54 protein-coding genes and 3 pseudogenes (2 of these 57 only partly in view) are annotated in these 56365 nt (G+C 71.2%); 36 read left to right on the top strand and 21 right to left on the bottom strand.

The annotated features are described in order from the left end of the window. The 10 genes from ACZ7OH_RS16445 to ACZ7OH_RS16400 all read left to right on the top strand — a co-directional run. A protein-coding gene (locus ACZ7OH_RS16445; protein ID WP_470281549.1) for a histidine kinase crosses the window boundary here: on the top strand, nucleotides 1-1226 show its 3' portion. Its footprint begins 91 nt before the window's first position; 1226 of the gene's 1317 nt are visible here — the last part of the coding sequence; its start codon lies beyond the left edge, outside the window; it ends in the stop codon at nucleotides 1224-1226. A 19-nt stretch (nucleotides 1227-1245) separates the two neighbouring features. Next, nucleotides 1246-2091 (top strand): S49 family peptidase, encoded by an 846-nt coding sequence (locus ACZ7OH_RS16440; RefSeq protein ID WP_470281548.1) that lies wholly within the window; start codon nucleotides 1246-1248, stop codon nucleotides 2089-2091. 157 nt (nucleotides 2092-2248) lie between these two features. Continuing rightward, nucleotides 2249-3640 carry a glycoside hydrolase family 16 protein gene (locus ACZ7OH_RS16435; RefSeq protein WP_470281547.1) on the top strand — a complete coding sequence of 464 codons (1392 nt, stop codon included), beginning with the start codon at nucleotides 2249-2251 and terminating at the stop codon, nucleotides 3638-3640. Nucleotides 3641-3722: 82 nt separating this feature from the next. Beyond that, nucleotides 3723-4559, top strand: a complete 837-nt coding sequence (locus tag ACZ7OH_RS16430) for a LytR/AlgR family response regulator transcription factor (protein ID WP_400901677.1) — start codon at nucleotides 3723-3725, stop codon at nucleotides 4557-4559. A gap of 13 nt (nucleotides 4560-4572) precedes the next feature. Continuing rightward, complete coding sequence (locus ACZ7OH_RS16425; protein ID WP_470281546.1) at nucleotides 4573-5100, top strand: hypothetical protein; 528 nt, start codon at nucleotides 4573-4575, stop codon at nucleotides 5098-5100. A 30-nt stretch (nucleotides 5101-5130) separates the two neighbouring features. Beyond that, entirely contained in the window at nucleotides 5131-6921 is a 1791-nt protein-coding gene (locus ACZ7OH_RS16420) for a sodium/solute symporter (RefSeq protein ID WP_470281545.1), read from the top strand. A 126-nt stretch (nucleotides 6922-7047) separates the two neighbouring features. Continuing rightward, nucleotides 7048-7398: a DUF485 domain-containing protein gene (locus ACZ7OH_RS16415; RefSeq protein WP_400901671.1), complete on the top strand. Its 351-nt coding sequence runs from the start codon at nucleotides 7048-7050 to the stop codon at nucleotides 7396-7398. Further along, a complete protein-coding gene (locus tag ACZ7OH_RS16410) occupies nucleotides 7395-9023 on the top strand; it encodes a solute symporter family protein (protein WP_470281544.1) in 1629 nt (542 codons plus the stop codon). Before ACZ7OH_RS16415 ends, ACZ7OH_RS16410 begins: the two co-directional genes overlap by 4 nt. Before the next feature lie 53 nt (nucleotides 9024-9076). Continuing rightward, the gene (locus ACZ7OH_RS16405; protein WP_470281543.1) at nucleotides 9077-9436 is read left to right on the top strand and encodes a rhodanese-like domain-containing protein; all 360 of its coding nucleotides are present in this window, start codon (nucleotides 9077-9079) and stop codon (nucleotides 9434-9436) included. A gap of 38 nt (nucleotides 9437-9474) precedes the next feature. Then, nucleotides 9475-10452: a DUF4328 domain-containing protein gene (locus tag ACZ7OH_RS16400; RefSeq protein ID WP_470281542.1), complete on the top strand. Its 978-nt coding sequence runs from the start codon at nucleotides 9475-9477 to the stop codon at nucleotides 10450-10452. Here the strand turns inward: ACZ7OH_RS16400 and ACZ7OH_RS16395 are convergent. Then, nucleotides 10449-11045 (bottom strand): TetR/AcrR family transcriptional regulator, encoded by a 597-nt coding sequence (locus ACZ7OH_RS16395; protein ID WP_470281541.1) that lies wholly within the window; start codon nucleotides 11043-11045, stop codon nucleotides 10449-10451. The genes ACZ7OH_RS16400 and ACZ7OH_RS16395 overlap by 4 nt on opposite strands. Before the next feature lie 93 nt (nucleotides 11046-11138). On the opposite strand from ACZ7OH_RS16395, the pseudogene ACZ7OH_RS16390 reads away from it, so the two are divergent. Both ACZ7OH_RS16390 and mca read left to right on the top strand, forming a co-directional pair. Further along, a pseudogene (locus tag ACZ7OH_RS16390) lies at nucleotides 11139-11315 on the top strand (hypothetical protein); the annotation flags it as partial. Nucleotides 11316-11630: 315 nt separating this feature from the next. Continuing rightward, complete coding sequence (mca, locus tag ACZ7OH_RS16385) at nucleotides 11631-12479, top strand: mycothiol conjugate amidase Mca (protein WP_470281853.1); 849 nt, start codon at nucleotides 11631-11633, stop codon at nucleotides 12477-12479. Nucleotides 12480-12516: 37 nt separating this feature from the next. On the opposite strand, the gene ACZ7OH_RS16380 is transcribed toward mca, so the two are convergent. Beyond that, complete coding sequence (locus tag ACZ7OH_RS16380; RefSeq protein ID WP_470281540.1) at nucleotides 12517-13683, bottom strand: cytochrome P450; 1167 nt, start codon at nucleotides 13681-13683, stop codon at nucleotides 12517-12519. 53 nt (nucleotides 13684-13736) lie between these two features. On the opposite strand from ACZ7OH_RS16380, the gene ACZ7OH_RS16375 reads away from it, so the two are divergent. From ACZ7OH_RS16375 to ACZ7OH_RS16360, 4 genes are all read left to right on the top strand, one after another. Further along, a complete protein-coding gene (locus ACZ7OH_RS16375) occupies nucleotides 13737-14618 on the top strand; it encodes a DUF5926 family protein (RefSeq protein WP_470281539.1) in 882 nt (293 codons plus the stop codon). 612 nt (nucleotides 14619-15230) lie between these two features. Then, a complete protein-coding gene (locus tag ACZ7OH_RS16370; RefSeq protein WP_470281538.1) occupies nucleotides 15231-15584 on the top strand; it encodes a DUF952 domain-containing protein in 354 nt (117 codons plus the stop codon). Between the two features lie 195 nt (nucleotides 15585-15779). Further along, nucleotides 15780-16292 carry a SigE family RNA polymerase sigma factor gene (locus ACZ7OH_RS16365; protein WP_400901967.1) on the top strand — a complete coding sequence of 171 codons (513 nt, stop codon included), beginning with the start codon at nucleotides 15780-15782 and terminating at the stop codon, nucleotides 16290-16292. Further along, nucleotides 16289-17113, top strand: a complete 825-nt coding sequence (locus tag ACZ7OH_RS16360; RefSeq protein ID WP_470281537.1) for a hypothetical protein — start codon at nucleotides 16289-16291, stop codon at nucleotides 17111-17113. The genes ACZ7OH_RS16365 and ACZ7OH_RS16360 overlap by 4 nt, the downstream gene beginning before the upstream one ends. Before the next feature lie 70 nt (nucleotides 17114-17183). On the opposite strand, the gene ACZ7OH_RS16355 is transcribed toward ACZ7OH_RS16360, so the two are convergent. The 3 genes from ACZ7OH_RS16355 to ACZ7OH_RS16345 all read right to left on the bottom strand — a co-directional run bounded on the left by ACZ7OH_RS16355 (nucleotide 17184) and on the right by ACZ7OH_RS16345 (nucleotide 19928). Next, complete coding sequence (locus ACZ7OH_RS16355) at nucleotides 17184-17738, bottom strand: ferritin (RefSeq protein ID WP_470281536.1); 555 nt, start codon at nucleotides 17736-17738, stop codon at nucleotides 17184-17186. A gap of 149 nt (nucleotides 17739-17887) precedes the next feature. Continuing rightward, nucleotides 17888-19075 (bottom strand): arginine deiminase, encoded by a 1188-nt coding sequence (locus tag ACZ7OH_RS16350; protein WP_400901965.1) that lies wholly within the window; start codon nucleotides 19073-19075, stop codon nucleotides 17888-17890. 40 nt (nucleotides 19076-19115) lie between these two features. After that, nucleotides 19116-19928, bottom strand: a complete 813-nt coding sequence (locus ACZ7OH_RS16345; protein ID WP_470281535.1) for a CPBP family intramembrane glutamic endopeptidase — start codon at nucleotides 19926-19928, stop codon at nucleotides 19116-19118. Nucleotides 19929-19950: 22 nt separating this feature from the next. Between ACZ7OH_RS16345 and ACZ7OH_RS16340 the strand changes: the two genes are divergently transcribed. Beyond that, nucleotides 19951-20412 carry a PPOX class F420-dependent oxidoreductase gene (locus ACZ7OH_RS16340; protein WP_470281534.1) on the top strand — a complete coding sequence of 154 codons (462 nt, stop codon included), beginning with the start codon at nucleotides 19951-19953 and terminating at the stop codon, nucleotides 20410-20412. Here ACZ7OH_RS16340 and ACZ7OH_RS16335 read toward each other — a convergent pair. Beyond that, entirely contained in the window at nucleotides 20404-21201 is a 798-nt protein-coding gene (locus tag ACZ7OH_RS16335; protein WP_470281533.1) for a DUF2470 domain-containing protein, read from the bottom strand. The genes ACZ7OH_RS16340 and ACZ7OH_RS16335 overlap by 9 nt on opposite strands. A gap of 164 nt (nucleotides 21202-21365) precedes the next feature. On the opposite strand from ACZ7OH_RS16335, the gene ACZ7OH_RS16330 reads away from it, so the two are divergent. Further along, complete coding sequence (locus tag ACZ7OH_RS16330; RefSeq protein WP_470281532.1) at nucleotides 21366-22397, top strand: hypothetical protein; 1032 nt, start codon at nucleotides 21366-21368, stop codon at nucleotides 22395-22397. Nucleotides 22398-22460: 63 nt separating this feature from the next. On the opposite strand, the pseudogene ACZ7OH_RS16325 reads toward ACZ7OH_RS16330, so the two are convergent. Together ACZ7OH_RS16325 and ACZ7OH_RS16320 are read right to left on the bottom strand one after the other, a co-directional pair. Continuing rightward, nucleotides 22461-22592 (bottom strand): annotated as a pseudogene (locus ACZ7OH_RS16325) (LysR family transcriptional regulator); the annotation flags it as partial. A gap of 41 nt (nucleotides 22593-22633) precedes the next feature. Then, nucleotides 22634-23082: pseudogene (locus ACZ7OH_RS16320) on the bottom strand (IS110 family transposase); the annotation flags it as partial. Between the two features lie 223 nt (nucleotides 23083-23305). Here ACZ7OH_RS16320 and ACZ7OH_RS16315 point away from each other — a divergent pair. After that, nucleotides 23306-24520, top strand: coding sequence for an MFS transporter (locus ACZ7OH_RS16315; protein WP_470281531.1), 1215 nt, complete (start codon nucleotides 23306-23308; stop codon nucleotides 24518-24520). On the opposite strand, the gene ACZ7OH_RS16310 is transcribed toward ACZ7OH_RS16315, so the two are convergent. The 3 genes from ACZ7OH_RS16310 to ACZ7OH_RS16300 form a co-directional block, all read right to left on the bottom strand. Then, a complete protein-coding gene (locus ACZ7OH_RS16310; protein WP_470281530.1) occupies nucleotides 24517-25254 on the bottom strand; it encodes a hypothetical protein in 738 nt (245 codons plus the stop codon). The two genes, ACZ7OH_RS16315 and ACZ7OH_RS16310, sit on opposite strands and share 4 nt — an antisense overlap. A 1-nt stretch (nucleotide 25255) precedes the next feature. After that, complete coding sequence (locus ACZ7OH_RS16305; RefSeq protein ID WP_470281529.1) at nucleotides 25256-27064, bottom strand: substrate-binding and VWA domain-containing protein; 1809 nt, start codon at nucleotides 27062-27064, stop codon at nucleotides 25256-25258. Nucleotides 27065-27174: 110 nt separating this feature from the next. Next, entirely contained in the window at nucleotides 27175-28482 is a 1308-nt protein-coding gene (locus ACZ7OH_RS16300) for an nSTAND1 domain-containing NTPase (protein ID WP_470281528.1), read from the bottom strand. 281 nt (nucleotides 28483-28763) lie between these two features. Here ACZ7OH_RS16300 and ACZ7OH_RS16295 point away from each other — a divergent pair, with 281 nt between their 5' ends. Beyond that, on the top strand, nucleotides 28764-29123 hold the full coding sequence (locus ACZ7OH_RS16295) for a hypothetical protein (protein WP_470281527.1): 360 nt from the start codon (nucleotides 28764-28766) through the stop codon (nucleotides 29121-29123). Between the two features lie 44 nt (nucleotides 29124-29167). Here ACZ7OH_RS16295 and ACZ7OH_RS16290 read toward each other — a convergent pair whose 3' ends face one another. After that, entirely contained in the window at nucleotides 29168-30340 is a 1173-nt protein-coding gene (locus tag ACZ7OH_RS16290; RefSeq protein WP_470281526.1) for a homogentisate 1,2-dioxygenase, read from the bottom strand. Nucleotides 30341-30426: 86 nt separating this feature from the next. On the opposite strand from ACZ7OH_RS16290, the gene ACZ7OH_RS16285 reads away from it, so the two are divergent. Together ACZ7OH_RS16285 and ACZ7OH_RS16280 are read left to right on the top strand one after the other, a co-directional pair. After that, a complete protein-coding gene (locus tag ACZ7OH_RS16285) occupies nucleotides 30427-31281 on the top strand; it encodes a hypothetical protein (protein WP_470281852.1) in 855 nt (284 codons plus the stop codon). Continuing rightward, nucleotides 31278-31913: an IclR family transcriptional regulator gene (locus tag ACZ7OH_RS16280; protein ID WP_470281525.1), complete on the top strand. Its 636-nt coding sequence runs from the start codon at nucleotides 31278-31280 to the stop codon at nucleotides 31911-31913. Before ACZ7OH_RS16285 ends, ACZ7OH_RS16280 begins: the two co-directional genes overlap by 4 nt. Here the strand turns inward: ACZ7OH_RS16280 and ACZ7OH_RS16275 are convergent. Both ACZ7OH_RS16275 and ACZ7OH_RS16270 read right to left on the bottom strand, forming a co-directional pair. Further along, on the bottom strand, nucleotides 31910-32575 hold the full coding sequence (locus ACZ7OH_RS16275) for a DUF998 domain-containing protein (RefSeq protein ID WP_470281524.1): 666 nt from the start codon (nucleotides 32573-32575) through the stop codon (nucleotides 31910-31912). The two genes, ACZ7OH_RS16280 and ACZ7OH_RS16275, sit on opposite strands and share 4 nt — an antisense overlap. 61 nt (nucleotides 32576-32636) lie before the next feature. Beyond that, nucleotides 32637-33224: a TMEM165/GDT1 family protein gene (locus ACZ7OH_RS16270; protein ID WP_470281851.1), complete on the bottom strand. Its 588-nt coding sequence runs from the start codon at nucleotides 33222-33224 to the stop codon at nucleotides 32637-32639. 186 nt (nucleotides 33225-33410) lie between these two features. On the opposite strand from ACZ7OH_RS16270, the gene ACZ7OH_RS16265 reads away from it, so the two are divergent. The 5 genes from ACZ7OH_RS16265 (at nucleotide 33411) to ACZ7OH_RS16245 (ending at nucleotide 41789) form a co-directional block, all read left to right on the top strand. Further along, nucleotides 33411-34403, top strand: coding sequence for a S41 family peptidase (locus tag ACZ7OH_RS16265; protein ID WP_470281523.1), 993 nt, complete (start codon nucleotides 33411-33413; stop codon nucleotides 34401-34403). Between the two features lie 38 nt (nucleotides 34404-34441). Further along, entirely contained in the window at nucleotides 34442-35911 is a 1470-nt protein-coding gene (locus ACZ7OH_RS16260) for a cytochrome ubiquinol oxidase subunit I (RefSeq protein ID WP_470281522.1), read from the top strand. 228 nt (nucleotides 35912-36139) lie between these two features. Next, nucleotides 36140-37147: a cytochrome d ubiquinol oxidase subunit II gene (cydB, locus tag ACZ7OH_RS16255; RefSeq protein WP_470281521.1), complete on the top strand. Its 1008-nt coding sequence runs from the start codon at nucleotides 36140-36142 to the stop codon at nucleotides 37145-37147. A 59-nt stretch (nucleotides 37148-37206) separates the two neighbouring features. After that, a complete protein-coding gene (gene cydC / locus ACZ7OH_RS16250; protein ID WP_470281520.1) occupies nucleotides 37207-40563 on the top strand; it encodes a thiol reductant ABC exporter subunit CydC in 3357 nt (1118 codons plus the stop codon). A gap of 59 nt (nucleotides 40564-40622) precedes the next feature. After that, entirely contained in the window at nucleotides 40623-41789 is a 1167-nt protein-coding gene (locus ACZ7OH_RS16245) for a GAF domain-containing sensor histidine kinase (RefSeq protein WP_470281519.1), read from the top strand. Nucleotides 41790-42000: 211 nt separating this feature from the next. Here ACZ7OH_RS16245 and ACZ7OH_RS16240 read toward each other — a convergent pair whose 3' ends face one another. Then, nucleotides 42001-42627: a response regulator gene (locus ACZ7OH_RS16240; RefSeq protein ID WP_043788689.1), complete on the bottom strand. Its 627-nt coding sequence runs from the start codon at nucleotides 42625-42627 to the stop codon at nucleotides 42001-42003. A 284-nt stretch (nucleotides 42628-42911) separates the two neighbouring features. On the opposite strand from ACZ7OH_RS16240, the gene ACZ7OH_RS16235 reads away from it, so the two are divergent. Next, entirely contained in the window at nucleotides 42912-43403 is a 492-nt protein-coding gene (locus ACZ7OH_RS16235) for an excalibur calcium-binding domain-containing protein (protein ID WP_470281518.1), read from the top strand. Next, on the top strand, nucleotides 43400-44038 hold the full coding sequence (locus ACZ7OH_RS16230; RefSeq protein ID WP_470281517.1) for a class F sortase: 639 nt from the start codon (nucleotides 43400-43402) through the stop codon (nucleotides 44036-44038). Before ACZ7OH_RS16235 ends, ACZ7OH_RS16230 begins: the two co-directional genes overlap by 4 nt. Here ACZ7OH_RS16230 and ACZ7OH_RS16225 read toward each other — a convergent pair. Beyond that, nucleotides 44035-46281 (bottom strand): helicase-associated domain-containing protein, encoded by a 2247-nt coding sequence (locus ACZ7OH_RS16225; RefSeq protein ID WP_470281516.1) that lies wholly within the window; start codon nucleotides 46279-46281, stop codon nucleotides 44035-44037. The two genes, ACZ7OH_RS16230 and ACZ7OH_RS16225, sit on opposite strands and share 4 nt — an antisense overlap. A 14-nt stretch (nucleotides 46282-46295) precedes the next feature. After that, on the bottom strand, nucleotides 46296-47075 hold the full coding sequence (locus ACZ7OH_RS16220) for a thermonuclease family protein (protein WP_470281515.1): 780 nt from the start codon (nucleotides 47073-47075) through the stop codon (nucleotides 46296-46298). Nucleotides 47076-47271: 196 nt separating this feature from the next. Here ACZ7OH_RS16220 and ACZ7OH_RS16215 point away from each other — a divergent pair, with 196 nt between their 5' ends. From ACZ7OH_RS16215 to ACZ7OH_RS16205, 3 genes are read left to right on the top strand one after another with little or no spacing between them, the layout of a single operon-like run. After that, nucleotides 47272-48648, top strand: a complete 1377-nt coding sequence (locus ACZ7OH_RS16215; RefSeq protein WP_470281514.1) for a 3'-5' exonuclease — start codon at nucleotides 47272-47274, stop codon at nucleotides 48646-48648. Nucleotides 48649-48674: 26 nt separating this feature from the next. After that, on the top strand, nucleotides 48675-49229 hold the full coding sequence (locus ACZ7OH_RS16210) for a P-loop nucleotide/nucleoside kinase family protein (RefSeq protein WP_470281513.1): 555 nt from the start codon (nucleotides 48675-48677) through the stop codon (nucleotides 49227-49229). Nucleotides 49230-49252: 23 nt separating this feature from the next. After that, the gene (locus tag ACZ7OH_RS16205) at nucleotides 49253-49537 is read left to right on the top strand and encodes a DUF3024 domain-containing protein (protein ID WP_470281512.1); all 285 of its coding nucleotides are present in this window, start codon (nucleotides 49253-49255) and stop codon (nucleotides 49535-49537) included. Here the strand turns inward: ACZ7OH_RS16205 and ACZ7OH_RS16200 are convergent. Continuing rightward, complete coding sequence (locus ACZ7OH_RS16200) at nucleotides 49534-49845, bottom strand: nucleotide pyrophosphohydrolase (protein WP_400901602.1); 312 nt, start codon at nucleotides 49843-49845, stop codon at nucleotides 49534-49536. The two genes, ACZ7OH_RS16205 and ACZ7OH_RS16200, sit on opposite strands and share 4 nt — an antisense overlap. 133 nt (nucleotides 49846-49978) lie before the next feature. Between ACZ7OH_RS16200 and ACZ7OH_RS16195 the strand changes: the two genes are divergently transcribed. From ACZ7OH_RS16195 to ACZ7OH_RS16185, 3 genes are all read left to right on the top strand, one after another. Continuing rightward, a complete protein-coding gene (locus tag ACZ7OH_RS16195) occupies nucleotides 49979-50899 on the top strand; it encodes a nitrate- and nitrite sensing domain-containing protein (protein ID WP_470281511.1) in 921 nt (306 codons plus the stop codon). 88 nt (nucleotides 50900-50987) lie between these two features. Then, nucleotides 50988-52307 carry a hypothetical protein gene (locus tag ACZ7OH_RS16190; RefSeq protein ID WP_470281510.1) on the top strand — a complete coding sequence of 440 codons (1320 nt, stop codon included), beginning with the start codon at nucleotides 50988-50990 and terminating at the stop codon, nucleotides 52305-52307. A gap of 190 nt (nucleotides 52308-52497) precedes the next feature. Beyond that, nucleotides 52498-54009, top strand: a complete 1512-nt coding sequence (locus ACZ7OH_RS16185; protein ID WP_470281509.1) for a hypothetical protein — start codon at nucleotides 52498-52500, stop codon at nucleotides 54007-54009. A gap of 4 nt (nucleotides 54010-54013) precedes the next feature. On the opposite strand, the gene ACZ7OH_RS16180 is transcribed toward ACZ7OH_RS16185, so the two are convergent. The 3 genes from ACZ7OH_RS16180 to ACZ7OH_RS16170 all read right to left on the bottom strand — a co-directional run bounded on the left by ACZ7OH_RS16180 (nucleotide 54014) and on the right by ACZ7OH_RS16170 (nucleotide 56049). After that, nucleotides 54014-54166, bottom strand: a complete 153-nt coding sequence (locus tag ACZ7OH_RS16180; RefSeq protein WP_470281508.1) for a hypothetical protein — start codon at nucleotides 54164-54166, stop codon at nucleotides 54014-54016. A 221-nt stretch (nucleotides 54167-54387) separates the two neighbouring features. After that, the gene (gene coaA / locus ACZ7OH_RS16175) at nucleotides 54388-55320 is read right to left on the bottom strand and encodes a type I pantothenate kinase (RefSeq protein ID WP_329053240.1); all 933 of its coding nucleotides are present in this window, start codon (nucleotides 55318-55320) and stop codon (nucleotides 54388-54390) included. A gap of 114 nt (nucleotides 55321-55434) precedes the next feature. Further along, complete coding sequence (locus ACZ7OH_RS16170; protein WP_470281507.1) at nucleotides 55435-56049, bottom strand: macro domain-containing protein; 615 nt, start codon at nucleotides 56047-56049, stop codon at nucleotides 55435-55437. Between the two features lie 91 nt (nucleotides 56050-56140). Here ACZ7OH_RS16170 and pheA point away from each other — a divergent pair, with 91 nt between their 5' ends. Then, nucleotides 56141-56365, top strand: the 5' end (the start) of a protein-coding gene (gene pheA / locus ACZ7OH_RS16165; protein ID WP_470281506.1) for a prephenate dehydratase. The gene runs 684 nt beyond the window's last position; only the first 225 of its 909 coding nucleotides appear in the window; the start codon lies at nucleotides 56141-56143; its stop codon lies beyond the right edge, outside the window.

The following is a 56365-nucleotide window of genomic DNA, read 5'->3' as shown; positions in this document are numbered from 1 at the left end:
AACAGCGCAAACCGGCCAGCGTGGTGGAGGACGCCATGCTGCAGGCCGTCCACCGGATGTCGAAGGCCGCCCCGAACCTCCGCTCCGGCCTGGACGAGGACGCCGCCGACAAGATCACCACCCAGCTGCTGCAGATGCTCGACTGCGTCGCCGTCGGCATCACCGACAGCGAGGGCACGCTGCTGTCCTGGGACGGCGAGGCGAACGAGCACTACGTCGACCTCGTCGACGCGATCGGCGCGGCCATCCGCAAGCACCGCCGCGAGGTCGTCGCGCACGACCGGATGCCGTGCAACCACCGCGGCACCTGCCGGATGAAGACCGCCGTCATCGTGCCGCTGCTGGTCGAGGGCGAGACCGAGGCGGCGCTGATCGTCGTCGGCCGCACCCGCGGGCGCCTGGTGCAGATGGCCGACGCCGTCGCCCAGTTCGTCTGCACGCAGTTCGAGCTGGCGCGGCTCGACGAGTCGAAGCACCAGCTCCAGCAGGCCGAGATCAAGGCCCTGCGCGCGCAGATCTCGCCGCACTTCGTCTACAACGCCCTCAACACGATCTCCGCGCTGATCCGCACGGACCCCGAAGAGGCGCGAGAGCTGCTTCAGGACTTCGCCGACTTCACGCGCTACTCGTTCCGGACGTCGGGCATGTTCACCTCGCTGGCCGAGGAGCTGCGCAACATCGACCGCTACCTGACCATCGAGAACGCCCGCTTCGGCGGCCGGCTCGAGGTGCGGATGAAGATCGCGCCCGAGGTCCTCAGTGTCGTCGTGCCGTTCCTGATCATCCAGCCGCTGGTGGAGAACGCGGTCAAGCACGGGCTCGCCAGCAAGCCCAGCGGCGGCTGCGTCACGGTGATCGCGCAGGACCACGGCACCGAGGCGCTGATCAGCGTCGAGGACGACGGCATCGGCATGGACCCGCGGCGGCTGCGGGACGTCAAGAACGCGCACAGCACCGGCGCGCACGTCGGGCTCGGCAACATCAGCCAGCGCATGCAGCAGGTCTTCGGCAGCGACTACGCGGTGATGGTCGAGACCGCGCCCGGTGCCGGCATGAAGGTGACGCTGCGGGTGCCGAAGTTCGTCCCGGGCGTCCGGCCGAACATGCCGGACTACAGCGCCGACGCCGAAGCCGACGTCCCGGCCCAGGGTGGCCCGGCCCAGCTGAACGGCACCGAGGTGAACGGCGTCAACGGCACGCGCTCCGGCATCCTCCCCATGAGCTGAATCCCGCTAGCCTGACCGTATGAGCGTTACGGACAAGCTGGCTTCGCGGATCCCGGTCCTCGCCGACCGGGTCGAGCGCAAGGACGTCGTGGCCGTGGTGAAGCTGCACGGCGTGATCACGCCGTCGCCGTCGCCGCTGGGCCGGGGCGCGATCAACCTGGCCGCCGTCGAGTCGGCCCTGACGAGGGCGTTCGGCCACGACCGGCTGAAGGCGGTCGCGCTGCTGATCAACTCGCCGGGCGGCGCGCCGACGCAGTCCGGGCTGGTCGCCGAGCGGATCCGGCAGCTGGCCGACGAGAAGGGCGTACCGGTGCTGGCGTTCTGCGAGGACGTCGCCGCGTCCGGCGGCTACTGGCTGGCCTGCGCGGCCGACGAGATCTACGCGCACCGCACGTCGATGGTCGGCTCGATCGGCGTGATCAGCGGCGGCTTCGGCTTCACGGGGCTCTTGGAGCGCTTCGGCATCGAGCGCCGCCTGCACACGGCGGGCGCGAACAAGTCGCGGCTCGACCCGTTCTCGCCGGAGAAGCCCGAGGACGTCGAGTGGCTGAAGAAGATGCACACCCAGCTCCACGAGCTGTTCGTGAGCTGGGTGAAGGAGCGCCGCGGCGACCGCCTGACCGACGCCGAGGACCTGTTCACCGGTGACGTCTGGCTGGGCGCGAAGGCGCTGGAGCTCGGCCTGATCGACGGGCTGGGCAGCCTCCGCCAGATCGTCACGGACCGCTTCCCGGACGCGGAGATCTCGGTGGCGGAGCCGAAGAGGGCCCTGCTGGCCCGCCTCGGCATCGGCGCCCCGGCCGCGGCGTCGGCGGTGCTGGAAGCGGTGACGCAGAAGGCGGCTTGGTCCCGCTTCGGCCTCTGAAACCGATGTCCGGTTTGAGTACTTCAGGGCAGACTTTGTGACCTGGATCACCCAACCCGCGTAACGCTCCTGGAGTTGCGAAGGGGCGTCAGGTCTCCTTGTCAACGGGCTTTGTTGCGATCGGCAACAAATCCGGACGACGAGGAGGTCGTACCCGATGCCCCACTCCCGAAGACTCATCATCGGTGCCGTGGCCGGTGCCGCGCTCATCGCGATCCCGCTGACCATCCCCGCCGCCGCGTCGATCCCGCCCCCGGAGTCCGGCTGGACCACCGTCTTCGCCGACGACTTCACCGGCGGCTCCGGCGCGCTGCCGGCGAGTGCGAACTGGATCATCGACACCGGGCACAGCTACCCCGGCGGCCCCGCCAACTGGGGCACCGGCGAGATCCAGAACTACACGGCCAGCTCGAGCAACGTCTCGCTGGACGGCTCCGGCAACCTCCGCATCACGCCGTTGCGCGACGGCGCCGGCAACTGGACGTCCGCGCGGATCGAAACCCAGCGGGCCGACTTCAAGCCACCCGCCGGCGGCGTCATGCGGATCGAGAGCCGGATCCAGATGCCCAACGTCACCGGCGCCGCCGCGCTCGGCTACTGGCCCGCCTTCTGGGCCCTCGGCGGCCCCTACCGCGGCAACTGGTGGAACTGGCCCGCCATCGGCGAGTTCGACATCATGGAGAACGTCAACGGGATCAACTCCGTCTGGGGCGTCCTGCACTGCGGCGTCAACCCCGGCGGCCCGTGCAACGAGACGACCGGCCTGCCCGCCAACCGCGCGTGCCCGGGCAGCAGCTGCCAGTCGGCCTTCCACACCTACCGCTTCGAGTGGGACGCGAGCACCAGCCCGCAGGTGTTCCGCTGGTTCGTCGACGGCCAGCAGTTCCACTCGGTGAGCCAAAACCAGGTCGACGCCACGACCTGGGCGAACATGACGACCCACCAGGGCTACTTCGTGCTGCTGAACGTCGCCATCGGCGGCGCGTTCCCCAACAACAACTCCGGCACCACCACACCGGGGCCGGGGATCGTGCCCGGGCGCCCGATGGTCGTCGACTACGTCACCGTCACCACCCGCGGCGGAACCGGTGGCGGCACGACGACCCCGCCGGCCACGACGACTCCGCCCGCCGGCGGGAGCAGCGCGTACAGCACCATCCAGGCCGAGTCCTTCAGCCAGCAGTCCGGCGTGATCACGGAGGCCACCACCGACACCGGGGGCGGCCAGGACATCGGCGCATTGGCCAACGGCGACTGGGCGCTCTACCCGAACATCGACTTCGGCGGCAGCGCGGCGACGAACTTCCAGGCCCGCGTCGCGTCCGGGGCGGCGTCCGGCGTGAGCGGGCTCGTCGAGGTGCGGCTCGACAGCCGGTCCAACGCCCCGATCGGCAGCTTCGCGGTCGGCAACACGGGCGGCTGGCAGAGCTGGCGGACCGTCCCGGCGAACATCGGCGCGGTCACCGGCGTGCACAACGTGTACCTGACGTTCACGAGCGGCCAGCCCGCCGACTTCGTGAACCTCAACTGGTTCACGTTCGTGCATTGAGACGAGGACCCGCGGCCCTCGGCCGCGGGTCTCCCCACTTCAGGCAGACGGGGGCTGGACATTGCACTCGGCAATGGGCAGGATGCGTTTCACTGTGAGTGCTCACGATGACACCCGGAAGCTCGTGGTCCTGGCCGTGGACGACGAGCCGAACGGTCTTGACGAACTCGTCCACTGCCTGCGCAACAGCCCGCACGTGGCGAAGGTGTTCCCGGCGATCGACGCGTCCGAGGCGCTGCGACTGCTGTCCACCGACGACCCGAGGCTACGCGAACGCAAGGACCGCGGCCTGCCGATCGTCGACGCCGTCTTCGCGGACATCGACATGCCCGGCCTGTCCGGCATGGAGATGTCGCGCGTGTTCGCCGCGCTGCGGCCGTCGCCGGCGCTGGTGTTCGTCACCGGCCACGCCGAGGAGGCGGTCAACGCCTTCGACCTCGGCGCGCTGGACTACGTCCTCAAGCCGTACCAGCAGGACCGCCTCGACCGCGCGATCTCGCGCGTGATCGAGAAGCTAGCCGCGGCCGCCGCGCCCCCGGCCGGCGCCCTGGGCGGCGAGCCCGGCGTGAAGAACGACGACGAGGTCATCCCGGTCGAGCTGGCCGGCACCACCAAGCTCATCCCGCGCTCGTCGGTCCGCTGGGTCGAGGCGCAGGGCGACTACGCGCGGCTGTTCACCACCGAAGGCAGCCACCTGGTCCGGATCCCGCTGGCCCAGCTCGAAGAGCGCTGGGAGAAGGCCGGGTTCGTCCGGATCCACCGGTCGTTCCTGGTCGCGCTGCCGCTCATCACCGAGCTGCGCATGGGCCAGGGCGGCTACCAGGTCGTCATCGGCAACGAGGAGAAGGTGCTGCCGGTCAGCCGGCGGCACACCCGCGCGCTGAAGGACCGGCTGGTCGGTTCGGGCCGGAACGGCTGAGCCGGGACCGGTCATGACCGACGACTTCTACGAGCGCCTGCCGAACGGCGTGCGAGAGCCCGATCCGACGCTCGGCCGCCGTGTCCGCCAGCAGCTGCCGCAGCCGACGGACCGCGCCGTCGTCGAGTCGCTGCCGCCCGCGCCGGACAACGAGCCGCCGCCGAAGCCGGAGCACCACGCGAGACCCAAGCGGGAGCGGGTGATCCTCGCCGACCCCCGCCGCGGCTCCGGCACCCTGCGCGCCCGCGTCGAGCTGGAAGAGCAGACCAGCTGGGGGAAGCTGCTCGTCAAGGACCACCTGGTGAAGGTCCAGCTGCGGACGGCACTGCTGCTGTCCGGGCTCGTCGTCGTCGTGTTCGGCTCGCTGCCGGTGCTGTTTTACGTGCTGCCCGGGTTCTCCCGGCTGAGCCTGGCCGGCATCCCGGTGGCCTGGCTCATCCTCGGCGTGCTGCCCTTCCCGTTCTTGTTCGCCGTGGGCATCTGGTACAACCGGCTGGCCGAACGCAACGAACGCGCGTTCGTGGACATGATCGAAAACTAGTTTCCGCACGACTCGTGCGAGGATTCCCCCGTGCAGCTGAACCCGTGGGCGTTGACCGGCATAGTGCTGGTCGCCGTGGTGACGTTCTTCCTCGGTCACCGCTCTTCGCGTTCGGCCACGAGCACGCACGACTTCCTGGTCGCCCGGCGGACCGTCCGGTCGCGCCGCAACGCCGCCGCGATCTCCGGTGAGTACCTGTCCGCGGCTTCGTTCCTCGGCATCGCGGGGATCGTGCTCAAGGACGGCGCCGACGCGCTGTGGTTCCCGATCGGCTTCACCGCGGGTTACCTCGCGCTGATGCTCTTCGTCGCGGCGCCGCTGCGCCGCTCCGGCGCGTACACGCTGCCCGACTTCGTCGAAATGCGGCTCGGCTCCAAGGGCCTCCGCCGGTTCTCGACGGGGTTCGTCGTCTTCATCGGGATCCTCTACATGGTCCCGCAGCTGCAGGCCGCCGGCCTGACGCTGGCGACCGTCCTCCCGGTGCCGGTGTGGGCGGGCGCGGTCTCGGTGATGGTCCTGGTGGCGTTCAACGTGATCGCCGGCGGCATGCGCGCGATCACCGTCGTCCAGGCCTTCCAGTACTGGCTCAAGCTCTTCGCGATCGCGGTTCCCGCGTTCGTGCTGTGCATGGTCTTCTTCGCCGGCGGGGGCCCGGACGGCTTCCGCCCGCTCGGCGCGGCCGCGCCACCGGTGTTCCCCACCGACACCACAGTGGACGTCCAGACCGACGTCACGCTGACCGTCCGGAGCGACACCTACTTCTGGGCCTACGGCCGCACCGACAACGGTCCGGCCGCCGGGCCGACGCACTGGACCCCGCTGGCCCCGCACGAGGTCTCCGAAGGCACGAAGCTGAAGTTCCTGGCCGGTACACCGGTGCCGGTGGTCAGCGACGCGAGCGCGGACAACGCGAACTGGCTGCACCCGGCGTCGGGCAGTCTCACCGACCTGCTCCAGACGTACTCGCTGATGTTCGCGACGTTCCTGGGCACGATGGGCCTGCCGCACGTGCTGGTCCGCTTCTACACCAACCCCGACGGCAAGGCCGCGCGCCGCACGACCGTGCACGTCCTGCTGCTGCTCGGCCTGTTCTACCTCTTCCCGACGCTGCTGGGCGCGCTGTCTCGGATGTACGTCCCGGAGCTGCTGGTCACCGGCAAGACGGACGCGGCGATCCTGCGGTTGCCCTCGGCGATGCTGCCGGGCATCGGCGGCCAGATCCTCGGCGCGGTCACCGCGGCCGGCGCGTTCGCCGCGTTCCTCTCCAGCACGTCCGGGCTGCTGGTGAGCGTCGCCGGGGTCGTGTCGACCGACCTGCTGCCCGGGCGCGTCCGCGACTTCCGCGTCGCGACCGGGCTGGTCGCGCTCTTCCCGATCGCGCTGGCGGTCGCGCTGCGGCCGGAGGACATCTCGCTGTCGATCGGGCTGACGTTCGCGCTCGCGGCGTCGACGTTCAGCCCGCTGCTGGTGCTGGGTATCTGGTGGCGCAAGCTGTCCTGGCCGGGCGCGCTGGCCGGGATGTTCGTCGGCGGCGGGCTCGTGCTGGCCGCGCTGATCGTCAACGTCGTGAGCGGCTACACCGGCGGCTGGGCGCCGTGGTTCGTCAACCAGCCGGCGCTGATCACCGTGCCGGTCGCGTTCGTGACGACGTACTTCGTCAGCCGCGCGACGGGGTACGGGCGCCCGGACCACGTGCACGACATCATGCTGCGGCTGCACGCGCCCGATCCGCTCGGTTTCATGCGCGACCGGGCGGTCGCCCGATTCGGACAAGCCGAAGAAAAGACCCGAATCGCCGGGCGCGGTCGGCACCGCAAGTAATGCGCTGACAGCCAGTAAGAAAGTATTACCCGATCGAGGGATTACGAACTACACGGTCGACCCATACGTTCCGTTGGTTTCTACCAGTACGACCAGTACGAAAAAACGGGAAGGTGGAGATCCGCTGTGAGCAGCACCGAACACGACGTCGGTGGCGCGGAGCCGCAGACCGACTGGGAGAGCATCCAGGGGAGTCCCGAATTCACGGACCTGCGGCGCAGATTGCGGGTCTTCGTGTTCCCGATGACCGCGCTGTTCCTGGTCTGGTACCTGCTGTACGTGCTCCTCGCCGACTACGCGCACGGGTTCATGAGCACCAAGCTCTTCGGCAACATCACCGTCGGCTTGGTCTTCGGCTTGTTGCAGTTCGTTTCGACGTTCGTCATCACGGGCCTTTACGTGCGCTACGCCAACCGGAAGCTGGATCCGGTGGCCGACGAAATCCGTGCCCGGATCGAAAGGGAGCCGGTCGAATGACGCTCGCCGCGGGTGTGGAGGGCAGCAACTCCACCCTCAACATCATCATCTTCCTGGTCTTCGTCGCGATCACGCTGGTGATCGTGTTCCGGGCCAGCCGGAACACGAAGACGGCGTCGGACTACTACGCCGCCGGGCGCGCGTTCACCGGTCCGCAGAACGGCATCGCGATTTCCGGCGACTACCTTTCCGCGGCGTCGTTCCTCGGCATCGCCGGCGCGATCGCCATCAACGGCTACGACGGTTTCCTCTATTCGATCGGTTTCCTCGTCGCGTGGCTCGTGGCGTTGTTGCTGGTCGCGGAACTGCTGCGCAACACCGGCAAGTTCACGATGGGCGACGTGCTGGCGTTCCGCATGAAGCAGACGCCGGTGCGCGCGGCCGCGGCGGTTTCGACGCTGGCCGTGTCGTTCTTCTACCTGCTCGCGCAGATGGCGGGCGCCGGCGGCCTGGTCAACCTGCTGCTCGGCATCTCCGGCGAGGCGGGGCAGGACATCGTGATCGCCGTCGTCGGCGTGATCATGATCCTGTACGTCCTCATCGGCGGGATGAAGGGCACCACGTGGGTGCAGATCATCAAGGCCGCGCTGCTGATCGTCGGCGCGTTCGCGATGACGCTGTGGGTGCTCGGCAAGTACGGCTTCAACCTGTCCGACCTGTTCCAGGCCGCCGTCGACAAGGGCGGCAAGGGCGGTGCGGCGCTGCTCGACCCGGGCAAGCAGTACGGCAAGACGGGCACGACGAAGCTCGACTTCCTGTCGCTCGGCATCGCGCTGGTGCTGGGTACGGCCGGTCTCCCGCACGTCCTGATGCGCTTCTACACGGTGCCGACCGCGCGCGACGCGCGTCGCTCGGTGGTCTGGGCGATCGTGCTGATCGGCGTGTTCTACCTGTTCACGCTGGTGCTCGGCTACGGCGCCGGCGCGATCGTCGGGCCGGACAAGATCGCCAAGGCGCCGGGCACGACGAACTCGGCGGCTCCGCTGCTGGCGTTGGAGCTGGGCGGCCCGGTGCTGCTCGGGTTCATCTCCGCGGTCGCGTTCGCCACGATCCTCGCGGTGGTCGCCGGCCTGACGATCACGGCGTCGGCGTCCTTCGCGCACGACGTCTACGCGAACGTGATCAAGAAGGGGCAGATCACGACCGGCGGCGAGGTCCGCGTCGCCCGGATCACGGCCCTGGTGATCGGCGCGGTGGCCATCGCGGGCGGCATCCTGGCGAAGAGCCAGAACGTCGCGTTCCTCGTGGCGCTGGCGTTCGCGGTGGCGGCGTCGGCGAACCTGCCGACGATCCTGTATTCGCTGTTCTGGAAGCGGTTCAACACCCAGGGCGCGCTGTGGTCGATCTACGGCGGCCTGGTCGTGACGATCGTGCTGATCGTGTTTTCGCCCGCGGTCTCGGGCAAGCCGGTGGACGCCAAGACGGGCAAGAGCGCGTCGATGATCCAGGGCGTCGACTTCCACTGGTTCCCCCTCGACAACCCGGGCCTGGTTTCGATTCCGGCCGCGTTCCTGCTCGGCTGGCTCGGCACGGTCCTGTCGAAGGAGCGCAACCCGAAGAAGTACGCGGAGATGGAGGTGCGCGCGCTGACCGGCGCGGGTGCCGAGAAGGCCGTTACGCACTGACCGCTTTGCGGGGGCGTTGACCTCACGCGCGGGCAACGCCCCCGCATGGCAGCATGGAGATCGTGGTGAGCCCTGCTGAACTGCCGACCGCCGAGGTCCGCGACCTGCCCAAGGACGGCCTCGTGCTGCTCGACGTCCGCGAAGACGACGAGTGGGCCGCCGGGCACGCGCCCGGCGCCGTGCACATCCCGATGGGGGAGCTGCCCGCCCGCGTCGGCGAGCTGGCCGACCTGCCCGACGACAAGCCGATCCACGTGATCTGCCGCAGCGGCGGCCGGTCCGCGCGGGCGGCCGCGTGGCTCAACCAGAGCGGCTGGGACGCGGTGAACGTCGCCGGCGGCATGGGCGCGTGGCAGCGCGAAGGCCGGCCGATGGTCGGCGAGCACCCCGGCATCGACCCCGAAGTGATCTAGCCTTGCAGCCGCCTCCGCCTGGGTACTGGCCGCGTCAGGTGCCGCCGCCTTCGGCGCAGCAGCTGCAGGGCCGGACACTGGCCGCCCAGCCGGAGCCGTACCCGTACCACCGCCGGCCGACGTACCGGCCGAAGCTGCGCTGGGTGGCGACGCCGCCGCCGGGCGCGTGGCCGCGCCGCCGCGTGACGCCGCCCGAGCGGTACCTCGGGCCGCCGTCGTACCCCGTGCCGCCGCGCTGGGGTTTCCCGAACCTGGTCTGGCGCCGCCCGACGTCGGTGCCCGGCACGGCGTCGGACGAGGTCCGCCCGATCGACCGGCTGCCGGTACTCAGCCGCAGCCTGGTCGGCGTCCTGTTCGCGTTCGCCGTCCTGGCCGTGGTCGCCGCCGGCGCGGAGGTCTGGCGGTACGTCCTGCTCGTCGAGGGCCGCGAGTCCGCGCTGAACCGCTCGGTGGTGGCGTTCTCCGATGGCTTCGTGCTCACCGCGGGCCTGCTGGCCTCGATCCTCGCGCTGCTGCCGGCCGGGCTGTCGCTCTGGTGGCTGCTGGTCGCCCGCCGCGCGGCGGCGGAGGTCTCGGGCGACGACCCGCCGCGGCCGGTGTGGCAGGTGCTGGTCGGCATCCTCGTGCCGGTGGCGAACCTGCCGATGGCGCTGTCGATCGCCGGCGAGCTGGAGCACGCGGTGCTGAGCCGCCCGCGCGACGTCCGGCCGAAGCCGTCGCGGCAGGTGCTCGGGTGGTGGGGCGCCTGGCTGCTGAACTGGGTCCTGCTGGGCGTGACGATCGCCTGGCGCTTCCGCGACGACGTGCAGTCCATGGCCGACAGCGTCGTGCTGGTCGCGCTGACCGACCTGGCCGCGGCCCTGCTGGCCGTGATGACCGCCCTCGTCGTGCGGCGGTTCTCGGCCCTGCTGGCGCCGTCGGACGCACGGGCCGTGCGCTCGATGCGCGTGCTGAAGGTGATGGACGCGCCGGAGCCCGAGCTGCGCACCGCGCGCCCCTCCGGCGCGGCGCGCTAGTACCCGCCCAGCACCGGTTCGAGCTGGTCGAAAGCCGCTTCCGCGGCCGGCCACAGCGTGTCGACGATCTCGTCCTTCGGCTGGTCGTCGAGGATCCGGTCGAAGACCCCTTCGAAGAGCACCCGCAGGACCGTCGCGAGGTGCGCGGCGGCGAGCCGCGGCTTGAGGCCGTCGTCCGGGTGCCGTCCGGTCAGCAGTTCCGTCAGGCTCGCCTCGCGCTCGCGGTGGAGCTCGTGCAGCGCGTTCGTGAGGATCGGGCTCTGCCGGATCATGCGGGCGAAACCCTGGCCCGAGAAGCCGACCAGGGCGTGCTGGGCGTCCAAGGCCTCGAAGTAGAGCTCGCGGGTGTCGTGGAAGACGCTGTCGTGGATCAGCGTCGTGGGCCAGGACGTGAAGTCCGCGCGGATGTCGAAGACCAGGTCTTCCTTGCGCGGGAAGTGGTTGGTCACGGTCATCTTGGCGACCCGCGCCTCGGCGGCGATCTCCGCGATCGTCACGTCCTCGAAGCCTTCGCGGATGAACAGCTTCGTCGCGACGTCCGAGATGTTCTTCCTGGTCTCGTGCTTCTTCTGGGCCCGGAGTCCCTCACTCATGGCGGCACTCTACTGGGTCGGACCCAACTTTGTGCTTGACCCAGTGAGTGGGTCGGACCTAATCTGAGGTTCGACCCAATTACCTGGAGGGGGGTGGATGTGACTCTGGCAGCGGCTCGTCCCGACGCGGCGCTGTGGCGCCTCGGCGGCGTCCTCGCCCGTGACCTGGGCAGCCCGGTGACGACCGTGCAGTGGGTGGCGAGCGCGTACCTGCTGGCGGCGTCGGCGGCGATCCCGTCGTCGGGCTGGCTGACCGACCGCTTCGGCGGCCGCGCGGTGTGGCTGACGGCGGTGGCGATCTTCACGGCGGGCACGCTGCTGTGCGGCTTCGGCCTGGTCGGCACCGGCGCTGATCGCGTTCCGGGTGCTGCACGGCCTGGGCGGCGGGCTGATGCAGCCGGTCGGCCAGGCAGTGTTCGCCCAGGCGACAGGCCCGTCGCTGGGGCGGATGATCGGCGTGATCACGCTGCCGGCGACGACACCCGGCATGACCACGCTGTACGGCTCGCTGGGGACGGCTTTGCCGGCGGCGATCCTCCACAAGTCGGCCGCAGCACCGCCCACAGCGTTCACCACGACGTTCACGTGGTCGTTGGCGCTGTCCGCGCTCACTCTGACGCCGGCCGCGTCCTTCCCCGCAAGGGCGCGGCAACCCTGGCCCGCTACGCGGCCGAAGGCGTCGACGTCCTGGTGGCGACGTGCACGGGCGGCGAACGCGGCGACATCCTCAACCCGGCGATGGACACCCCGGAAAACCGAGCCGACCTCTCGGAGATCCGCCGCCGCGAGATGGCGGCGGCGGCCGAGATCCTGGGCATCCGCCAGCGTTTCTTGGGCATGACCGACTCCGGCCTGCCAGAGGACGGTTCGCCGTTGCCGGAAGGTTGCTTCGCCGCCCTGCCCCTCGCGTTGGCCGCGGAGCCGTGGGTGGCGCTGATCCGCGAGTTCCGCCCCCAGGTGGTGATCACGTACGACGAAACAGGTGGCTACCCCCACCTGGACCACATCCGCACGCACGAGGTGACGCTGGAAGCGTTCAAGGCCGCCGCCGGCCCCACCCGCTACCCCGGCACGGGCGCCCCTTGGCAACCGCAGAAGCTGTACTACCAGGCAGCTCTGAGCCGAGCCTGGTTCCAAGCCCTCCACGACGCGACCTTGGCAGCCGGCCTGGCGTCCGCAATGGCTGAGGTACTGGCGGAATTCCCCACGGACCCGCCATTCCAGGTCACAACGAAGATCCGCTGCGAGCAGTACTTCGCCACCCGCGACCGGGCGCTCCTGGCCCACCGAACCCAAGTGGACCCAGCCCACCCGTTCTTCGCTCATTCACGCGAAATCGAGCGAGAAACCTGGCCCCACGAGGACTACCACCTCGCCCACCCAACCCCAGGCCCCACCCTCGAAGACGACCTCTTCGCCGGAGTAACCCCATGACCCGCACCAGGGCCGTCCGCGTCCCGCGGACCGCGGCTCACACCGTGACCCGAAGCTCCCGCAACCCCCGAATCACAAACTCCGGCCGCCGCGGCGGAGTCCCGACCAACCGCAGCCCCGGCAACTTCTCCACCAGCGCACTCAAAGCCGCAGCGATCTCCACCCGAGCGAGAGGAGCCCCCACGCAGTAGTGAATCCCGAGCCCAAACCCAAGGTGCGCATTCGGCGTCCGCCCGATATCCAGCCGGTCCGGCTCGTCGAACACCTCCGGATCCCGAGCCGCGGCCCCCAACAGCGCGCCGATCTTCTGCCCGCGCGAAACCTCGAACCCGCAAATCGAGACGTCCTCGGTCGCCGTCCGCTCGAACAGCTGCAGCGGCGCGTCGAACCGGATCAACTCCTCCACACACGAATCCAGCAAGGAGGGAGACTCAACCAGCCGTTCCCACTGGTCCCGGTGCGTGAGCAGCGCCGTGATGCCGTTGCCGAGCACGTTGACCGTCGCCTCGTGGCCCGCCATCAGCAGCAGCACCGCGGTCGCGACCAGCTCGTCCGGCGTCAGCTCGCTGCGCAGGAGGTCGCTGATGATGTCGTCCCCCGGCGACGAAGCACGTTCGGCTGCCACCGATCGGACGTACGCGACGAATTCAGCGGCCGCCCGCTCGGCGGCGTCGCGTCCCTCCTCGGGCAGGCCGTACTCGTACATCTTCACGATCGCGTTCGACAGCTCGACCATCCGCGGCCCGTCCGTGCCTGGTACCCCCAGCAGCTCGGCGATCACCGCGACCGGCAGTGGCTGAGCGAGGTGCTCAAGGAGGTCCGCGCTGCCGTCGGCGGCGATCGCGGCCGCCAGGTCGTCGACCATTCGGGTGGCGAGTGTCGCGACCATGGGACGCAACCGCTGAACGTGGCCGCGGCCGAACGCGCCCGCGATCAGCCGCCGGAGCCGCGTGTGCGCCGGCGGCTCGTTCTCCAGCAGCGAGTTGCGGTGCAGCAGGTTGAACGACGCGAACCGTTCGAGCGGCTGCGCGTCCTGCCAGATCCGGCCCAGCCCGCGGTGACGCAGCACCGCCGACGCCGCGGCGTGCGACACCGCCACGGCCAGGCCGAGCTCCTCGTGAAAATGGACGTCGCCCTTTTCGCGCAGGACGGCGAACGCCGGGTACGGGTCTTCCAGGAACGCGGGATCGCGGGGGTCGAACACGTCGCGAGGGTAACCCTTCGATAGCGTCACAGGCCGAGCCAGAGGAGGCAGCAGTGGGCAAGGGCGCGCGCAAGAAGGGTCCCAAGCAGGCGTCGGACCGCAAGCCGAAGGTGCGCGACGTCTTCGTCGGCCAGCCGTTCGAAGGGCTGGTGGCGGAGCCCGAGCTGATCGCGCTGCGCGAGTTCGTGCCGTCCGCGACGGCCAAGCTCACCCTCGCCGACGGCGGCGACGTCACCCTCGGCACGGTGCTGCCGATGGCCGCGGCCGCGTTCGTCCGCTCCGACGGCGAGCGCTACCTCGGCCTACAGGTGCAGACGCGCTCGTCCGACATCAGCCGCGACCTCGGCCGCTCGCTGAAGTGGCTGCTGGACGCCAAGGAGGGCGACGTCCTCGGCGTGCCGGACACGACGACTCCGCCGTCCGCCGACGAGCACGCCCGCCTCCAGGACCTGCTGACCCCGGGCGCCGAGCTCGACGTCACGCTGCACAAGGACTTCGCCTGGTGGCTCCCGGAGGACGCGGACGCCACCGGCGACGTCGCGGTCTCCCTCGAGCGCGCGAACGCGGCGATCATGCCGACCGAACGGCTCGGCTCGGGCGCCTACTGGGTCCTCGCGGGCGAGAAGGCCCACCTGCGCTGGGTGCGCCCGGAGCCGGAGAACCTGCTGCTCCAGGCCCTGGCGCGCTTGTCGGCGGCTGGCGAGCTCGGCCTCGGCGAGGGCTCGCGCTACGCGGGCTCGTTCCGCGCGCACGGCCTCCTGGTTCCGGTGTGGGACCTCGACCCCGAGGCCCACGCCCGCGAGTGGGCGGACGCGAAGGAAGCCCTCGGCACCCGCCTCGAGACGGCGCTGAAGTCCCTCGACGCGGAGCCGCTGAACGCCGCGGAACGCCGAGCCCGCGACGGCCTCATCGGCCGCCAGCTCACCCTGCGCTGACCCAACCCGAACGACGACCGCCGCCGGGCCACACTCGGCGGCGGCCTCGCCGAGTTGACGGCCCCGGCGCCGGCCACCGAGCGGCAGTTACCAGCCGCAGCCCAGTGGGCCGCCACGCCCCAGCGGAGGCCAAACCCTGGCCCCGGTGGGGCTGGGATTCGCCCCGGTCGCCTCGGCGGCCACCGTCACGACGCTGTACTACAGCTCGTCGGGCGGCAGCCTCGCCCCGCCTCGCCGCGGCTGGCTCCCCGGCAGTGAGCGGCCATCAGACGGCACTGGTCCGCCGCGGCCGCGACCAGACCCCGGCGGCGGCCGTTGGACGACAGCTGCCCTGCGCGCCCCGGCGCCCACCAGGTGGGGGCCTCCCTGCCGCGAGCGGCGTGCCCTATCGTCCGCCGGCCGTGGCACCGATGGGTCCTGCTACCGAGCGCGCGTACTGGCACCGGCCCCATCGACCGGCGCCCCCTGAACCCGCCGAATGAACCCCGTCGGAAAGCGCCGGACCCGCAGTCCGTCCCGGTGACCGGAACCCAGCTCGATGAGCGTTCAACCAGGCCTTATGTGGCGCACGAGACACCGCCACCGGAACGCCGCGGTGGGACGATTCTGCCCGTGATACTTCACATCTGTGGGGCGGCCGACTGGGCCGAAGTGGGCGAAGGCGGCGAATACCGGCCGCCGTCACTGGGGGATGTCGGGTTCGTGCACTGCTCCGACTTCGGCACCGCGCACCTGCCCGCCAACGCGCTCTACCGGGGCCGCACCGATCTGGTGCTGCTCGAGATCGACCCGGACGAGGTCGGCGCGCCCGTTCGGTGGGAAGACGGCGAACCGCCGCATCCCGCCGGTGTCTGGTTCCCGCACGTCTACGGTCCGATCCCGCACTCCGCCGTCGTCGGGGTGCACTCGTTCACCGAAACCGCGGATGGTGGCTTCCGGCTGCCGGCCGCGCTCGCTCGCCGCTGAGGTGGGCAACTCATCACCCGCCCGCACGTCTGCGAAATCGGGCGGGAACGCGGGCAACCTGAGGGGGCTGTGATGCGTGTTGGGGAGGAAAGCGGCTCAAGCCCGATGGGAGGCGATACGGTGACCGCTGCGGCACCCGTCTTCACCGGGGGAGATACCTGGGTGACCAGCGCAGGCCGAGGGAGGGCCGCGACGTTGCCGGGCGAGTTGACCGACTTCGGCGACTTCGTGCAGGCCACCCTGCCGGGCCTGCTGCGGTACGGCCACGCCCTCACCGGCAACCCGCACGACGCCGCGGACCTGGTCCAGACCGTGCTCGAAAAGATGGGCGCACGCTGGACCTACGTGCACGAGAAGACCGGCGACCCGCTGGCTTACGTGCGCCGGTCGATGGCGAACGCGCACGTCAGCCGGTGGCGCCGGACGCGTCGCGAGAACCTCGTGGCCGACCTGCCGGACACCAGCCCGCACGTGCCGGACGACCCGTTCGAGCACGAGCCGCTGTGGCGTGCGCTACGAACGCTGCCGCCGAGACAACGGGCCGTCATGGTCCTGCGTTACTACGAAGGTCTGTCCGAAGCGGAGATCGCCGGCGCCCTCGGGGTTACGCAGGGCACCGTCAAGAGCCAGGCCAGCAAGGCGATCGCGTCGCTGCGGATGAAACTCACCGCGGCCGACATCCAAGGCGAAGGGAGTGACGCGGGTTGAACATCTCCGAGGACGAGCTGGAGCAGCGCTTGCGCGCGCTGTTCGCCGACGAGCGGCTGGACTTGCCGCCGCCACCGGACGCCGGCACGACCATCGTCGCCGGTGCGCGGCGCCGTCGGCGCCGCCGCCAAGGCTTACTGGCCGTGACCGGGGTCGCCGCCGCCGTCGTGGCCGTGTCCGGCGGGCTCACCGTGCTGCGCCTCCACAGCGAGGACGGCACCGCGGTGATGTCCGCCGACGGCTCTTCCATCAGCGTCAAACCGCCCGAGAACCTCACGGCCGGCCGGCAGCCCGACCCCTCGGTCCCGCCGCCGACCAGCACTCAGGACATCCAGGTCTCGGTGCCGCACACCTCGCCGACGTCGAAGGCTTCGCGGCCGCCGTCGGCCCAGTCGCCGTCGAAGCTGCCGCCCGTGCTCAGCGGGCCGCTGCTCCGCGCGGACGGCTTCGGCACCATCAAGCTCGGCATGTCCGAGACCCAGATCGCCGCGCAGGGCGTCACGCTCAGCGACGCGCAGGCCGGCGGCAGCTGCACCGTCTACACCGCGCAGGGCAGCGGCGTGCCCGCCGCCGCGACCGTCGTGGTCTCGAAGGCGCTCGGGCTCACGGTCGTCACCCCCGCGCAGGCGGTGCACACCGCCGAGGGCATCGGCGCCGGCTCGACCAAGGACCAGGTGCTCGCGGCCTACCCCGCGGCGAAGGCCGAAACGGGTGGCGTCGTGGCTCCGGCCACCTCCGCCGCCGACTACCACTTCCGGCTCGGCGACTCCGGGGTCGTGCAGACCAGCCTCGCGAGCGTCAACCAGGACTGCGCCGGCTGACACGCCGGCCGCATGCGGAAACCCGGGCTGTCCACAGGGGGAGAGCCCGGGTTTCCGGTTTTTCGAAGTATTAGAGAGCCCCGCCGGCCACCGGCGGCATCCCGGAGTCGCGGCCGCCGTCGCCGACGGACTCGCGGTACAGGTGGTTTTCGACCTCGAACAGGTTGCCGTTCGCGCGCTTGACGACGTTCAGCAGGGTGTTCATCTGCGAGATCTCTTCGACCTGCTCCTTGAGGAACCACTGCGTGAACTGCTCGCTGATGTAGTCCTCTTCGGCGCGCGCGGCCTTGGCCATCGCGGAGATGTCGGCCGCGACTTCCTTCTCCTGCTCGAGCGCGAGCTCGATGACTTCGGTGACGCCGGAGAAGTCGTTGCGCACTTCGCCCGTGCCGGGGATTTCGACGTGGTGGTCGCGGTCGAGCATGAACTGCACGAGCGCCAGCGCGTGGTTGCGCTCTTCGACGGACTGCTTGTAGAAGTGCTTCGCCAGCTGCGGCAGGTCCTCGGCGTCGAACCACACCGCGAGCGCGATGTACTGCTGGGACGCGTTGAACTCGTTGTGGATCTGCGCCTGCAGCAGTTCGAAGAACTTCGAGCGCGGTTCTTTCTTCTTGGTGAGGGCCATGCAGAACAGAATAGATCAAGATTGGCACAAAGGCCACTCGGGGGTGGTGATCCCGACCCTATTAGGGTTACCATTCCTAAAGAAGACGAACCTTATTTAAGTAAGCCTTCCCTAAAATGTCGCATTCATTTAGGGAAGGCTTACTTCGTTTACGTCAACGGTTCGCGACGGATCGGGCACGACATGCACCGCGGCCCGCCCCGGCCGGATCCCAGCTCGGAGCCCGCGATCGGCAGCACCTCGATGCCGGCCGCCTCGAGACGCTCGTTCGTCTCGACGTTGCGCTCGTAACCGACGACCACGCCCGGCGCCAGGGCGAGCGTGTTGTTGCCGTCGTCCCACTGTTCGCGCTCGGCCGTCACCGGGTCGAGGCCGGTGTCGATGACGCGCAGCCGGTCGATCTCCATCGCCTCGGCCGCGGCCACCAGGAACGGCGTGGGGCCGGCGACCTTGACGCCGCCGTCGCCGGTCGGCCGGATGGTGAACGCCGTCAGCGAGTCGCGCGCGAGCGGGTACATCACCACCGCGTCGGCGTCGACCATCGTGCACACCGTGTCCAGGTGCATGGTCGCGCGGGACTGCTCGATCGGCACCGCCAGCACGGTGTGCGCGATGCCGTCGGCGAACACCGACCGCGCGAGCGACTCCGCACCGGCCGCCGTCGTCCGCTCGCCGACGCCGATGGCGAGCACGCCCGGCGCCAGCAGCATCACATCGCCGCCCTCGATCGGCGCGGAATGGGCGCCGTACGCGCGGGCCGCGTGCCGGAAGTACGGGTGGTAGGCGTAGATCAGGTCCAGCACCGCGGTCTCGCGGCGGCGCGCCGGCATGGTCAGCGACGAGATCGCCACCCGGTCGGCGATCCACGCCGACGAGTCGCGCGTGAACAGCAGGTTCGGCAGCGGGTCGACGGCGAAGTCGTGCGGGTGGTTCATCATCCGCACCAGCGACGCGCCCTCCGCGGACGGCAGCTCCTCGAACGTCATCCCGGCCATCAGCACTTCGGCGAGGCCGGCCGCGTCGACGCCGGAGAGGTGCGACCGCAGCGAGTCGGCGAGGTCGCCGCCGAGGCGCCGGTCGTCGACCGCCGCGTGCACGCCGGCCGCGTGGGCGCGGTCGTCATCCAGCGCCGTCCGCAGGGCGTCGGCCAGCAGCAGCACTTCGACGCCGCGGCTGCGCAGCACCTCGGCGAACGCGTCGTGCTCGGCCTGGGCCCGGTCGACCCACGGGATCGAGTCGAACAGGAGCTGGTCGTTGTTGCGGGGCGTCAGCCTTTTGAGCTCGTTGCCGGGCCGGTGCAGCAGCACCGCGCGCAGGGGTCCGACTTCGCTGTCCACCCGGGGAGGTGTCGTTTCGTCGATCACCCAGCGAGCGTACTCAGGGCAACCAGGAAACGTGACCTTTGAGCAGCGAATACCCGACGAACGACACGAAGTCGAACAGCGTGTGCGCGGCGACGAGCGGCCACAGCCGGTTCGTCTTCTGCCACATCCGCCCGAACACCAGGCCCATGATGAAGTTGCCGACGAACCCGCCGAACCCCTGGTACAGGTGGTAGGACCCGCGCAGCACGGCCGCGCCGAACACCGCGGTGTTCTCCCGGACGCCGAGCTGCCGCAGCCGGGTCAGCAGGTACCCGATGACCAGGACCTCTTCGGCGAACGCGTTGCCGAACGCCGAGAGCGTCAGCGTGATCGGCCGCCACCACGTGTCGCCCAAAGTGGACGGTTGCACCGCCAGGCTGAAGCCCAGGTGGTAGGAGATGAAGTACAGCGCCAGGCCGGGAATCCCGATCACCGCGGCCAGCCCGAGCGTCAGCAGCGTGTCGCGGCGTGGGGACCGGCGGTCCAGCCCGACCTGGGCCATCTTGATGCCCGCGCGCCACAGGAAGTACAGCCCGAGCGCGCCCCACCCGACCAGCTGGGCGGCCGAGAGCAGCTGCTTGAGCAGGTCGATCAGGCTCGCCGCGGCCTGCGGGACGTTGAGCTGGACCTGCTGCTGGGCCAAGGGCGTCGGCTGCAGCAGCGAGTCCACAAGGGACAGCAGGCTGCGTACGCCGGACAGCCCGAGCGTGATGCCGAAGACGATCAGCAGCTCGATCTTGATCGCCCGGCGTTCGACCGGGTCCTCGATCGCGCCAGGGAACTCGGGGCGGGCCGGGGCCAGCCACGATCGCGCGGTGAACGTCATGCCCGCACGCTACCGTCGGGATATGCCGAGGAGCATCGCCACCAACGAAACCGTCGACCGCGCCGCGCTGGTCGAGTTCCTGTCCACCCGCCACCGCGCGATCCTGATGGCCACGAAGGCCGACGGGAGCCCGCAGCTCTCGCCGGTCACCTGCGGCGTCGACGCCGAGGGCAGGCTGGTCATCTCGACCTACCCGAAGCGCGCCAAGGTCGTGAACGTCAAGCGCAACCCGAAGGTCTCGGCCTGCATCCTGTCCGACGAGTGGAACGACCAGTGGGTCCAGGTGAACGGCACCGCCGAGGTGCTGGACATCCCGGACTCGGTCGAGCCGCTCGTGGAGTACTTCCGCGCCATTTCCGGCGAACACCCGGACTGGGACGAATACCGCGAAGCCATGGTCAAGCAGGGCAAGAGCATCATCCGCGTGACGATCGAGAGCTGGGGGCCGCTGGCCAAGGGCGGCTTTCCCGCCGAACTAGCCTGACGCGCCGCCGCGCAGGAACGGGCAGCCGACCAGCCGCCGCAGCTCCATCGCGAGCTGCGGCGGGCTGTCGACGGACTTCGAGAACGCCAGCCGGACGTCGTGGTCGCCCGCGTCGGACTCGACGCGCAGCCGCAGCCCGAACCGGTCGAGCCCGAGCGGGCGGATCCGGCCGCCGCGCAGCTCCGCCGGCAGGTGCTTGGCCAGCTGGCCGACGACGTCGGAGTGGTCGCTTTCCAGGTGCCGCAGCCACGGGGCCTCGTAGTCGTGGAACGGGTCCGGCGGCGCCGCGCTGAACGTGTGCGGGCGCAGCGAGTGCGTGCCTTCGGCGTCGGCGAGCACGAGCGACGCCGGGGTGAGCCGCAGCAGCGTCACGCCGTGGCCGACGTCGAGCAGGCGTTCGTCCGGCCGCGATTCGGCGATCGCCACCGCCCGCGCGCGGGCCGACACCGGCGAGAGCGGCCGCAGCCAGCCGGTGATCCACAGCAGTCCGCGGATCGGCTCGCGCAGGTCGACCGGCGCCTGGTCGGCCAGCTCGACCATCACGGCCAGCTCGCCGCGCTGGGTCTGCTTGGCCGCGGTGACCATCGGGTGGTCGTCCGGCAGCAGCACGCTGACGCTGCCGCTGTGGTGCACGTGGTGCAGGACCGGGATGACGCGCTCGCCGTCCAGACCGGCGCGTTCGCAGGTGGGCATGAGCGACGCGGGCCCGTTGCGGGTCGCGATCGTCTTGGCGCGCTCGGCGGGGTTCGGCGCCGGCGGGCGGCGGATGGATGTCGGGGCCTCGGTCACGGCTCACCTCCTACTTAGGTGAGCCTAACCTGAATCTGACGGCCTGGATAGTCGCTCGATTGCGGTTCGGGTCACGTGACCACTCCGCTGAACGGGGAATCCGGTAACGCCGATGTGCAAATTCCCGAAAAGGCCGGTGACAGCGCCGACACGTGGGGGCCAGCGTGCAGATCGTCCCGGTACCCGAACGTGTGCCCGCGTTCGAGCTCGACCCCGCCATGCCGTCCGGCGCGCTGCCGATCTTCGGCGAGTACCTCGACCGGATCGGCCGGAGCGCCGGCGACCGGCGGTTGCTGACCTGGTTGTTCCTGGCCTTCGGGGTCGCCCAGTTCTTCACCGGCGCGGGGGTGGCCCTGCCGGTCGGCACGCTCGCGCTGGCCGGGTCGGTCGAGGCGTGGTGGTTCTGCCGCGCGTACGCCAGGGTGCCGGAAACGCGGCTGAAGCGGGAAGCGTTCCGGCAGGTGGACATCGCCGCCGACGGGCTGGTCGCGGCCGGGCGGACGGTCGGCGTGCGCCTGCCGGACGGCCGATGGCTGCGCGTCCGGCTCGACGAGGCCTACCGGCTGCTGCTGGCCGGCCACCGGCGGGTCTGGCTGCTGGGCCGGGGGCCGAAGGTGTTCGTCGGCTTCTCCGGGGTGGTGCGGGTCCGCCGCGCCCGGATCCACGACACGCCGCCGGCGGGTGCCGTGGCCGTGCTGGCGCCTGCCTGGTCCGGCTCGCCGCGGCTCGATCCCGTGCTGACCGCGCACCGCCGTCAGATCGCCCGCGAGCTGCTTGCGACGGCGGCGTTCCTGCTGGTCCTGGCCGGGTTCGCGCTGTGGGTCCGGTTCGACGTGCCGGCCGTGGGGTGGGTCGCCTGGCCGTTCGCGGCGGGCGCGCTGCTGAGCGCGTTGGCGGCCGTGCTGCGGTCGTTCGCCCACGGCCGCCCGCTCCCGGCCGAGCACTGGACCGAGCTGCGGGCGGTGCTGGACGGTCCGGTCCGGATGAGCCGCCGCGGCGGCGCGGCCCGGCTGAGCGGCCTGACGATGCTGGCCGACGGCACGGTGGTCGGCTTCCGCCTCCCCAAGGCGGACCCCTCGATGGCAGCGAACATCGCGGCGACGGGCCGGCTGTGGATCGCGGGCGTCCCCAAGCCGGGCGCGGCCAAGACGGGCGTACCGGGCTACCCGGTGCTGGGAACGGTCTGGCTGGGCTGAGCCCAACGCCGGGCCGGCGAGCGCGGCCGGAGTCACCGAAGGCGATCCGACCAACGGGTGGGCTGGGTCGCACAGCAGCTGGATGGGCTCGTCGAACAACCACTGCGCTTCGAGGTCCTTGGGCAGCGCGACGACCGCGCGGAAGGAGGCGTCGACCGAGCCGTCCCCGACCGCGGCGGTGTCGAAGAGGCTCACGACTTCCGACGCGAAATCCGGGTGAGCTTCGTGGAAGCCGCGGGGCCGATTGCCCGTTCGAGGTCGGGGTGGATCCCGGCGAGCAAGTCCCGGATCCGGTTGCTGAGGCGGGCGGCCTCGCCGGTTAGGTCGTCGTCGAACCCGACCAGTACCCGACTCGCGCAGGGGGTGGGGCAGGGAACGGGCGGCGTCGGCGATGACGAAACGCGTCCCGGGCATCGGTTGTGGCGCGGTCCGGGGAGAGGTCGGCGATGCGGTGCATCGCCGAGCCGGGCAGGTAGGCGACCTGGTGTCCGGCCGCGCGGGCGACTGCGACCGGCAACGCCCCGATCGTGGTCGGCTGGTCGACCACGACCAGCAATGTTCCGTGCTCGGCGAGCTTGTCGAACAACGCCTTCAGCTTGGCCTCGGTGTTGGGCAGCGGGGAGTCATGCAGCCGTTGCCGTCGGGGTCCAGGCCGAGGAACACGCTGACAGTGCTGCTCATCCACCGTGCCGTTCGTTCGCCGCGGGTGGTCACGATCAGGCAAGCCACTACAAAGGTAACGGGCACCCCCCGGCTCCAGTCTATCGGCGGGGTGCGACGGAAAGCCGGGAATCCGACCCGGTAAGCGAAGTTGTCCACATTCGGCGACGGCTGTGACAACCTTTGCGGGGCAACGGCTTGCCGCGCGGCTGGTTGCTCCCGTCGGCGATCCTCGCTTTGATCTCACGGTGATGCGCGGGCGGTCGCTGGGGCCGCGGTTCAGGTGGCTCTGGTCGGCCTACGCGGTGAGCGCGTTCGGCACCTGGCTCGGCTTCGGGGCCTTCCCGATGCTGGCCATCCTCGTGCTCCACTCCGGACCCGCGGCCGTCTCCGCGCTCGCCGCCGCCGGGCCCGCCGTCGGGGCCCTCGTGGCCGTGCCGCTCGGGCCGTGGGTCGACCGGCGGCGGAAGCGGCCGGTCATGGTCGCCATGGACCTCGTGCGGTTCGGGGCGCTCGTCAGCGTGCCCGCCCTCTACGCCCTCGGCTCGCTCACCTTCGTGCAGCTCCTCGCCGTCTCGGTCGTCGTCGCCGCGGCCGACATCACCTTCACCTCGGCCAGCGGGGCCTTCCTCAAAGGGCTCGTGCCGCCCGAAGACCTCCTGGTCGCCAACGGCCGGTTCGAGTCGACCAACTGGACCGCCACCGCGCTCGGTCCGCCGCTGGGCGGGGCCGCCTTCGCCCTCTTCGGCCCGGTGACGGCGGTGGCCGCCAACGCCGTCAGCTTCCTGCTCTCCGCACTCGGGATCCGGGCGATCGGCGGGGACGAACCGCGCCCGCGCCGCACGAGCCGTCTGCGGGCGCGCGACCTCGCCGACGGGTGGCGCACGATCCTGAGGCACCCCGGCCTGCGACCGCTCTACTTCAACGTCCTGCTGTTCAACGGCCTGATCATGTGCACCGAACCGCCGCTCGCCGTGCTGATGCTGAACCAGCTCGGGTTCACGCCCTGGCAGTACGGGCTCGCGTTCGCCGTGCCGTGCCTCGGCGGGCTCGCCGGCTCGCGGCTGACCCCGCGGCTCGTCCGGCGGTTCGGCCGGCACCCCGTCCTGGTGACGTCGGGCGCGGTCCGCGCCTGCTGGCTGCTCGCGCTGGCCTTCGTGCCGGGCGGCACCGGCGGCCTCGCGTTCGTCATGGTCGTCGAGCTGGGCATCATCGTGAGCTGCAGCGTGTTCAACCCCGTCCTCGCGACCTACCGGCTCGAACAGCTCCCGGCGGACCGCGTCGCGAGCACGCTCTCGGCGTGGTCGGTCAGCACCAAGGCGTCGATCGCCACCCTGACCGCGCTCTGGGGCGTGCTCGCGAGCTTCACCGGTCCGCGCGTCGCGATCGGCGTCGCCGGGGTGCTCGTGCTGGTGACTCCGGTGCTGCTGCCGCGTCGCGACCGGACGCCCGTGGCTGTCTAGCCCAGCGACTTCCGCGTCGCCTGCTCGGTCTCCAGCACGCCCTGCCGGATGCCTTCCAGCTGGTCGCTCAGCTCGCGCACCGCGCCGGTGTCCACCGCGACATCGGTCGTCGCCGCCGTCAGCTCCGCGACCCGGGCGACCAGGCTGTCCAGCCCCAACGCACCTGACTGCAGCTGGGCCAGCAGCTTGTCGCGCGCCCCGGACAGCCGCGCGTGGACGTCCTGCTGGGCCTGGACCGCCGTCAGCGCTTGCTCGAGGTCACCCCGGACCTCCTCGCGCGCCGAGGACATCGACTGCTCGAGCCGGCGCCGTTCCCGCGTCACGGCGTTGAGGTCGACACGCGCGAGAGCCTTCCCGGTCGCCGACGCGCGGCCGGCCAAGCGCCGCAGCGTCCCCAGGGTCTCCTGGACCACCGGCTCCATGTCGGCGACGCGGTCGGCGAGCGGGCCGGCGTCGAGGGACGAGCTCAGCGACGTGAACCCGTCCGCCGCGCCCTCGGCCCGGCGCAGCCAGTTCTCCTCGGCGGATCCCGCGGCGACGTCGAGCACCCGCGCTTCCCGCCGCTCCGGTTTCGGCTCACGCCCCAACGAGGCCACGCCCGCGCGGGCGGCCAGCACCGCCACCCCGATCAGCAGGGCGACGAGCACCGGCAGCTGGACGGCCCACGCCACCCCGGCCGACGTGGCGGCCAGCAGCAGCCCCCACGGTTCGGCGAGCTCACGGGCGAACCTCATGTCAGAAATTCGAAATCACGGAAGTGAACACCTGGTTGATCGAGTCCGGTTTGGACGAATCGTACTCCGATCCTTCGGTCGCCTCCGCGATCTGCTTCAGCACGCCCTGGTCGGCGTCCGAGCCGTAGGCGATGGTGAACAGCCGGACCGTCTCCGCGTTGCCCTCGGGCCGCAGCTGCGGCAGCAGGTGGTCGAGGTCGACGCCGGCGGCGTCCTCGTTGCGGCCGTCGGTCAGCACCACGACCGCGTTGATCGCCGCCGGGTCGAGGTGCGCCTTCATGTACTCGTACGCGGCCTGCGACGAGTCGTACAACCCCGTGCCCGCCTGCGGCGTCAGCCCGCTCAGCCGCATGGCCAGCGTCTCCTTGCCGCTGTTGCCGAGCGCCTGGACCGGGACGAGCTCCTGGTAGTCCTTGTCGCCGTCGAGGTGGGTGGAGAACTGCCAGAGCCCGACCTGGTCGCGCGGCACGAACTGGCCGAGCGCGTCGATCGCGGCCTGCTTGGCGAGGTCGATCTTGCTCTTGCCGGTGCCCTTGACCTCGTCGCCCATCGAGCCCGAGACGTCCACCACCAGCAGCACGTTCGCCTTCTTGCGCAGCTCGGTCCACGTCGTCAGCAGCTTCGAGAGCACTGTGGGCGACGGCGGCTGCAGGAAGCTGATCTTCGCGTCCGGCTGGACGCCGTTCTGGACGGTCGCCTGCGGACCGGGCTTGCCGTCGAACGAGCGGAAGCCCAGCGCGGCGAACTTCTGCTGCGTCTCCGGGCCGCGCAGGTAGCCGAGGAAGTCGGCGGCGATCTGCTTGCGGGTCTGGTCGGCCCAGTTCAGCGTCACGAACGGGTGGTCGGAGTTGAGCGTGCCGTCCGCCGGGTAGATCGCGACCAGCGGGACCTTCGGCGGCGCGTGCTGGCCGACCTTCGCCGGGTCGTTGGTCGGGTTGCCCAGGTTGTAGCCGATCAGCGAGTTCTCCTCGACGGTGACCGCCGAGATGTACGACAGCGCGGCGCCGCGGTCGTCGGCCTTCTGCAGGTTCGTCAAGAACGTCAGCGTGTTGTCGCCGTAGTGCACGATCGCCTGCTCGATGTTCGAGACGAACTGCTTGGCGTCGGGCTTTTCGAGCGCGGCCGCGGTGAGGTCGGACGACGTCCCGGTGGCCGCGTAGTACGCGCCGATCGTGGCGTTCAGGCCCGCCGTGGAGATGTTCGGGTTCGTCTTGCCCAGCCGGAACTTCCCCCACTCCGGGTGGCCGTACTTCGCCCAGCCGGCCGGGTCCGTCGCGAGCGTGGCGAGGTCCTTCCAGCCGATCGGCTTGGCGGGCCAGCCCAGCGCCTCGGCCATCGGCTTCGGCATCGCGACGGTCAGCGGCGAGTTCGCGATCGACTGCGGGTCGCCGTCCGGCACGATCGACGCCGAGTCGCCCTTCGCGTTGACGCGCAGCAGGTTGACCCAGCCGCTCGCGGCCGGCGTCCAGACGTCCGGGCGCGGCCCGTCGGTGGCCTCGTTCCAGCCGTTGGCCAGCGCCTGCATCGCGACGCCGGACGACTTCGACTTCACGATGACGTCGACGCAGTGCCCGGCGACGGTCCGCCCCGAGTAGGCCTTCGCGGCCTCTTGGACGATTCCCACTTTCTCCGGGGAAGACGCGACGTTGAGCGCGACGGCGTCCGCGCCCGTGCACTTCGGCGCGTCCGCGTCGTCGCTCGAGCTGCTGGTCCAAGCCCGGATCCCGATGATCAGCCCGGCCGCGACCACGACCGCGGCCACGAACGGGAGGATCTTTCTCCTTCGCCGCGTTGGTTGGGAATTGATCATCGAACCCTCCCCGCTCCGCCTGTCCGACCATTATCCGGGGGGAGCGGGGTGGCCGGGGGCGCGTTGCCGAACCGTTGCCCGCGGAGGCGGGTGTGACGGCTTAAATACCGTCAGAGGAATTTGTTTTGCCAGCGCAATTGTTTGTTCGTCGAAATCCTCGACCGCCGGCCCCGGTGGTGCTGCAGAACTGCCGTCACCGCGGAAGCGGCGGCGACCACCGCGGAAACGGCGGTGGCCGCGGAAAGCCGCCGCCGCCGGACGGCCGTCCGGCGGCTCGCGATCAGTTCGCTCTCCCGTTGCCGCGAGCCGGCGTCCAGGAACCGGCGTTCCCGCGCGTTCGGCCGGGCGTCCGGCCGCTGGGCCCAGTTCACCGCCTCGGTCAGCCGGACGCCCCGGTACAGCGCCGCCGGTTCGAGCTTCGCCGCCTCCCAAAGCCGGGTGGCTTCGGTGAGCCGGCGGTGGACGCCCAGCGCGGCCCGGTCCTCCGTCAACCAGCCGCGCAGCCGCGGCCAGCCGTCGATCAGCCCGTCGTGCGCGAGCTCCAGCCCGGTCCGATCGGCGGTGATCAGCCGGGCCCGGACGAACCGCTCCGCCACGGCCGGCGCGTCCAGCTCGTCGCGGGGCAGCCGCCGCCGGGTGTCCGCGGTGTGCTCGCCGAAGGTGACCAGACGCAGGAAAAGGTCCCTGGCCACGGCCTGGTCCGCCGCGGCGAGCCGGCCGTAGACCGCTTCGGCGGTGTCGGCCAGCACGGTGGGGATGCCGCCGGTGGCGTCGTACCCGGCGAGCGTCAGGCCGCCGGCGCGCCAGGTCCGGCGCAACGCCTCCGTGGCGAACGGCAGCGCGCCCGGCTGCCGGACGACCTCGGCCGTGAGCGTCGCGAGCAGCGCGTGCTCCAGCGCGCGTCCGGCGTCCGACGCGGGCCTGCCGAGCGCGGCCCGCACCTGCTCGGCGGTCAACGGGCCCAAGGTGACCCGCGGGGCCGCGGCCAGATCCGGGTGCCGGCTCAGCGCCTCGAGGAAGTCGTCACGCAGGCCGACCACGACCCGCTCTCCGTCTGGGAGGGCCAGGACGTCTTCGACCTGGTCGACGACCACCACGTCGTCGAGACGCTCCTGGACCGCCCGCAGCACGGACGTCTTCCCGCTGCCCGACGGGCCCGTGAGCACCACCAGGCGTTCGGTGGCGAGGTGCTTCAGCAGGAGTTCGACGACGGTCTCCCGGCCGAAGAACCGCTCGGTGTCCCCGGGCCCGAACGCGGCCAGGCCGCGGTACGGCGGCTCGGCGACGGACCGGCGCAGCTGGTTCGCGGCCTGGTGCCACCGCTTGTCCCACGCGGGGACGGGTCCGTCGCAGGCGCGGACGTAGGCCAGCGCGACGGCCCGCGTCGGCAGTTTCCGGCCGCTCGCCGCGTCGGACAATGTGCCCGCCGAGTAATGCGCCCGTTTCCCGAGTTCCCGATAAGGGGGACTCCCCGCCTTCTCCCGCAATAGCCGCAAATCCGCGGCGAACTGTGACAACACTTCTACGTCTGTATCGATGGGCCGTTCCCCACGCGGCATTGTGCCACCCCCCTTGGCACCTCCCATTGTTCGGATTTTGTCGTTCGCTGTCCACCGCGCCGGACAGAACATCCCCGGCGCACTAGACCGGAAGGTGCCGGATCGACCGGTCCGGCGACGGGGGACACACTGGAGGAATCGTGAACATCGAGACGGTGAAGCGGGCCGGCGCCGTGGTGCTCGGCGCGGGCGCTGTGGTGGCCATGGGGCTGGCGGGGGCCGGCGTGGCTTCGGCCGACCAGCTCCCCAAGGGCGTGCACTCGGTCGTCGCCGGGCCGGGCGCGGTCACCGGCCACGTCCAGAGCTGGGAGACCACCCACCTCGACAGCGACGACTGGACCGCCAACGTGCGGATCGACTACGGCAGCAGCGGCGCCTGGACGCACTGCTCGGACGGCGCCGACGTCTACGGCCCGGCGCAGGGCCCGGGCTACTGGCTCTTCGGCGGCAACTGCTACGGCCACGGCACGATCACCAACTACGGCTGGTACGACGCCTGATCCGTGGCGGACGGGCCCTTCCCCGCGGGGAAGGGCCCGTTCCTTCAGCTCGACGGGCCGCGGCGCGACCACGTCCACGCGTACCCGGGGTCTTCGGACGCGTCGGCGGCCTCACCAAGCTCCAGCGGCGCGAACGTGTCGACCATGACCGCGGTCTCGTCGAAGAACTCCGCGCCGATCGACGCCTCCGCCGCGCCCGGCTGCGGACCGTGCGTGAAGCCGGACGGGTGCAGCGAGAGCGAGCCGATCCCGATCCCCGAGCCCTTGCGGGCCTCGTAGTTGCCGCGCACGTAGAACATCAGCTCGTCGGAGTCGACGTTCGCGTGGTTGTACGGCACCGGGATCGAGTCCTCGTGGTAGTCGACCTTCCGCGGGCAGAAGGAGCAGACGACGAAGTTCGGGCCCTCGAACGTCTGGTGCACCGGCGGCGGCTGGTGCACGCGGCCGGTGATCGGCTCGAAGTCGTCGATGTTGAACACCCACGGGTAGAGGCAGCCGTCCCAGCCCACGACGTCGAAGGGGTGCGTCGCGTACGTGTAGCGCGTCAGGCCCGCGCGGTGCCGCACGAGGACCTCGACGTCCTCGCCGTCTTCCAGCATCGGCTCGGTGGGCCCGCGGACGTCGCGCTCGCAGTACGGCGAGTGCTCCAGGAACTGCCCCTTCGCCGACAGGTACCGCTTCGGCGGCCCGATGTGCCCGCGCGCCTCGAGGATGAAGAGGCCGACCTCGCCGTGGGGCACGACGCGGTAGGTGCACGACGTCGGGATGACGAGGTAGTCGCCGTCGCCGACCTCGAGGCGGCCGTAGATCGTCTCGACCGTCGCGGAGCCGCCCTGAACGTAGAACAGCTCGTCGCCGGCCGCGTTGCGGTAGAGCGGGCTCGGTGCGGTCGCGGTGACGAACCCGATGGTGACGTCGTGGTTGCCGAACAGCCGCCGCCGGTCGGTCACCGCGTCGGCTTCGCCGCCGAACTTGAGGTCCTGGGTCTTGAACGCCCGCGGCTTGAGCGGGTGGTTCGGCGTGAGCGACCCGCGGTCCTCTTCGACGGCGACCGCGTCGACGATCGCCGTCGGCAGCCCGCGGTGGTAGAGCAGGGCGGAGTCGGCGGAGAAGCCCTCGACACCCATCAGCTCCTCGGCGTAGAGGCCGCCGTCGGGCTTGCGGAACGCGGTGTGCCGCTTGTGCGGGATCTCGCCTACTTGCCGGTAGTAAGGCATCGGCGCACCCTCCAAAAGGCGTCCGTTGTGCGAACGATTTTGTCCTCATGTCGTACGCTACTAGCGTGTCAGTCGTGTCAAGCGCTGTGGAACTCACGCCCCCCGGCCCCCGTGGAATTCCTCCCCTGTTCGCGAGGCTCGTCGACGACTCGGCGCTGTTCCCTCCGGGCGATGCGGCCATGCCCGAAGCCCTGCGCGCGCACTTCGCGAGCCGGGAGTCCGAACACGCCGGTGTCCTGGGGGTTTTCCTCTGCCAGGCGTCCCGACTGCCGGAACTGATCACCGAGCTGATCAAGATCAAGCCGAAGCAGCCGCTGCCGCTGTCGCTGATCATCGATACCGGTCTCGGCGGCGTCCCGAAGGCGATCTCCATCGTCGAGTCGCGCAGCGAGCTGCTCGCGCTGCGGATGGTCGAGATGCCGGCGCCGTCGGACGTCGACGAGGTGTGGCTGGAGCGCGTCTCGGAGTTCGTCCCGGAGGACGTCATCCGCGTCGTCGAGCCGCGGCGCGGCGTCGGCTGGCTGGAGGGCGTGCGCAAGGTGATCGAGCACGGCAGCTGGCCGAAGATCCGCTGCGGCGGCCAGGCGGGCGAGAACTTCCCGAGCGTCGACGAGGTGGCGGACTTCCTCGCCGTCGTCAGCGGGGCGGAAGGGGCGTCGTTCAAGGCGACGAACAGCCTGCACCGCGCGGTCCGGCACGCCGACCCGGACACCGGGTTCGTGCACCACGGCTTCCTGAACCTGCTCGTGGCCTCCGCGCGCAGCCTCTCCGGCGGTGACGTCCGGGCGGCGCTGGAGTCGACCGACGCCGAAGCGCTGGCGGACGAGGCCCGTGCCCTGTCCGAGCCGGCCGCGAAGGCCGTCCGGTCGCTTTTCGCGTCCTACGCGGCGGCTTCGTTCGAGCAGCCCGTCGCCGACATGGGCGAACTCGGCTTGCTGTGACCAGCCGGGAGGGGTCGCTGACGCTCGACCGCGGGCTGGCGCTGCTGCAGGCAGTGGCCGACGCCGGCGGCGACGCGGCGACCATCTCCGAGCTGGCCGTGGCCATCGGGGCCAGCCGCGCGGCCGTCTACCGGCTGCTCGTGCCGCTGTCCGAGCGCGGGCTGGTCTGGCGCGACGGCACGAAGGTCCGGCTCGGCGTCGGCCTGCTCCGGCTGGCCGGGCAGGTGCTGCCGCAGCTGCGGGACGCGGCCGGTCCGGTCCTGCGCGAGCTGGCCGAGAAGGTCGGCGCGACCGCGCACCTGTCGGTCGCGCAGGGGACGCAAGCGCTTGCGGTGGCCGTCGTCGAGCCGTCGTGGACGAGCTTCCACGTCGCCTACCGCGTCGGGAGCCGGCACTCGCTGACGGCGGGCGCGGCCGGGAAGGCGATGTCGTTGCGCCCGGGTGGCGACGGCTGGGTGACGTCGACGGGCGAGCTGGAGGCGGGCGCGTCCGGCGTCGCGGCGCCGGTCCGCGGAGTGCCGGGCCTGAAGGCGAGCGTCGGTGTCGTCTCGCTGGAGCCGCTCAAGGCGGCCGAGGTGGGCCCGCAGGTCGTCGCGGCCGCCGTCCGCCTGGCGGACATCCTGCGCGCTTAGCGCCGCGAGACCGCCAGCAGCGGCCGGACCATGGTCAGCAGCAGGGCGACGTCGACCGAGAACAGCAGGCGCTCGAACAGGCCCAGCGTGACGTCCTGCTGCGCGGGACCGACGATGAGCGTCACGACGAACCCGCCGAGCACGACGGCGATGCTGGCGAAGCTCGCCGTCGCCAGCCGCCGGATCGTCGTCCGGCGCGGTTCCCACGGGCAACGCTCGCGGCCGCGCTTGGTCAGCACGAACGCGGCGGCGGGCAGGGCGACGAACGCCGTGAGCGCGGCGAAGTTGTGGACCTGTCCGGACAGCGACCGCGCCTGTCCGTCGGGGTCGACGGGCACGAGCCCGCACACCAGCAGGCCGGCCGACCAGACGCCGAGCAGCACGCAGACAGCGGTGGTGCCGGGCCGGTGCGCCTTCGCGATGCCGGCGAGCAGGGCCACCGAGCCCAGCGACAGCGCCAGACACATCACGCTGAACAGAGGGGCGGCCGAGGATGAGCCCAGCTTGCCGTAGACGTACTCCGAGAGCGTCTGCCAGACCGGGCTGACCTGGCCGGACAGTCGCAGGTGCAGGTCGATCGAGATGGCCACGGCCAAGCCGATACCGCCGAGCGCGAGCCGCCCGTGCAGTGGCGAGACGGCGGCAGTCAAGGGCTTGTTCACCGGGCGCTCATCCTTTCGTTCCCGAAAGGTTACCCGGCGACCCTGTGAAAGAGCTGTCGGCTCAGAAGGCCAGCTGGAGCAGGGCGAAGGCCGCGAACCCGGCGAAGGCGAACCCGGCGCAGCGCTGGATCAGCTTCGGCTTGATCCGGCTGCGGATCTTCGCGCCGATGAACACCGCGAGGCCCGCGACGACGATCAAGGCCGCGAAGGCGCCGACACCAACGGCGACGGGGTTGCCGATGCGCGCGGCGAGGCTCGCCGTCGCCAGCTGGGAGGCGTCGCCCCACTCGGCGGCGAAGAGCACGCCGAACGACGTCATCGCGGAGCGCAGGAAGGAGATAGGAGCGGGGCCGACGCGCGAAGCGTCTTCGCCTGCTTCGTCAGCTTCGCTGAATCCCTCGCGAAGGAGCATAAAAGAGCCGAGGCCGAACATCGCGGCGACGACGAGCGAAAGGACAACGTCCGGTAACAGCGTCAGCACGCTGCCGAACGCGACCGCGATGACGGATTGCACGGCGAACGCGGCGCACACGCCGGCGAATACCGGACCCCCGCGGAAACGGGTGGTCAGCACCAGAGTGGCGACCAAGGTCTTGTCCGGCAGTTCCACGGCGAGGACCAGGCCGAACGCGCTGATCAACGCCACCATCGCGGCAGTCATGAGTATTTCTTCGCCCCTTTCACTGCAACGATAAAGGGGAGGTTAAGCGCACCGCAAGCTGATGGCTTCCGCGAAATTGCCGGATCGGCAGTCATGAATTTGTCGTCAAGCCGCGTCGCACAATTTTCTTCGGCACGCCGAAAATCCGATTGTGGCCTGGGGTAGGTTGACGAGATGGGGTCTGAAGCGCGTGCTGCGCAGGTCGACGAGGTCATCCGCCGGTTGGAAGCGCACTACGTCTTCCCGGACGTCGCGGAGAAGCTGGCGGAAGTGCTGCGCCGGCGTCTCGGCGAAGGCGCGTACGCCGATGTCGACGACGCCGGGTTCGCGACGCTCGTCACAACGGACCTGCAGTCGGTCAACGGCGACAAGCACCTGCGCCTGCGGCACCACGCCGACCCGGTCGCCGACGACGGCGACGCGGCCATGAACTCCGAGGCCTACCGGCTGGAGGCCGAGCTGGAGGGCTTCGGCATCGCCGAGGTCAACCGACTCGCGGGCAACGTCGGCTACCTCGACACGACGATGCTCTACCCGCCCGAGCTGGCCGGCCCGGCGATCGCGGCGGCGATGACGCTGCTCGCGCCCGCCGACGCGTTGCTGCTCGACGTCCGCCGCAACCGCGGCGGCAGCCCCGGCACGAGCGCGCTGCTGCAGACCTACCTCGTCGACGAGCAGGTCCACTACCTCGACATCTACGAGCGCGAAGGCCACAAGACAACGCAGATGTGGACGCTGCCGTACGTCCCGGGGCTGCGCTTCGGCGGCACCAAGCCGGTCTGGGTGCTGACCGGGCCGCGGACGTTCTCCGGCGGCGAGGACCTCGCGTTCTCGCTCCAGCAGCAGGGCCGGGCGAAGACGGTGGGCGAGGCGACGCGCGGCGGCGCCCACCCGCGTGAACAGTACAAAGTGGACACCTACCTCGACGTGACCGTCTCGATCGCGCGCTCGTTCCACCCGGAGACGGGGGAGAACTGGGAAGGCGTCGGCGTCCGGCCGGACTTGCCGGTGGCCGCGGACCAGGCGTTCGACACCGCGTACGAGCTGGCGTTGCGGCACGTCCTCGAGCTGGGCGCGACCGGGCCGCGCCGCGGCGTCGCCGAAGAAGCGCGGCAGGCACTCGACCAGGTGAAGGACGTAGGTCCCGGGAGGGACAGGACCGTCTGATCTAGCTGGGTCCGGCGCCTGGGAGGACGCTGGACCACGTGGAGGTCCTCGATCTAGCAAGGTGGCAGTTCGGCATCACCACCGTCTACCACTTCCTGATGGTCCCGTTGACCATCGGGCTGTCGATCCTGGTCGCGGCGATGCAGACCATGTGGGTCCGCACCGGCGAGCCGCGGCACCTGAAGATGACCAAGTTCTGGGGCAAGCTGCTGCTGGTCAACTTCGCCATGGGCGTCGTGACCGGCATCGTGCAGGAGTTCCAGTTCGGGATGAACTGGAGCGCGTACTCGCGCTTCGTCGGCGACGTCTTCGGCGCGCCGCTCGCGATGGAAGGGCTCGTCGCGTTCTTCGTCGAGTCGACCTTCCTCGGCCTGTGGATCTTCGGCTGGGACCGGCTGCCGAAGAAGGTCCACCTGGCGTGCGCGTGGGCGTTTTCGCTGGCCACGATGGCGTCGGCGTACTTCATCCTGGCCGCGAACTCGTGGATGCAGCACCCGGTCGGCGTGACGTTCGAGAACGGCAAGCCGACGATGAACTCGATCTGGGCGGTGCTGACGAACAACACGGCCCTGGCCGCGATCCCACACACCCTGGCCGGCGCGTTCTCGGTGGCGGCGGCGTTCCTGGTGGGCGTCGCGGGCTGGCACCTCTGGCGGCGAGGCGACCATGCCGATGTGTGGCGGTCCTCGCTGCGCCTCGGCGGCTGGGTCGGCGTGGCGGCGTTCGCGGTCCTCGCGATCACCGGAGACGCGCAGGGCAAGCTGATGTTCGAGCAGCAGCCGATGAAGATGGCGTCGGCGGAAGCGCTGTGCCACACGGAAAAGCCGGCGAGCTTCTCGATCATCGCGATCGGCGACGTCGCGGGCTCGAACTGCGAGGACGTCAAGACGTTCAACGTCCCGGCGCTGCTGTCCTTCCTGGCCCACAACGACTTCAAGACCGAGGTCAAGGGCGTCGAAGACCTGATCACCGAGTACCAGGCGAAGTACGGCACGAACTACCCGAACGACCCGGCGCTGGGTTCGCTGGCGGGCAAGCCGATCGACTACGTGCCCAACCTCCCGGTGACGTACTGGGGCTTCCGCATGATGATCGGCTTCGGCGCGGTGTCGGCGGGCATCGGAGTGCTGGCCCTGTGGCTGACCCGCCGAGGACGCACCCCGGAAGGCCGCTGGTTCCCGCTCCTGGTCCTGGGCGGCATCGCAACACCGTTCCTGGGCAACAGCGCGGGCTGGATCTTCACGGAGATGGGCCGTCAGCCATTCGTGGTAGCGCCCAACCCGAGCGGCGTCGACGGGGTGTGGATGTTCACGGCCCAGGCGGTGTCGCGCGTGACAACGGGCGAGGTGTGGACCTCGTTGATCGCGCTGACCACGGTGTACGCGGCGCTCGGAGTGGTGGAGCTGTACTTGATGCGCAAGTACATCCGAGGCGGCGTCGACGCGGTGATGCCCCCACCAAAGAACCCCGACGAGGCCGAAGGCGACACGCTCGCCTTCGCGTACTGAGGGGGCCGAAATGACAAACCTGCAGCTCAGCGGCTGTGCAGCAGCCCCAGACTCCCGCAAAGCAGCCCCCGCCCTTCCCGGGGGGCGTCCCCGAACCCAGCGTATCGGCTCGGTCACTCTCGCGGGTTACCCACAGCAAATCTGTGGACAACTCGCCCGGATGTGGATAACTCACGGCCACCGCGCCGCGCAGAGCCGAACGCGTCCGACCACTGTGGTAGGTGCCCGATGACCCTCGCGACGGTCTGGTTCGTCGTCATCGCCTTCTTCTGGCTCGGCTACCTCTTCCTCGAAGGCTTCGACTTCGGCGTCGGCATGCTGCTGCCCGTCCTCGCGAAGGACAACACCGAGCGGCGCGTCATGGTCAACACCATCGGACCCGTCTGGGACGGCAACGAGGTCTGGCTCATCGTCGCCGGCGGCGCCACGTTCGCCGCCTTCCCCGGGTGGTACGCCGGGCTCTTTTCGGCCGCCTACCTGCCGCTCCTCATCGTGCTGATCGCGCTCATCGGCCGCGGCGTCGCCTTCGAATACCGCGGCAAGGTCGACTCCGAACGCTGGCGCCGCACCTGGGACCGCGTGATCATGACCGGCTCGTGGGTCGCGCCGCTGGGCGTCGGCCTCATCATCGCCACCACCGTCCTCGGCCTGCCGCTCGACGCCCACGGCAACCGCGTCGGCTCCGCGTTCGCCGCCTTCCGCTGGGACACCCTGCTCGGCGCCATCGCGATCGCCGCCTTCTCCCTCGCCCACGGCGCCGCGTTCCTCGCCCTCAAGACCAGCGGTGACCTGCGGGAACGCGCGAAGCGCCTCGCGGTGAAAGCCCTGCCGGCCGCGATGGTGCCGATTGTCGCGTTCCTGACGGTCGTCCAGTGGCGCGAAGGCACGCTGTGGACACTGCTCTCGTTTGGGATCAGTGCTCTCGCCGTGGTCGTCGCCTGGCTGCGGCTGCGCGCCGACCACGACGGGCAGGCCTTCGCCGCGCTCGCCGTGGTCATCGCCGGGGCCGCCGTCACGCTGTTCGGCGCGCTCTTCCCGAACGTCCTGCCCTCGACGCTCGACCCCGCCAACAACCTCACCGTCGCAGGCACGGCGTCGAGCCCGTACACGCTGACCGTCATGACCTGGGTTGCCGCCTTCGGCGCGCCGGCCGTGCTCGTCTACCAGGGCTGGACGTACTGGGTGTTCCGCAAGCGCATCGGCACCCAGCACATCCCGGCGGTCCACGCGCCATGACGAAGCATTCTTTCGGGGGTTCCGGGTGGCGGAGCCCCCGGCCCGGGGCGGAGCCCCGGATGTCACAGCTTCCCGGACGCGCTCCTCTTCCCGCCTCGGAGTCCACAGTGGACTCGGCGCGGCCGGGAAAGGGCCCGCTCGGCGCACTGCCGGCCCTCGTGCCGGCCGTGCGCCGGGCGCTGGCCCTGGTCGGTTTCTTGTCCTTCCTCCACGCCGCCGCGCTGGTGGCCCAGGCGTTCCTGCTCGCCGACGTCCTCGCGGCGATCGTCGGAGCAGGCTCCGGGGGACGCACCGCCCAGCTGGCCGCGCTGCTCGCGCTCGTCGCGACGCGCGCGTTGACCGGCTGGGCGGTGCGCACGGTCTCCGCCCGCGCGGCCGCGACCGCGCAACGCGAGCTGCGCGCGCGAGCTGTCGACCACGCGCTGCGCCTGGGCCCCGAGTGGATCGCCCGCCGCGGCCACGGCGAGCTGACGGCGTTGACGACCCGCGGCCTCGACGCGCTCGACGCGTACTTCCGCGAGTACCTCCCCGCGCTGGTGACGGCGGCGGTCGTACCGCTCGGCGCCGGCGCGGCGATCCTGTTCGCCGACTGGCCGTCCGGTGTGATCGTCGCGCTGACCGTGCCGCTGCTCCCCGTGTTCGCGATCCTCGTCGGCAAGTTCACGGCCGGCCGCGTCGCCGGCGCGACCGACGCCACGCACCGCATGTCCGGACGCCTGCTGGAGCTCGTGCGCGTGCTCCCGGTGCTGACGGCGTTCCGGCGCGCGACCGCGCAGGGCGAGACCGTCCGGCAGCTGTCCGAACGCCACCGCCGCGCGACGCTCAAGACGTTGAAGGTGGCGTTTTCCTCGGCGTTCGTGCTCGAACTGATCGCGACGCTGTCGGTCGCGCTGGTCGCCGTGGTGATCGGCGTCCGGCTCGTCGGCGGGAGCCTGCCGCTGGCGATCGGCCTGGGCGTGCTGATCCTGGCGCCCGAGTGCTACCAGCCGCTGCGCGCGGTCGGCGCCGCGTTCCACGCCAGCGAGGACGGCGTCGAAGCCGTCCGGCGCGTTGCCGATCTGCTGGCCGAGCCCGTGCCTTCGTTCGGGACCGCGGTGCCCTCGCCGGGCGAGCTGCGCGTGTCGTCGTTGCGCGTCGAGCGACGCGGCGGGTTCGCGCCCGACGGCGAGACGTTCTCGGTCCGCCCCGGCGAGACGATCTGGCTGCGTGCCCCGAGCGGCGGCGGCAAGTCGACGACGCTCTCGGCGCTGCTCGGCTTCGTCCCGGCCGACGACGGCGCCATCACGGTCGGCGCGACGAACCTGGCCGGCGCCGACCTCGCGCGCTGGCGCGAACAGGTCGCGTGGGTGCCGCAGTCGCCGGTGTTCACCGGCGGGACTGTCCGGGAGGAAGTGGGCGGCGAGGACTTCCTCGCCGAACTCGGCCTCGAGGGATTCGCTGACCGCCCGGTGGCGCAACTGTCGCTGGGACAACGTCAGCGCGTGGCGGTGGCGCGGGCGCTGCACCGGGTCCGCGACGGCGCGTGGCTGCTCCTGCTCGACGAGCCGACGGCCCACCTCGACGAGGCCAACGCGCGCCTGGTGCTCGCCGCAGTCCAGCGCGCGGTCGACAACGGCGCCGCGGCGATCATCGCGGCCCACGAGCGCACGGCGGCGGTCGACATGTCTCCCGACGTCCCGGTCGCGCCGTCTTCGTCCACAATGGACGCTCCTCGCCCGCCGCTGCCGTGGCGCGCACTGCTCGACGGACGGCTCTTCGCCGGCGCGGCGCTGGGCGCTCTCGCGTTGCTGGCTGGGGTGGCGCTGACGGCGACGTCGGGTTGGCTGATCGCCAAGGCGTCGCAGCAGCCGCCGATCCTGACGCTGACGGTCGCGGTGGTCGGCGTCCGCGCGTTCGGCCTGGGCCGCGCGGCGCTGAGGTACGTGGAAAGGCTGGTGACGCACGACGCGGCGTTCCGCATCGCCGGCCGTCTCCGGGTCCGGCTGTGGAATTCGCTGGTCCGGCTGGGACCGGCACGCGGGTTGCGAGCGGGCGAGGGGCAGCGGCGCTTGGTGGCCGACGTCGACACGGTGCGCGACCTGCTGCCGCGGGTGGTGTCGCCGCCGTTGGTGGTGGCACTGGTCGCGGTGGGGGCGATCGTCGTGCAGATGTGGGTGCTGCCCACGGCCGGCCTGACGTTGCTGGCGGCGGTGGCGGTGGGGTTGTGCGCGCCGTGGGTGGCGTTGCGGGCGGAGCGCCGGGCGACGTCGGCCCTGGCGGACGGCCGTCGTGAGGTGGCGTCCCGGGTTTTGGTCTTGTTCGAGGCGGCGGCCGAGTTGCTGGCGTTCGGTAAGGATCGCGAGCACCGCCGGGCGTTGTCGGACGCGGACACGCGGTTGGTGACGCAGGCCCGCCGCCAGGCCTTCGGCGCGGGCGCGGCGGAGGCGCTGGTGACGTTGGCGTGCGGCGCGGGCGCGGTGATCAGCACGGCGTTCGCGGCGCGAGCGGTAGCGGCGGGAGGGCTCGACCCGGTGCTGGCGCCGCTGGTGGCCTTGGTGCCGTTGGCTATGGCGGAGGTGCTGGCGCTGCTGCCGCCGGTGGCCCAGCACTGGGACACGCTTCAGCAGGCACGCCACCGCTTGGCCGACACCCCGGCGCAGGTTGAGCGCGCTGGCCCGCCGGAAGAAGCCAGCGCTCGGGGCGAGACCGGCGCCAGGCGGTGGGGTATGGCTCAGCCCGGCCGCAACGGCGCGCGGGGCGGCGCGCGCGACGGGGATGGCTTCGAGCGGCGCGTTTTGCCGGACCAGACCGGGACCGATGGGCGCGTCGTGTTGCGTGGGGCTGAGCTTGGGTGGCCTGGTGGGCCCCTTGTTCTTCGCGATGTCGATCTTGACCTCGCGCCCGGAACCTATGCCGCCGTTGTCGGGCCGAGCGGTGCCGGGAAGTCGACCCTTGTGGCCGCTCTCCTTGGCTTTCTCGCTCCCCGGCGCGGTCTGATCGATGTCCCGGGCCGGGTTGCCTGGGCTCCTCAAGAGCCGATGCTGGCCGCCACCACCGTTGCCGAAAACCTTCGGCTCGCGCAGCCGGCCGCGACCGACGACGACCTGCGTGACGCCCTGCGGCAAGCAGCCGTCGCCGATGTTGAGCCGGAGACCTTGCTGGGCAGCGGTGGCAGCGGGCTCTCCGGTGGGCAAGCCCAGCGCGTCGCCCTCGCTCGGGCCTTGCTAGGGGCGCCGTCGGCCGGACTCGTGCTGCTCGATGAGCCCACTTCGCACCTCGACGAGCCGACCGCGCACGTCGTGCGCGCGCACCTGCGGGAGGTGCTTGCCGGGCGGACCGTTGTTCACGTCACCCATCGCGCCGAGGAGGCCGACGACGCTGACGTCGTCCTTGAGGTCCGTGACGGCCGGGTTGTCGTGCGGGTGCCTGTGTCGTGATCGATTCCCGGAGCGCGCTTGGCGTGCCGCCGCAGCGGCGCGCGATAATGACGGAACTCATGGATCCGACGCTTGCCGCGCGGGCACTGTCCGCCGCCACCGAGATCACGAGCACCGCCCTCTCCGGCGATGACCCGGGCGCGGTGCTCGACACCGTCGTCGCCCGGGCGGCCGAACTCGCCGATGCCGACCTCGGCCTGGCCATGGTCAGCGCCGATGACGGCCGCGTCGTCGTCGAGGCCGCCCACTACGCCACCGCCGAGGAACCCCCACCCGACGATGGCAACGGGGAGTCGTTGCGCGGGCTCGCTCTCCCCGCCGACTCCGCTGCCGGGCGGGTCGCGCGCGGCGGTGAGCCCGTCGCGAGCGCCGACTTCACCGTCGACCCGCGGACCGCGCCCTTCGTACCCGCCGAACTCCACGGCTACGGGCCCTTCGCCGCCGCGCCGTTCGGGTCCGGGGGACGCGTGCTGGGCGCGCTCACCGTCTACCGCAAGCAGGGACGCGAGCCGTTCTCCGCCGGGACCGTCGAGATGCTCGTCGCCTTCGCCGCCCAGGCCGGCGTCGTGCTCGCGCTCGCCGAAGGCGCCAACGCCCGGCATCGCGTCGCACTCTACGAAGAGCGGGAGCGGATCGCTCGCGAACTCCACGACGTCATCGTCCAGCGGCTCTACGGCGCGGGGATGCAGCTCGACCGGGTTCGGCGCAACATGCGCAAGCGGTTCGCCCAGGCCGACGGCGCGCGGCTGTCCGACGCCATCGACCAGCTCGACCAGACCATCGAGGAGATCCGCGGCACCGTGCGCGCGCTGAGGTCACCGGAGCCTCGCCACGACACCGGCACGCCCACCGACCTCGCCGAGTCGGCGCGCGGCGAGGTCCGCATCGCCGGCGAGCTGCTCGGATACCCGCCGACCCTGGAGCTGTCCGGCGAGTTCGCCGACATCCCCGCGGAACGCGCCGACCACATCCGGGCCGCCCTGCGCGAAGCACTGTCCAATGTGGTCAGACACTCCGGCGCCAGCGAAACCCGCGTGACCTTGGCCAGGGACTCCGACGGCGTGAAACTCCGTGTCCGGGACAACGGTTCCGGTGTCCCCCAAGGCGTCGCCACCCGTGGCCTGCGTCATCTCGCCGAACGCGCGGACGCCGCGGGCGGCAAGTTCTTCCTGAACTCCTCGCCCAGTCTCGGCACGCTCGTCGCGTTCGACCTCCCACTTGACTGAACCACTCGACTGACCGCGATCTAACCTTCTCGGGTCATCCAGCCTCCCTTCATCGCCCTCACCAAAGATCGTACCGACAGATCGAACACATATTCGACTCACGTTCGAGTGAAAACGGCAGGTCAAAACCACCGCTCGACGTGGCGGACCGTGACGACCACTGAAAAGGACGCAGCGAACGGCGGCTTGCGGACGCGAGCGTCGCGCGGAGTTACTTCTCCCGGCGCGCGATCCAGGCGGCGGCCTGCGTCCGGCGCTGCATGCCGAGCTTCGCCAGCACCGACGTGACGTAGTTCTTGACCGTCTTTTCGGCGAGGAACAGCCGTTCGGCGATCTCGCGGTTCGACAGCCCTTGGCCGATCAGCTCGAGCACGTCCCGCTCGCGCTCGGTCAACGTCGCCAGCTCGTCCGTCGGCGGGTGCCGCATCTTGTCCAGCACTCGCGCGGTGCTCACCGGGTCCAGCAGCGACCGCCCGGCCGCGACCTCGCGCACCGCGTTCACCACGTCCTGCCCCCGCACCTGCTTCAGCAGGTAACCCGCGGCGCCGGCCATGATCGCGCCGACCATCGCCTCTTCGTCGTCGAACGCCGTCAGCATCAGGCACGCCGGCGGGTTCGGCTTGGACCGCAGCTCGCGGCAGAGCGTGATGCCGTCGCCGTCGCCGAGGCGGACGTCGACCACCGCGACCTCCGGCTCGACGTGCATCGCCACCGCCAGCGCCTCTTCGACGCTGCTCGCCTCGGCGACGACCTCGATGTCGGGTTCGTCGCCGAGGAGGTCGCGAAGCCCGCGGCGGACCAGTTCGTGGTCGTCGACGAGCAGTACCTGGATCGGCATATCCCCAGGTTACGGGGTACGCGGACGCCGTGGTGCCGGCCGGTCCGCACGTCACACCGGACGATTACGCCCAAAGTGTGACCGCGGATCTCGTAACATTCCCGGCGGTATGCATTTCCGGCACTGATTCCGCAGGTCAGCGGCCAATGGCGAAGAATCACGAAACCGCGGATTTCCGGTGGAGCGCTGACGTTTCCGGAATTCCGGAAACGTTCGTAACGGGGCTGACGGCGTCGCGATACTAACCACGCAATCGCCCCGATTCTTCCCTGAAAGGACTTCCGGTGTCCTTGTTTCGTCGTGCCCTGACGACGGCCGCGGCCGTCGCCGGGCTCGCTCTTCTCGGCCCCGTCTCCCTCGCCTCCGCGCAGCTCTCGACGCCGCTCGCCGGCGACTTGAACTGCTCGGACTTCAAGTACCAGGAAGAGGCGCAAGCGGTTCTCGACGCAACGCCGGGCGACCCGAACCACCTCGATTCCGATCACGACGGAATCGCGTGCGAATCCCTGCCGCACCGCCCGCAGCAGAACACGTCCACCCCGACGTCCGAACAGCCGTCGACCACGACGAAGACCCACCCGATCCCGAAAACCACCGCGACCAGCAAGAAATCCACGACCGGCAGCCAGGTCAAGGTGAAGCCGGTCGGCGGCGTGGCCACCGGCGGCGGTGAGCCCGACGAGGGTGCCCCGGCCTTCCTCGTGGTGAGCGGCGCGCTGCTCGCCGCGGCCGCGTCCGGCGGGATGGTGTTCCACCTGCGCCGGCGCGCGAATTGAGGCACCCACGCCTGTGGCCGGCGGTCACGGCAGTCGTCGCCGCGCTCGGGTCGGTTCTGGTGGTGGCCCTCGTCCTCGCGTTCTCGCCGCACGCGTCGGAGCAGGTCGCCCCGCCGTCCGCCGTGCCCGTCGAGGTCGCGCCGTCGACCACCGCCACGCCGTCCGGCGGCGGGCTCCCGGCGGCGAAACCGGCCTCCTTGAGCATCCCGGCGATCGGCGTGCGCGCCGACGCGCTCAAGGACCTCGGGCTGACCCCGAAGGGCGAGCTCGAGGTCCCGGGCGACGCCACGACGGTCGGCTGGTTCACCGGCGCGCCCTCGCCCGGCGAGGTCGGCCCGGCGGTGCTCGCGGCGCACGTCGACTACAAGCACGTTCCCGGCGCCTTCTCCCGGCTCAAGGACCTGCGGCCCGGCGAGCAGGCGAGGGTCGGGCGGTCCGACGGCCGGACCGCCGTCTTCACCGTCTACCGCGTCGACCGCTACGCCAAGGCGGAGTTCCCGACCGACCAGGTCTACGGCGACACCGCCGAGCCCGAACTGCGGCTCATCACCTGTGGTGGCGAGTTCGACCGGTCGAGCGGCAACTACCTCGACAACGTCGTGGTCTACGCGCGGCTCACCGGCGTCGAGGCCTAGCCGAGGTCGATCCGCGCCAGCTCGAGCCGGCGGTACGCGTGGTCGCCGAGCGACCAGACGTCCAGGACGTCGCCGTCGAGCTCCGGGTACGCGATCACCAGGCCGGCCGGTCCGTCGTCGGCGCGGTAGACGATGTCCGCGGGGATGCCGGCTTCGAGCTGCCAGCAGAGTTGCTGCTGCTTCGGGGTCAGACGGCCGGCGTAGCGGTCGCTCATCGCCCGCGCGAGCTGCCCGCGCAGCAGGCTCGGCCCGCTCGGCGGCGCCGCGAGCAGCCGCTCGGCGTGTTCGCGTGGGTCGGGCGGTCGTTCGTCCGGCTCGGGGTCCCGGAAGGTGACCGTCGGCGACGCCGGCTCGCGGGCGGGCAGCGCGATGGTGCCGTCGGCGGCGTGATGGGTCGGCGAGTAACCCGCTTCGCGCAAGGCGTCGAGCGTTCCGGAAGCGTCCACAGTGGACGTCAGCACGGTCGGCGCCACCGCGCGCAGGCCGAGTTTCGCGAGCTTGCGGTGCGCGGCGAGCTCGGCGAGCACGGCGGGTTCGCCGACGACGACGCTGGCGACGTCGAGCACCTGCGCCTCGCCGTGGCGCCGCGCGACGTCGTTGACCAGGTACACCAGCGGTTGCGGCAGCTCACCCGCGGCGAGCGTGCTCAGCTCGTCGAGCAGTTCGGCGGCCGACGCGCCCTGGTCGAACGCCCGCCGGACGGACGCGGGGGAGAACCGCCAGCTGGTCGCGGTGCCCTGTGCTTCGCGGTCGGCGACGCGGTCGAGCGACGCGGCGAGCCGCGCGTCCGGCGAGCCGGGCACGATCGCGGTGAGGTCGGTGCCGAACAGCGCCGTCGTTCGCGCCCGGGCGACCAGCCCGTCGGTGACTTCGACGAGGTCATGCTCGGCGAGCAGCGCGCGGCCGACCGCGGTGACGGCGCCGTGCGCGACGACGCCGAGGAGTTCGGCCGCCTCGAGCGCGTCCCGGACGTGGCCGGCGAAGTCCTCGGTCGGCAGCATCGGCGCGTGCCATTCGGCGAGCTGGGTCAGGCCGTCGACCACGGCGGTGCCGGGCTCGAGCCGGGCCAGCAGCCGGACGACCAGCCGCCGCACCAGCGCGCCGACGTCGGTCCCGAGCTCCGGCGGCGCCTGGTCCCACCAGGTCGTCACCAGCAGGCGGTAGAGCAACGCCGGCGCGGGGCGGGCGAGGTCGGGGTCCGGGGCGAGCGTGGGCGGCGGCGCCTTCTGCCCGCGGCGCGGCGGGGGCGGCTCCTCGGCCAGCAGCAGCCCGGCCTGCGCCGCGAGGTCGATGGCCAGCTCGATCTCCGCGGGCGTCGCGCCGGTGTCCTTGGCGACCTTCTTGACCAGCCGCGCGCCGATCGTGCCGTCCTTCAGCAGCGGGAACGGCTCCGCGGCGGCGAGGTCGACCACAGCCGAGACGCGGTCGAGCAGGCGAAGCGCGGCAGCCGAGGACGTCGCCTCCGCCGACTCGACTCCGACGTGCGCGACGGGATATTCGGGTTCGTCGGGCGTGAACGGCAGCTGGTGGTCCGGGCCGCGCAGGGCGAGCGACACCTCGATCGGCATGGCCGCGCTGCCGTAGTAGGTGCTGAAGAGAAAGCCGTACTCGAACGCCCAGCCCTCCGCGGTGTGGAACGGCAGGACGCCCTCGGCCTCGGGAACGCCGTCGGCCATGTCCTGCAACAGTTTCCGCGACGGCTCGGGGGCAGTGCGGAACAGCTCGCGCACGCGGTCGCCGTCGCGGTAGAAGTGGACGAGCTCCTTCAGACCCTCCGGCAGCCCGAGGGCCTGGGACAGCCGCGCAGTGCGGCTGCGGCCGAGCTCAGCCAGCAGGTCCGCGACCGGCTGGCCGAGGCCTTCGGTGTGGAACGTCGTCCGGTGCAGGAATTCCGGCAGCGTGACGTTGTCGTCGTCGCGCCACAGCAGGGCGCGCTCGGTCAGATCATCCACAAAGGACTCGATGGCGGTGGTGCCGAGGAGCTTGCCGGCTTCCGCGACCGGCGTCGGCCGCAGCCCGAGGGTGTGGCACAGCTGGACGGCGCGCAGGACCTGCACCTGCGGCAACGAAAGCCCGAGGACGGCTTGGTCGAGGGAGTCGGCCGAGGCGAGCCGGGCCGCGACGACGTCGAGCCGCCGCGGCCACGGTTCGCGCAGCACGTCGGGCCGGTGGGTGAGGACTTTCGCCAGGCCGTCCCGACCGAGGGCGGCGAGCCTGCCGAGCAGGTCGTCGGCGGTGGTCATCGAACCAGGTTAGATCACCGCTCGCAGGCCACCCCGTCGCCGTCGCGATCGAGCGCGGGCCGGTAGCCGGGCTCGCCGCGGTGCAGCGGGGCGGCGCCGGCGGCCTTCGCCGCGGCGCAGTTCTTGTAGTACACGGAGGAATCGGGCTGCGGGGCGTCCTCGGTGGTCTCCACGGGCGGGGGCACCGGGGCCGCCTTGGTGACCGGCGGCTCCGGCGTAGGCATAGGCGTCGGAGTGGGCGTAGGCGTCGGCGTCGGTGCCGGGACGTCGATGTTCCCGTTGCACGGCGGTCCCCATAGCCCGCTGACGGCCTGCTTCGCCGCTGCCTCGGCGGCCGCGAGTGCGGGCTCCGCGGCATTCGCCGCGTATTTGAGATAACCGCCCTGAATCGCGAGAGCCGCGTAGTCCTGGCCACCGGCCAAAGTCACGGCGACACCCTGCGCCGTTTCCACGCCGAGCGTCACGGCTTTGCCGGAAAGGGTCGCGCTCGCCCAGCCGAGCGATTCCAGCCCGTAGCACCCGTTGCCGACGACCGGCGCGGTGACGCCGAGGACTCGCACGGTTCTGCTCGAGCCGTCGCTGCCCTTCACCACCACGGTCGCGCCGTCCGTCACGGACGCGACCGTGTAGCTGACCGGAACCGGGGTCGTGCTGGTCACCGGGGTCGTCGGGGGTGCCGCCGGCGTGGCGGCCACGGGCTTCGGCTCCGGGGCTTTCCCGAAGATCGCGCCCAGGACGAACAGGACGGCGAAAGCAGCCAAGACGATCTTCAGCCAGTTCGGAAGGCGTTTCATCCCCGGATTCCCTCGTTCCTCGAACACGACGTGCCGAGGGAGTACTCGGGAAAACTCCCGCCGTTGTTACGCGCGGGCTCGTGATCGACCACCAGTCGTTATCCGGGGGATTGTTGCCGTCACGATCACGTCACGAACCGCGGTTCCGAACCGAAAAGCTGTCACAAGACGCGGCCGCGGAACGACCCGTGCAGACGTGATCGAACCTCTCCCGCTGCACGGGCCCGGCGGTCATCCCGCGCACGGAACCGACTTCACCGCCATCGACATCCGGACCACCGGGCTGCGGCCTGGGCGCGTCGTCGAGCTCGCCGCGGTGCGGGTGCACGCCGACGGCTCGATCGCCGGCCAGCTGACGACGCTGGTGGATCCCGGCGCCGGCGTCCCGCCCGGTCCGGCGCACGGCATCACGCGCGGCGAACTCGACGACGCGCCGCCGTTCGGCGAGGTGCTCGGGCCGCTGCTCGACCTGTGCACCGGCAGCGTGGTCGTGGCGCACGACCTGGCGGTCGTCTCGGCCTTCCTCGGCTTCGAGGTCAGCGACCTCGGGGTCCGGATGCCCGCGCTGCCGGGCGTCTCGACGCTCGCGGTGGCGCAGTCGGTCCTGCGGCTGCCGAACTACCGGCTCACCACCGTCGCGCACGCGCTGGGTGTGCCGGCCAGGCCCGGGCAGTCGGCGTTGTCCGGCGCGAGGACGGTCGCGCGGCTCGTGACGAGCATGGTCGAGCGGTACGGGCTCACGTTCGCGGCGCCACCGGTCTTCCCCGGCCTGCCCCGGTTCTCCGGCGGCCGGCTGCTCCCGCGCGGCGAGGTGGCGACGGCGGAACCGGGGTGGATGGCCGACGCGGTCGAGCGGGTCGCGGCCGGCCGGGACGGCGACGCCTACCTGGACCTGCTCGCGGAAGTCGTCGCGGACCAGCACCTGACGCCGGACGAGGTGACGGCGCTGGCCGCGTTGGCGGCCGAGGCCGGGCTGTCCGAAGCACGGGTGCGGTCGACGCACGAACAGCTCGTGACGGCGCTGCGCGAGATCGCGGAACGGGACGGCGTCGTGACGGCGGCGGAAGCGCGCGAGCTGCGGCAGGTGGCGACCGCGCTCGGCGTCGCCGGGGTCGACGTGCGGCCGACCGACGGCGGGAAGGCGACGCGGGTGCTGGTGCTCGGCACGACGGTGGCCGCGGACCAGCTGCGGGCGCGGGTGCTCGAGGAGGGCGTCCAGCTGGCCAAGAAGCTGACCGCGAGCGTCACGCACCTCGTGGTGGACGCGACCGTGCCGGCTGGTGAACCGCGGCTGGCCAGGGCTGCCGAGCTGGGGGCCGAAGTGCTCGACGTGCGCGGGGCGCCGGTCGCTCTCGGCTTCGAGGCGCCCGCGGTGCAGGCTGTGCCGTCGGGCGGTCGCCTGCCGAAGGTGGTGGGTGGCCGAGTCTTGATGGGCGTCGGGTTGGTGCTGATGTTCATCGTCGTGGTGGCGATGTTCGGTGGCACCCCGCTGGCCGGCGGGATCTTCCTCGCGGCGCTGGGGGTCGGCGCGCTGCTGGGCGGGTGGTGGATCGCCGAGCCGGCGCCGCGGTGAGCCGGGGTTTCGGTAGCGTCGACGCGGTGCCGAGACTGATCCACTTGAACGGGCCCTCCGGGATCGGGAAGTCGACGATCGCGCAGGTCTACGCCGAGCGGCGGCCCGGGGTGCTGAACCTGGACACCGATCGGGTCGTCTGCCTCATCGGGGGCTGGCGGGACACCTTCTTCGAGACCTTCAAGGCCGCGCAGCTGCTCACCCTCGCCATGGCCGAGACGCACCTGCGGACCGGGCACGACGTCGTCATGCCGCAGCTCGCCACCCGCGTGGTCGACATCCAGGCCTTCGAGGACGCCGCGGAACGCTGTGGTGCCGAGTACCGGGAAGTCCTGCTCACCGCCGACAAAACCGTCGCCGGGGCGCGGTTCGCCGAGCGCGCTGCGAAGGGCGATTCCGCCACCAAAGGCGTGGACGACGTCGTCAACCAGCGCGGCGGGGTCGCCATCGTCGAACGGATCCACGACCAGCTCGCCGCGTACCTCCCGCAGCGGCCCGGCTGCCTCGTCGTGCCCACGGGCGGCCGCGCGCCCGAGCAGACCTACGCCGAGGTCGTCGCGGTCCTCGGCGAAGCTCGCTGACCGCCGTGCGGTTCACTGGACGCATGGCGATACCCGAGCTCGCGTTGCGGCAGATCGAACGGTGGTGTGCCCAGCGGGTTCCCGAACACCTCCGTGACCGCCTCCGCGTCGAGTGCCGGGTCCGGGACGGTGTCGTCACCATCGTCGAACTGCGGACCGACGACGACTCCGAACGAGGCATCGCGCAGCTGCGGTTCGACGAGTTCGGGATCTGGTCGATGCTGCGGTCCGACGGCCGGGGCGGGTGGCTGGCCGATCCGGACGCTCCCGTCGCCAGCACCCCGCCGCCGCTGCTGAGCGAAATCTAAGCCGGGAACCGCTTCTCGTTGCGGTCGATCTTCGCGTGCGCCGCGGCCGCGAGGTCCACGCCCAGGCGGTCCGCCAGCTGGAGCAGGTACAACGTGACGTCCGCGATCTCGTCCAGGACGTTCGCCGCCAGCGCCGGGTCGTCGCGCCACGCGTCGGACTCCTCCGGGGTCAGCCACTGGAACAGCGACGTCAGCTCGCCGACCTCGCCGGACAACGCCATCACGAGGTTCTTCGGGGTGTGGTACGGCTCCCAGGCTCGGGCCGCCGCGAACGCGCGGAGGCGCTGGGTCACGTCGTCGAAGGTCACGCGCCGATTGTCCTCAGCCGTCACGGTGCGCTAACGGCCGTATGGCGGACCGGCGTTGACCGGTGAATCTCTCACTCAATAGGTTGAACTCCTTCGGGATGCTTGCGGGGCTTGAGGCTGGGAGAGGAACGTCTTGAAGTACCTGCGATCCGTCCGCGGCCGCATGCTGTGCATCGCGTTCGTGCCCGGCGGTGCGCTCGTCGTCGTGGCGGTCGTGATCGCGTTCTTCCTGGTCCACCAAGCGAACCGGACGCGCGACAGCGCCATGGAGACGGCCGGGGCCGCGGGCTGGACGGCGAGTGCCGTCGGGTCGCTGCAGGGGCAGCGCAGCGCCGCGATGTCCGCGCCCGACCAACGGACCGCCGCGTACGCGAATTTCACCCAGCGGATCGACTCCGCCATCGCCGGTCTGCGCGAGTACGCGCGCCGCGCGCCCGACGCCGAATCGGCCTACCAGCAGACCACCGCCGTCGAGCTGCTTTCCGTCGCCGAAGGCATGGACCGCTCCGATTCCCTCGCCCTGGCGGGGATCGACGGCGTGACGCGGCGGCCGTTCACACAAGCCGTCGCCGCCTACCGGGCCGACCTGGAGCGGATCGCGCCGCAGCTCACCGAAAGTGGCCGTACCGCGTACGAGTCGCTCACCCGCAGCGCCGATTGGAGCAGGCTGGCGGCCGTCGAGGACGCGCTCGCCGCCGCCGAACCGCTGCCCGTTCCCGAGTCCACGTGGCGCAGCGCCGCCTACAGCGTCTCCCAGCAGCTCGGCAACCTGTACTCCCAGCAGAGCCAGTACGCCGTGCAGCTCACCCTCGACGACGGCCGCCGCACGCTCGCCGGCGCGATCGCCGCGAGCGCGGCCCTCCTGCTGTGCGCCGGGCTCCTGCTCGTCGTCGTGCGCCGGCTCGTCGCGCGGGTGCCCGTGCCGGTCGTGCCGATCATGGTGCCGACGATCCAGGCGGCGATCCCGCGCCCTCGGCACGCACGGTCACGACGGCCGCGCGTCCCCGAGCCGTGGCCGATGAAAGCCGTGCTCGACGACTTGCGCCGCCGATGAGGTCGTCACGACCAGTCACCGGTTACGCCGAAAAGAGCACGCGGTTGGACCACACGCCGGACTGGCGCGGTCGGGCAGACTGATGCGCGTGAGTCCCCACTCGGATCTTCGCCCCTACCTGCGCACTTTGGACGCGGAGACGCTGGCGGACCTCCTGCACGACCAAGCCGAGCGTGACCCTGAGTTGCGGCATTCGCTCGAACTGCGCGCGGCCACCCAATCCGGTGACGTCAGCGAAGCGCACCGGCTGCTCGACACCGCGGTGCCCGACGGGAACGGCGAGTACACCGCGAAGGTCGGTGCCGTCCTCGACACGCTGCAGCGGATGCTCGACGCCGGCAGCCGCGCCGACCTGGCCCCGCTCGCCCGCCGCACGGTGGACGACATCAGCGAGGTACTGGAGCAGTCCGGCGACCACACCGGCGATCTCGGCGACCGGCTGGACCGCGCCGTCGAGCTGTACGCCCGCGCGTGCGCCGCCCGGCCGCCGGACCCGGAGAAGCTGGCCGACTGGATCCTCGAGGTCGAGTTCGACGGCCCCGGCCGCCCGGCGATCGACCTCGCCGACTTCGCGGCGGCGCTGGGCGAACCGGGCCTGCGCCGGATCAAGTCCACTGTGGACGATGTGCTCGCGGCGGGCGCCCCCGGCCACCGCCGTGACGTGGCCGAAGCGCTGCGCGAACAGCTGGCCGAGGTGCTCGGCGACGTCGACGAGCTGGTCGCGATCCTGTCCGCCAAGCCGCCGCGGCGCGACGTCAGCCTCAAGATCGTCCGGGTGCTGCGGGCCGCCGGGCGGCACAGCGAGGCCATCGCGCACGCCGCCCGCGCGCTCACCCAGGACAAGAAACCGCCCGAGCCCGACGACGAAACCTCCCGGCGCCGCCAGGAGTTCGACGCCAAGCCGGGCCGCGAGACGTACGCCGCGTTGCGCGAAGCCGCGACGGCCGACGGGAAGTGGACCGCGCAGCGGCGAGCCGCGCTGGCCCGCCTGCGCGAGCTGGCCGCCGACGGCCTCGAGCAGGCCGACGAGCTGGCCCGCGTCCTGCTCGACGACGGCCGTCCCGACGAAGCCTGGCGCGCCTGCGTGCGCTTCGGGGCGACGCCGGAGCTGAAGCTCGAACTCGCCGAGCAGCGCGCCGCGGAGCACCCGGCCGAGACGATCCCGGTCTTCCGCGAGCACGTCGACGAGCTCATCGAGCGCAAGGACCCGCAGGCCTACCAGGAGGCCGCGCGCCGGCTGAAGCTGTTGCGCGGCTTGCACAAGCGCGCCGAGACGCCGGACGAATTCACCGCTTACCTCGCGACGCTGGTGGAAACCCACCGCCGGAAAACCCGCCTGATCACGGAAATCCGGACCGCGCGGATCGCCTTGCCGAAAGCCGTAACCTCGCCCCGCGCACCTCGTTGACCGAAGTGAACCGGTGATTCACGTGCACCGGGACACCGCAAGCCCGCCAAGGCGGTCACCCGCTCTGGCCAGCGACGTCGCGGTGGCCCTGTTCCGCCGTCCGGCTCGGCGCCTCCCCGTCGAGCCCGCGGCCGGGACCCGCGCCAGGGCCACCGCGACCGCTCTGGTTGCGCGATGAAAACATGAGCACATGAGCCCGGTGAGTCGCGCCCGCAAGAAGGCACCGCAGCCCGTCACCCACAGCGTGACCGGCCTGTTCAAGGACGTCCTGAACGACTTTTCCGCGCTGGGCGCCGACCCCGCGCCGGTGGACGTCGAGCTGCTCGCCTCCGAGGTCCTCGGCCAGTTCCACGACGTTCCCCTCGAAGAGGGCGAGGAGTCGCTCGGCCTGGAGCTGATCGCCTTCGCGCAGCGCAAGATCACCCCCGGCGCGGCCGCGCTGCTGGCCGCGCTGAAGGTCGTCGCGGAGACCGACGTCGAGCGCAAGGCCGCCGAAGACGGCCTGCAGGTCGTCCTCGCCCGCGGTATCCCCGCGCCGAGCTGGGCCGGGGACCTGGGCCAGGTCGCCGCCGGCGAGTGCTGGCGGACCGGGGACGTCTACGGCGACGAGTCGTCGCTGCTCTGCGTCTTCACCCACGGCGACCAGGCGCACGGCCTGCTCGCGCTGCTCGACTTCACCGAGGGCGGCCGGGTGCGAGACCTCGTCGTGATCGAGCAGCCGGGCGAGGTGCTCGCCGAGATGCGGGCGCAGGCCGACGCCGACCCGGAGCTGGTCGCCTTCGAGGCGGTCGACCCGGCCGAGGCGCACCGCCTGCTCGCCGACGGCCTCGACGCGACCGACCACCTCGACGACGCCGACGTCAGCGAGGACTACGCGCGCTTCCACGCGGTCGCGCTGACGTGGTCGCGCGCGCTGCCGGAGCCCGCGCTCGTCCCCGAGGTGGCTGAGTGGTCCGACACCGAACGCGCCGCCGTCGTCGAGCAGTTCGTCGCGGCCAGCGGTGAGGACGCCGACGCCGCCCGCGCGATCGGGGCGCTCCTGCTGGAGCACGGCGTGCGCACCGACCCGGCCAACCCGCTGCGCGTCGGGCCGGAGAAGATCGCGCGGTTCCTCGAAGGGCTGCTGGGCGAGGAGTTCGAGCTCGACGCCGAGCACGAGGACGCCGTCGAGCCGGTCGTGCTGGCCTGGGTGCAGTGGACGGCGGACCGCGCCGGGCTGACCGAGACCGCGGTCGCCGCGCTCGACGAGGCCGTCGCCGACTACCTGAGCGAGTACGCCGACGAGGACGACTCGCCGCTCGAGCGCTACTTCGGCGACGTCGGCGAGCTGTCGCCGACCGAGCTGGCGGACGCGCTGGAACGCCGGATGTTCGCGGTGCCGTCGCTGACCACGGAGATCGAGGACGAGGAGGTCGACCTCGACCCCACCGACCCCGATCAGCGCCGCGCGCTGGTCATCGCCGAGGCCGACGAGGACGAGGAAGAGCAGCGGCTGGTGCTGCGCGCGACGATCGTCGACCAGCTGTGGGACGACGAGCCCGCGGAAGCCTGGCAGGCCGTGCAGCGCCTGCAGGAGGGCGAGCTCGACCGCGACGAGATCTTCGAGCAGCTGATCGACGCTCTGGAAGGCAGCCTGCTGGAGTCCGAGGAATCGCTCGAATACGACGCCGACGCGTACGTGGAAGCGCTGACCGGACTTTGACGCGCTACGGGCGGGGGCCGGCTGGTTCGGCGGCCTTCGCCCGGCGCCGCTCCTGGATCCGGTCGTCGAAGTCGACGACGAACGTGCCGGCGGCCATCGCGATCAGCAAGACCAGACCGAGCACCGCACCGACCCACGTGAGGATCATCGTGAACATCGTGGGCCTCCTCCCCAGCTCAGAGCGGTTTTCCTGACTTCTTCAGGGTCGCTTTCGCGGGCGTGCAGGGGTATCGGCCAACTGGTTAGGGCTGAATGACGCAACTCGGCCGATCGGCCGGTTTCCGGCGCGGAGAGTCGCGGGACGGCAACGAATCGTGGCCGCGCGTTCGCTCAGCGTGCGAATGCGCGGCATGTGGGTGACGGGCCGCGTAACCGGTGTCAGAGCTTGCGCAGGCGGACCCGGTTGATGGCGTGGTCGCAGTCCTTGCGCAGCACGAGCGTCGCCCGGGGGCGCGTCGGCTTGATGTTCTCCATCAGGTTCGGCTCGTTGATCGAGCGCCACAGGTGGCGCGCCTCGGCGCGTGCCTCGTCGTCGGGCAGGCCGGCGAAGTGGTGGAAGTGCGACGCCGGGTCCGCGAACGCCGTGTGCCGCAGCTCGAGGAACCGCTCGATGTACCAGCGCTGGATGTCGTCGGTGTGCGCGTCGACGTAGATCGAGAAGTCGAAGAGGTCGGACACCATCAGCCGCGGGCCGGGCTGCAGCACGTTCAGGCCTTCGACGATGAGGATGTCCGGCTGCTGCACCACCTGCTCCTGGCCGGGGAGGATGTCGTAGGCCAGGTGCGAGTACACCGGTGCGGCGACGCGCTCGGCGCCCGACTTCACCTCGGTGACGAACCGCAGCAGCGCGCGGCGGTCGTAGCTCTCCGGGAAGCCCTTGCGGTGCATGATCCCGCGGCGCATCAGCTCGGCGCGCGGGTACAGAAAGCCGTCGGTGGTCACCAGGTCGACGCGGGGGTGGTCCGGCCAGCGGGCGAGCAGCGTGCGCAGGATGCGGGCGGTGGTCGACTTGCCGACCGCCACGCTCCCGGCGATGCCGATCACGAACGGGACCTTCGTGCCGCGGGAGTCGTCACCGAGGAACGTCGTGGTCGCCTCGTACAGTCGCTGGCGCGCGGCGACCTGCAGGTTGATCAGGCGGGACAGCGGGAGGTAGACGTCGGCGACCTCGGCCAGGTCGACCTGCTCACCGAGGCCGCGCAGCCGCAGCAGCTCGGCCGCGGTCAGCGGCAACGGTGTCGAACTTCGCAGCTCTTTCCACTGTTCCCTGTGCAGCTCGACATAGGGGCTGAGTTCGCGGACCCGGGTCATCGCACACTCCTCCGGCCGTCGCCTGCACTGGCGGACGTTTCACCTGCGTGATTAACGGTAGGGCTTACGGCCGGTGAACGCGCTGTGATGTAGTCCACCCCGGGTTTCGGGTGATCACCGCGTGTGACGGAAGACCTCTTCCCACGCCGCCGCGACCTGGCGCGCGCAGGTGGCCGGGTCGACTCCGCCGACCCCGGTGCCGAGGCCCGGCATGGCGATCGTGTCGACGATCTCCCGCACCGGCCCTTCGTCGAGCCGCCCGTCGCGCCACTGCAGGAACACCGCGCGCGCGGCGAGGTAGGGGTGCACGGTGTCGGCGGGCAGCCGCTCGCCGGGTTCGCGCATGGTCGGTGCGCTGATCAGCCACGCCGGCTCGGCCTCGCCGGTCGGCACGACCACGGAGTCGCCGATCGGCAGTTCGCCGCCGTGAAAGGCCAAAACGGCGCTCCGGACGTTCTGTTCGACCCCCGGGAACGCCCGCGCGTAGACGGCGTCGATGCCGCCGCGCATCCAGCCGTAGGAGTTCGCCGGGCTGACCACGGCCTGGGCGACGACGTCGAGGACCGACCCGCGGTGCACCCGGACCCGGCCCGTCAGTTTTTTGGCGGCGGCGGCCCACGCGGTGGCGAGTGGTTCATCGACGGCGCACAGCACCAGCTCCGGTGTGCGAGGGGAGACCGGCGGGTGCGTGCCCTCACGGCCGGTGTGCGTGCCCGAGTCGGCGGTCACGCCCTTAGCATCGCAAAAAATGCCACCGGGCGTAACCGGTTGGCGTACCGGCTGTCCGAGTGAAAGTCGCCACCCCCGTAGCCTGGGGGATGTGTCACGCATCGCATACTTCGGCCCCCAGGGGACCTTCACCGAACAGGCCGCGCGGGTCCTCGCCGGCGGCGGAGAACTGATTCCGGTCGAGACCGTCCGGCTGGCGATGACGGCCGTCCGCAAGGGCGAGGCGGACGCCGCGTGCGTCCCCATCGAAAACTCGGTCGAGGGCGTGGTGCCCGCCACCCTCGACGCGCTCAGCGAGTCGACCCCGCTGGTCGCC

This window comes from Amycolatopsis sp. NPDC114478 (assembly GCF_055633805.1).
Note: the sequence above shows the minus strand (reverse complement) of the source record. Positions and strands in the feature narration are given on the sequence as shown.

Coding starts and splice junctions, on each gene's coding strand:
- ACZ7OH_RS16440 (WP_470281548.1), top strand. CDS start 1,246: ATGAGCGTTACGGACAAGCTGGCTTCGCGGATCCCGGTCCTCGCCGAC.
- ACZ7OH_RS16435 (WP_470281547.1), top strand. CDS start 2,249: ATGCCCCACTCCCGAAGACTCATCATCGGTGCCGTGGCCGGTGCCGCG.
- ACZ7OH_RS16430 (WP_400901677.1), top strand. CDS start 3,723: ATGCGTTTCACTGTGAGTGCTCACGATGACACCCGGAAGCTCGTGGTC.
- ACZ7OH_RS16425 (WP_470281546.1), top strand. CDS start 4,573: ATGACCGACGACTTCTACGAGCGCCTGCCGAACGGCGTGCGAGAGCCC.
- ACZ7OH_RS16410 (WP_470281544.1), top strand. CDS start 7,395: ATGACGCTCGCCGCGGGTGTGGAGGGCAGCAACTCCACCCTCAACATC.
- ACZ7OH_RS16405 (WP_470281543.1), top strand. CDS start 9,077: ATGGAGATCGTGGTGAGCCCTGCTGAACTGCCGACCGCCGAGGTCCGC.
- ACZ7OH_RS16395 (WP_470281541.1), bottom strand. CDS start 11,045: ATGAGTGAGGGACTCCGGGCCCAGAAGAAGCACGAGACCAGGAAGAAC.
- ACZ7OH_RS16355 (WP_470281536.1), bottom strand. CDS start 17,738: ATGGCCCTCACCAAGAAGAAAGAACCGCGCTCGAAGTTCTTCGAACTG.
- ACZ7OH_RS16345 (WP_470281535.1), bottom strand. CDS start 19,928: ATGACGTTCACCGCGCGATCGTGGCTGGCCCCGGCCCGCCCCGAGTTC.
- ACZ7OH_RS16340 (WP_470281534.1), top strand. CDS start 19,951: ATGCCGAGGAGCATCGCCACCAACGAAACCGTCGACCGCGCCGCGCTG.
- ACZ7OH_RS16310 (WP_470281530.1), bottom strand. CDS start 25,254: ATGAGGTTCGCCCGTGAGCTCGCCGAACCGTGGGGGCTGCTGCTGGCC.
- ACZ7OH_RS16305 (WP_470281529.1), bottom strand. CDS start 27,064: ATGATCAATTCCCAACCAACGCGGCGAAGGAGAAAGATCCTCCCGTTC.
- ACZ7OH_RS16290 (WP_470281526.1), bottom strand. CDS start 30,340: ATGCCTTACTACCGGCAAGTAGGCGAGATCCCGCACAAGCGGCACACC.
- ACZ7OH_RS16270 (WP_470281851.1), bottom strand. CDS start 33,224: ATGGTGGCGTTGATCAGCGCGTTCGGCCTGGTCCTCGCCGTGGAACTG.
- ACZ7OH_RS16265 (WP_470281523.1), top strand. CDS start 33,411: ATGGGGTCTGAAGCGCGTGCTGCGCAGGTCGACGAGGTCATCCGCCGG.
- cydB (WP_470281521.1), top strand. CDS start 36,140: ATGACCCTCGCGACGGTCTGGTTCGTCGTCATCGCCTTCTTCTGGCTC.
- cydC (WP_470281520.1), top strand. CDS start 37,207: ATGTCACAGCTTCCCGGACGCGCTCCTCTTCCCGCCTCGGAGTCCACA.
- ACZ7OH_RS16245 (WP_470281519.1), top strand. CDS start 40,623: ATGGATCCGACGCTTGCCGCGCGGGCACTGTCCGCCGCCACCGAGATC.
- ACZ7OH_RS16240 (WP_043788689.1), bottom strand. CDS start 42,627: ATGCCGATCCAGGTACTGCTCGTCGACGACCACGAACTGGTCCGCCGC.
- ACZ7OH_RS16225 (WP_470281516.1), bottom strand. CDS start 46,281: ATGACCACCGCCGACGACCTGCTCGGCAGGCTCGCCGCCCTCGGTCGG.
- ACZ7OH_RS16220 (WP_470281515.1), bottom strand. CDS start 47,075: ATGAAACGCCTTCCGAACTGGCTGAAGATCGTCTTGGCTGCTTTCGCC.
- ACZ7OH_RS16205 (WP_470281512.1), top strand. CDS start 49,253: ATGGCGATACCCGAGCTCGCGTTGCGGCAGATCGAACGGTGGTGTGCC.
- ACZ7OH_RS16185 (WP_470281509.1), top strand. CDS start 52,498: ATGAGCCCGGTGAGTCGCGCCCGCAAGAAGGCACCGCAGCCCGTCACC.
- ACZ7OH_RS16180 (WP_470281508.1), bottom strand. CDS start 54,166: ATGTTCACGATGATCCTCACGTGGGTCGGTGCGGTGCTCGGTCTGGTC.
- coaA (WP_329053240.1), bottom strand. CDS start 55,320: ATGACCCGGGTCCGCGAACTCAGCCCCTATGTCGAGCTGCACAGGGAA.